Raw genomic sequence first — 55,609 nt, 5'->3', positions numbered from 1 at the left:
TGGTCACTGCATCTGCGGCGCGAGGCTGCGAGCGTGCCGCTGGCCCGCCGGCTTCTGATGGGCACGATGGAGACGGCGGGCGTCGATCCCGACGTGTCGTACGACCTGTCGGTGGCGCTGACCGAGGCCTGTGCGAACGCGGTCGAACACGGCGGCGACGCCGTCGGTGGGACGGGCAGGGCGTACCGCGTGACGGCGTACCTGGACGGCGAGACCTGTCGTATCGAGGTCGCGGACTCCGGCCCGGGCTTCCCGGGCGCTCAGACGGCGCCGACGGCCCCCTCGGACGACGCCGAGCACGGCCGGGGGCTGCGTCTGATCGAAGAGCTCGCCGATCACGTCCAGTTCGGCAACCGCTCGGGCCGGGGCGGCGCGGTGGTCAGCTTCGACAAGATCCTGAAGTGGAAGGACGGCCCGTCCCTGCTGATGGCCTGAGCCTGCTGACGACCTGAGCCTGCTGATGGCCTGAGCCCGAGCGAGGCGTGTACGGATACGGGGAAGGGCCCCCGCCGGTCGGTCGGCGGGGGCCCTTCGTCTCCAACGTACGCGTGATCGCGGAGATCAGCCCTTCAGGCCGGCCATCCACGCCTCGACCTCTTCGGAGCGGCGCGGCAGCGCGTCCGAGAGGTTCACGTGGCCGTCCTCGGTGACGAGGATGTCGTCCTCGATCCGGACGCCGATGCCGCGGTACTCCTCCGGCACGGTCAGGTCGTCGGCCTGGAAGTACAGACCCGGCTCGACGGTCAGGCACATGCCCGGCGCGAGGGTCGTGTCGACGTACGCCTCGGTGCGCGCGGCGGCGCAGTCGTGGACGTCCATGCCGAGCATGTGACCGGTGCCGTGCAGGGTCCAGCGGCGCTGGAGGCCGAGCTCCAGGACGCGCTCGACCGGGCCCTCGACGAGGCCCCACTCGACGAGCTTCTCGGCGAGGACGCGCTGGGCGGCGTCGTGGAAGTCGCGGTAGGCGGCACCGGGCTTCACCGCGGCGATGCCGGCCTCCTGCGCCTCGTACACGGCGTCGTAGATCTTGCGCTGGAGATCGGTGTACCGGCCGTTGATGGGCAGGGTGCGGGTGATGTCCGCGGTGTAGAGCTCGTTGGTCTCCACGCCGGCGTCGAGCAGCAGCAGGTCGCCGGAGCGGACGTCGCCGTCGTTGCGCACCCAGTGGAGGGTGGTGGCGTGCGGGCCGGCGGCGCAGATGGAGCCGTAGCCGATGTCGTTGCCCTCGACGCGGGCGCGCAGGAAGAACGTGCCCTCGATGTAGCGCTCGCTGGTCGCCTCGGCCTTGTCGAGGACCTTGACGACGTCCTCGAAGCCGCGCGCGGTGGCGTCGCAGGCCTTCTTGAGCTCGGCGACCTCGAAGTCGTCCTTGATGAGACGGGCCTCGGAGAGGTAGACGCGCAGCTCCTCGTCGCGCTCGGCGGTGACCTTGTCGGTCAGCGCCGCCTCGATGCCGGCGTCGTGGCCGCGGACGGCGCGGACGGGGCCGGTGGCCTCCTTCAGGTGGGCGGTCAGCTCGCGGACGTCCTTCGCGGGGACGCCGAGGAGCTGCTCTGCCTCGGTGAGGGAGTGGCGGCGGCCGACCCACAGCTCGCCCTGGCCGTCGAGCCAGAACTCGCCGTTCTCGCGGTCGGAGCGGGGCAGCAGGTAGATCGTGGCCTCGTGGCCGCTCTTCGCCGGCTCCAGGACGAGGACGCCGTCCTGCGTCTGGTCGCCGGTGAGGTACGCGTACTCGGTCGAGGCACGGAAGGCGTACTCGGTGTCGTTCGACCGGGTCTTCAGCTGTCCGGCGGGGATCACCAGGCGCTCGCCCGGGAAGCGGGCGGACAGCGCGGCGCGGCGCGCGGCGGTCTTGTCGGCCTGCGCGATGGGCGCGAGATCGCGCAGCTCGGTGTCGGCCCAGCCGGACTTCATGTTCTCGGCGAGCTCGTCGGACACGCCCGGGTACAGGCCGTTCTTCCGCTGCTTGATCGCCTGCTCTTCGGTCGACTCTTCCGGGGTCTCCGGCGTGAGCTCCTCGGCCACGGGTCTGCCTCCTCTTGGTACGACACTGAACCCCCACCATCGTACGGTCGTACGGAAGGGGGCCCAGGGCCGGAAGGCCTATTACCGGAGCGTCACGTTCCGCTCACGCCTCGACGCCTCGGCGCCTCGACGCCTCGGCGCCCGGCGCCCGGACGCCCGGAAGCGCTCACTCGAACCGGGCCGCGAGCAGGACCACGTCCTCCTCCTCGGCACCGGCCGCGGTGAGGCCCTCCGGCAGCAGCGTCCGCAGGACGTGGTCGGCGATCGCGCCCGGGTCGCCCCGGTCCGCCTTCGGCACGCTCGAAGCGGCCGCGTGGAGCCGCGCGAAGGCCCGGTCCATGGCGTCGCCGGTACGGCGGAGCAGCCCGTCCGTGTAGAGAAGCACCGTTTCTCCCGGGGCGGGGGACAGCTCGACGCTCGGCGCCTCCCAGCAGGAGAGCATCCCGAGCGGAGCCGAGAGCGAGGTCTCGACGAACTCGGTGCGGTGGTCGCCGATGATCAGCGGCGGCGCGTGCCCGGCCCCGGCCAGGACGATCCGGCGCTGCGCGGGCTCGGCGTACGCGAAGAGCGCGGTCGCCGAGCGCGCGGGCTCGGTGAGCCGGAGCAGGAGCTCCAGGTCGGAGAGGACGGCGACAGGGTCCTCGCCCTCCATCACCGCGTACGCCCGGAGGGAGGCGCGCAGCCGGCCCATGGCGGCCAGCGCGCTCGGGCCGGTCCCGGAGACGGAGCCGACGGAGAGGCCGAGGGCGCCCTCGGGCAGCGGCAGCGCGTCGTACCAGTCGCCGCCGCCCCGGGGGCCGGTGCGGTGGCGGGCGGCGAGCTGGACGCCGGGGACGCGGGGGAGGCGGCTGGGGAGCAGCTCCTCGGCGACGGTGGCGACCTGGGCGCGGGCCCGCTCGACCTGGAGGAGACGGGCGAGGTGCTCGGTGGCGAAGCGGCCGTAGAGCCCGATGAGGTGGCGCTGGCGTTCGGAGGGCTCGGCGGGCTCGTCGTAGAGCCAGACGGCCGCGCCCAGCCGGCCGGCCTCCTCGGTGGCGAGGGGGAGGGCGTAGCTGGCGGCGTAGCCGAGGCGGGCGGCGACCTCGCGGTGGCGCGGGTCGAGGCCCTCCTCCGTACGGACGTCGGGGATGGCGATCGGATCGGGGACGCGGGCCGGGTCGGCGGGATCGGGGAGGCCGTCGAGGAGGCGGCCGTAGCTGGTCGCGCCGCGCGGGACGGTCTCGATCGTGCCGAGCTCGGCGTGGGCGAGCCCGAGGCCGATGGTGGTGGCGGGGCCGAGGCCGTCGGCGGGTTCGAGGACGGCCATGCCCCGGCGGGCGCCGACGAGGGCCGCCCCGGCGCCGAGCACCTCGGGGAGGGCTTCGTCGAGGGACGAGGTCCTGATGAGGCGCTCGGTGAGTTCGTGGAGGGTGGTGAGGTCGGAGACCCAGCCGGCCAGCCGGTCCTGGATCAGCACGCCGGGCGGGAGAGCCGCGTCGACGGGCGTCGCCGCCGCGGGGACCCCGGAAAGGGGCGCCGTAGTGTGCGGGGGAGAGGGAACCGTGGAATCGATTCCAGCCACATTCGGCATGTGTGGGGCGCTCATGTCAGTCGGCTTTCCGACTGGTGCGTTTGACGCCATAGCATCGCAAACCCCCATGTCATTCTGCGCCGCTCGATGCATCCACATGTACACGCACTGGAGGAGCGATGTCCAGCATTGTCCCCATGGGACTTGTGGTGTCCGTGAGCTTGGACGCAAGGGTTGAAGTACGAGGGAAGTTGGCCGAAAATTGCCCCCGGTGTGCACCTTTTGCGGTCGACTGGCGTCGTTTGAAAGCGCGTCATTCCGAGCGTGCTGGGTACGTACTCGATGACAGGCAGGGGCAGTTGGAGCTGCCCCGGAACGTGCCGTGGAACCCCGGCGTCTTACGTGCCGCAGGCCTCGGCTCGTCCCCCAGTGGCGGGGAACGTGTTCTGACCCGGCTTAGATCTGGCACCGATACGGATCGACCTGGCTCGACCTGGTTCCGACCTGGCTTCACCTGGTTCTGACCTGCTCCACCGGTTCCTCCCCGGCTCGACCTGGCTCCACCGGTTCATACCTGGCCCGTCGGCCCCGCCTCGGCGCGGGGCGGCGCACCACCGACCTTGTACGCGCTGATACGCACGGTGAAGAGATCTGCACATGGTGTGATGTGGATTCGGCGTTCAACGGAAAGGAACGAGCGCTCATGCGCGAGATCCTCGGAATCCTGGGACCCCTTGTGAGACGAGGCAGGCGACGCAGGCTCCGGCTCCGGCGCGAGGTGCTGACCGCCCGGCTCGACGCGGCGGTCACCTTCGCGGAGTGGGACTGGCCCGTCCTGCCGGGCGTGGGCCTGAGGGCGAAGACCCGCACGGCAGCGGGGCCGGCCTGCGCCTGCCCCGACCCCGAGTGCGCGGTGCCCGGCGCGCACCCGTACGACCCCGGGCTCCTCGCGGCCACCACCGACGAGCGGATGATCCGCTGGTGGTGGACCAGGCGACCGGAGGCCCCGGTGGTCCTCGCCACGGGCGGCGGCGCGCCCTGCGCGGTGAGCCTGCCCGCGGTGGCCGGAGCGCGGGCGCTGACCGCGCTCGACGCGATGGGCATGCGACTCGGCCCGGTGGTGGCGACGCCGACGCGCTGGTCGATCCTCGTCGCCCCGTACGGCCTCGAACGGCTGGGCGAGCTGCTGTACGCGAAGGACAGCGTGCCCAGTTCGCTGCGGTTCCACGGCGAGGGCGGCTATCTGCTGCTGCCGCCCTCGGTCGCCGGGAGCGGGCAGGTGCGGTGGGAGCGGGCGCCGCTCGCGGGCTCGGCCAGGCCGTGGCTGCCGGACGTGGAGGCCGTGGTGGACGCCCTGGTCGAGGCGAGCACGAGCACGCCGGGCGGCGGGAGCCGGCTCACGTACTGACGGCCGGCCGCGTACGGGCGCGGGCCCGGCCCGTTCACCCGAACGGGTGTGTCCTGGCCCGACTTGCAGGGGAAACGGGCGCGCGGCCGACCGGCCGCCCGCCGGCCGCCGATATGTTCGCCCCACCCGTCGAAGATCCCGGGCGAAAGGGCAGGTGGGTCGCATGAGTCCGGTGATGAGCCCGGCGAAACTCCGCGTGATCGGACTCGGGGCGGCCGTAGCGGTCGCCGTCCTGCTGCCGATCGTCGCGGTGGCGGGCCCGACGGGGCTGACGGGGCTGAGGGGTGATGCCGTACGGCCCGCCGGCTCCGGCGACGCGAAGCCCGGCGACGGGGGCCTGCTGCCGGACCTGGGGCTGGGCCTCGGATCCCGTACGGCGGAGCCTGCCGAGGCCGGCCCGGATCCGGCTCCCGCCACCCCGGCCGTGCCCTCGGTGACGCCCACGCCTTCCCCTGTTCCGGCGGCTCCCGAGCGGATCACGAAGTGTGGGCCGGAACTCGCCTCTCCCGACGGCATCGAGGCGCAGACCTGCGTCCTGGCCGAGGGTCCCGACACGTGGGCGCGTACGTACTACCGGAACGCGACAGGGCAGGAACTCGACGCGTTTCTGACCCTGATGGCGCCCGGCGGGCGGACCGTGCACGTGCGTTGTCCGGTCGCGGCGCAGGACGAACCGGGAACCTGTGAAACGCCCAGGGAACGCGGTCAGGGCAAGGCCACGGCGTATACGGCGGTCGCGGAATTCGCGGGTACCGGCGAAGGGGGAAGTACCCCGCTGCTGCTCAGGTCGGGGAGCAACACGGCGGACACCGAAGGAAGTTGAGCGCCGACGCCCCGGCGCGGCCTGGGGCGGGCATGGAAACGCCCGGTCGCTGGCGACGGGGGATGCACCAGCGACCGGGCTTCCAGAACGGTAACAAGAGATCTGCTGTTCGCAAATTCGATCTCGGTTATTCGGACAGGGATTTCCCCGCCCGCAGACCGGGTTGTGGTGGAAGTCACCGACTGGTCGGTCTGTCAGTCACCGATACCACCTGGGGTATCAGCTGAGAGTCACCTGACGGTTCGTGAGGCCGCCGCGCGCCCGGCGCTCCTCGGCCGTCAGCGGGGCGTCCGAGGCGAGCGCCCCGGCGAGCCGCTCGGCGAACTCGGCGGCCGGCTTCTCGCACTCCTCGGCGGTCATGGAGGTCGGCAGGTCCCACACCGGCACCATCAGACCGTGGGCGCGGAAGGAGCCGACGAGCCGGGTGTCGGCGCCGAGGGACGTGCCCTCGCCGGCCTGGAGCCGGGCGAGCGCGTCGAGGAGCTTCTCCTCCGGGTGCGGCATGACCCAGCGCAGGTGGTTCTTGTCCGGGGTCTCGCACCAGTACGCGGAGTCGACACCGGTCAGCTTGACCGTCGGGATCGCGGCGGCGTTGGCCCGCTCCAGGGAGGCTGCGACCTCGGGGTCGGCACCGTCCGCGGACGCCGGGATCCAGAACTCGAAGCCCGTGTGGACCTCCGGCGCGAACGGGGCGTCCGCGTCGAGCAGCTCCTGCAGGCGAGGGCCCTCGGCGGGCACGCGGCGCGGGGGAACCGGGGTGCCCGGCTCGGTCTCCAGGGCGCGCTGGAGGGTGTCGGCGAGGTCGCGCGCGAGGTCGCCGGAGGACGAGTCGTTCTGCAGGGCGAGCAGGACGGAGCCGTCGTCGCGGCGCAGCGCCGGCCACGCCATCGGCAGCACGGTCGCGAGCGTCACGGACGGCACGCCCTCGGGCAGCCCGCCCTTCAGGGTGAGCGGCACGGTGGCGGCGGGCACGAGCTCGCGGAGCGCGACCCAGTCGCATTCGCCCGGCAGGCCCTCGAAGGGGCGCTGGACGAGCTCGGTCACGGCGTGCGAGGCGGACCGGCCGTGACAGGCCTTGTAGCGGCGGCCCGAGCCACAGGGGCAGGGCTCGCGCGCGCCGACGACCGGGATCTCCCCGCTCGTGACCTGTGCCTGGCCGGCCTTGCCGGCCTTCGTCTGGGGGCGCTTCTTGGCCATGGTGTGGCTTTCTCCCGATCGCGGCGGTGCTGTGTGCGTGCTGTATCGGGCGCGAGCCTAGCCGCACAGGGCACCGCCGCTCCTCAGGCGGGGCGCGGCCCCGCCCGAGGCGCGCCGGTCCGACGCGCGTCGGTCGGGGGCATCCCGGACCGCAGCCTGGGGCATGCCGGACCGGGGCCCGGGGCATGCCGGATCGCGGCCCGGGTGTCCCGGCGTCAGTCCAGATCGTCGTACGTATCGAGGAAGTCGAAGGCCGAGCCGCCGCCGACTCGCGCCGCGAAGTCCTCGCGGCGGTGCCCCTCGGTGACCACGACCCAGACCGTGACCTCGCCGGTCGCGCTGTCCCGTACGCCCCAGTCCTGGGCCAGCGCGCTGATGATGTTCAGCCCGCGTCCGCCGCGTGCGGTGACCGACGGCGTGGACGGCACGGGTCTCGTGGGACCACCGCCGTCCGTCACCTCGACCCGCAGACCACCCGCCGGGTCGACCCGCCAGGCCGCCAGGACATCGCCCTCGCCCCGCTCCGCCCGTCCCAGCGGCCTGCCGTAACGACAGGCATTGCTGAGCAGCTCCGAAAGGATCAGTACCGCGTCGTCGACGACCGATTCGGACACCCCGCTGCGGTACAACTCGTCCCGCATCTGGTGTCTCGCCTCACCCACGCCCGCAGGGCCATGGGGTACGGCCATGCTCGACGACGTGGGCACCTCTTGTGCCACCACCAACGCCACCCCCGAGACCTCCTTTGCCCCACGCCACCGTGTGGATGCCCCACTGGACTGGACCGGAAACCGGCCAACGCACGTGGCGTGTCGCACTCGTGACGATCGCGTACGCGCTGAACGCGCCGGTGCACTCCCCGTAAGCCCTGGGGAAGGTGTGACGAATGGGGCAGGAGCTCAGTCGCGGCCCAGCTGCGAGAGCACCTGCTTGGGGCGGTTGGTGATGATCGCGTCCACGCCCAGACGTACGCAGAGCTCGACGTCCTCGGGCTCGTCCACCGTCCAGACGTGGACCTGGTGCCCTGCCTTCTGGAGCCGCAGGATCACGGCGGGGTGGTGGCGGACGATCCTGATCGAGGGGCCCGCCACGCGCGCGCCCGCGGGGAGGCGTCCATCGCGCAGCCGCGGGGTGACGAACTGGGTGAGGGAGACGGTCGGCAGGGTCGGCGAGGCGGCGGCGATCCGGTGCAGGGAACGGGCCGAGAAGCTCATGACCCGCACGGGAGAGTCGTCGCGGGACGCCGGGGCGTCGAGTCCGAACCGCTTCAGGAGCTGGAGGAGCCGCTCCTCGACCTGGCCCGCCCAGCGGGTGGGGTGCTTGGTCTCGATGGCCAGCTCGACCCGGCGCCCGGCGTCGGAGACGAGCTCCAGGAGGCGCTCCAGGGTGAGGACGGAGGTGTACTCGGGGTCTCCCCAGTCGGGGCTCTCGGAGGCTTCGCCGCGTTCCTCGCGTTCCTTCCAGACGCCGAAGTCGAGCGCGGCGAGGTCGGCGAGTTCGAGGGCGGAGACGGCGCCGCGACCGTTCGACGTACGGTTGACGCGTCGGTCGTGGACGCAGACGAGGTGGCCGTCGGCGGTGAGCCGGACGTCGCACTCCAGGGCGTCGGCGCCGTCCTCGATGGCCTTCACATAGGCGGCCAGGGTGTGTTCCGGGGCGTCCTCGGAGGCTCCGCGGTGGGCGACGACCTGGACGGGTGCGCTGTTCGGGTGCTGCCGTGCGTGAGTCACGGCGTCATGGTGCCATTGGCGGGGTGGGGCGAGCACACCGGAAGCTGTCCGTTCTGCCCGTATATAAAGGATGGGGCGCGGATGCACAGCTCCGCCTTACGGCGGCCTGACGCCCGGTGGGAAAAGCTGGTCACGACACCCTGCGCCAGGCACGACCACCCACGACCACCCACGACCATTCCGCGCAGTGATCGAGCAGCCAACGAGGAGAGCGAGCTGTGAGCACCGAGAACGAGGGCACGGCGGTTCCGGCGGACCCGACCGCCCCGTCCGCACCTCCGACGCCGCCCGCCCCTCCGACACCTCCCGTACCTCCGGCACCGCCGGCGGCGCCGGCCGAGCCGGTGACGACGGCCGAGCCGGTGCCGACGGAACATGCAGCGGCACCGGCTCCTGCCCAGGCGCCCCCTTCCCAGGCACCGGCAGCGGCCCCCGCACCGGCACCGGCCCCCGAGCCCGCGACCGTCGCGGCTCCCGCGGCGCCCGCCGCCGCGGCGGCAGGCGCGGCCGGTGGCTGGCCCCCGCCTCCGCCGGCCGTACCGGCCTGGGGCGCGCCCGTCCCGCCGGTACCCGTCGCTCCCCAGGCGCCCCGCAAGCGGACCGGCGGCATCGTGGCGGCCGTCCTGGTCGCGGCGCTCGTCGCGGGCGGTGTCGGCGGCGGCATCGGCTACTGGGCGGCCCAGCGCGGCGACGAGGGCACCGGCTCGACGACGGTCTCCTCGGGCGAGGCACCGGCCTCGTTCAAGCGCGACCCGGGGACGGTCGCCGCGGTCGCGGCGAAGGCGCTGCCGAGCGTGGTCACGATCCAGGCGAAGTCCGGCGCGGCGCAGGGCGAGAGCGAGGGCGGCACGGGCACCGGCTTCGTGTACGACCAGGAAGGCCACATCGTCACCAACAACCACGTGGTGGCGTCGGCGGCGGAGGGCGGCACGCTCTCCGTGACCTTCTCCGACGGCAAGACGTACGACGCGGAGGTCGTCGGCCGGGCCCAGGGCTACGACGTGGCCGTCCTGAAGCTCACGAACGCCCCGAAGGGGCTGAAGCCGCTGCCGCTCGGCAACTCCGACCAGGTGGCGGTCGGCGACTCGACGATCGCGATCGGCGCGCCGTTCGGCCTGTCGAACACGGTGACGACGGGCATCATCAGCGCCAAGAACCGCCCGGTCGCCTCGGGTGACGGCTCGGGCGGCGGCAACTCGTACATGAGCGCCCTGCAGACCGACGCCTCGATCAACCCGGGCAACTCCGGCGGCCCGCTGCTCGACGCGAGCGGCGCGGTGATCGGCATCAACTCGGCCATCCAGTCCACCGGAAACGGCTTCGGCCAGTCGCAGGCGGGCTCGATCGGCCTCGGCTTCGCGATCCCGGTCAACCAGGCGAAGAACGTGGCCCAGCAGCTGATTAAGACGGGCAAGCCGGTCTACCCGGTGATCGGCGCGACCGTGAACATGACCGAGCAGGGCGAGGGCGCGACGATCGCGGCCCAGGGCACCGGCGGCACCGCGTCGGTCACCCCGAACGGCCCGGCGGCGAAGGCGGGCCTCAAGGCCGGTGACGTGATCACGGGCTTCGGGGGCCACGCGATCGACAGCGGCCCCGCGCTCATCAGCGAGATCTGGACCCACAAGCCGGGCGACTCGGTCAAGATCACCTACGAGCGCGACGGCAAGACGTCCACGGCCACCGTCACCCTCGGCGAGCGCACGGGCGACAGCTGACGGCACGGAACGGCCGCAGGGAAAGGGGGAGGGGAGCACCGGCAGTCACCAGGTGCACCCCTCCCTCTTCACGCGCGTTGCCGCGCGTCTACGAGCGCCACCCGTGGGAAGAGGCGAGGGTCTCGGTGCTCGCCTCCCGCGCATCCCACGAACCCTCGCTCACGTGTCGATCCGCGAGGCACCGAACTCGCCGAACTCGCCCATCTGACGGCCCTTCCGGTGCGCCGGTCGGCGCGGCTCGTCGTCGCCCATGATCAGCAGCGGGTCGAACATCACGACGGCTGGAAGCCGAGCATGGCGATGAAGTGCATCGTCCAGATGCCGCACCCGATGGAGGCCGCGCCGAGCGCCATGCCGTAGCTGAAGCCGTCGATCGTGCCGTGCACCCTGCAACCCTTCGGGAATCACGCGGCGGACACCGCGAAACTCAGATGTGGTGAACAAGGGACTCTGACCCGGCCCCCTCCCCGGCCGACCCAGCCCCACCCCGCTCCCCGGCCGGGTACGCTGTAGCCCGCTCCACCCCAGGTGGGCCGGGGCGAGGGTGGGTTGCCCGAGCGGCCTAAGGGAACGGTCTTGAAAACCGTCGTGGCAGCGATGTCACCGTGGGTTCAAATCCCACACCCACCGCCAGTGGAACGGCCCCTGACCAGGAACGACAGTCAGGGGCCGTTCTGTCGTCCGGGGCTCCCGGGTCGCCGTTGTTCCTCGTGGGTTCCGGAGAGGGAAGGCTTTCGGCATGGTGCGGATCGTGCTCGTTCAGGGGGACATCACGGCCGAGGCGGCGGACGCGGTGGTCAACGCCGCGAACTCGTCGCTGCTCGGCGGTGGCGGTGTCGACGGGGCCATCCACCGGAAGGGCGGGCCGGAGATCCTCGCCGCCTGCCAGGATCTGCGGCGCTCCCACTACGGCAAGGGGCTGCCGACCGGCCGGGCCGTGGCGACGACCGCGGGGCGGTTGCCGGCCCGGCATGTGATCCACACCGTGGGGCCGGTCTGGTCGCGGGACGAGGACCGGTCGGCGCTGCTGGCCTCCTGCTATCGCGAATCCCTGCGGGTCGCGGACGAGTTGGGGGACCGCACGGTCGCGTTCCCGGCCATCTCCACCGGGATCTACGGCTGGCCGATCGAGGACGGGGCCAGGATCGCGGTGGAGACCGTGCGGGCCGCCCGTACCGAGGTGGAGGAAGTGCGGTTCGTGCTGTTCGACGCGGGGGCGTACGCGGCCTTCGAGGCGGCGGTCGGCAGCCAGGACCTTCCGTAGGGCAATTCGGCAGGGCAGTTCGGCAGGGCAAAGCGTCAGCGTCAGGCAATGCGTCGAACCTTTCTCCGGGCATCGCCGATGTGTTCGCATTCCTTGTGCCCGGGACTCGCCGGGCCGTCTTTCCGAGAGAAGGATTGGCGGAAAATCTGCCGGAACGCTTCCTCCCTTGCCGTGCCCGGATTCTTTCGGCCACGTAGCTCTCGCCGACCGGCTGAGCTGCGCCGTTCTCGCTTCGCCGGGGTTTATCAGCCTGTCCTCACGCTTGCGGGGGAATAAGCCGCTCCGGGGTGGTTCGACGGGGATTCGGTGGGCAACTCTGGATTCGCGACGTCGAGCACAACGACCGAGGCGGTCGGCCAACTGCCTGGGTAATGGCTGTAGTTCAGAGAAGTTCTCGAAGCAGTTCCGTGCAAAGCATCAGTTTCAGTTCCCGGAGGAACACACATGGCAAGCATCCGTACCGCCCGCGTCCTCGCCGCTGCCGCCGCCCTGCCCCTCGCCGCCGCGCTCTTCACCGGGGTGGCCCAGGCCGACAACGGCGGATTCGCGGACGACGGATCGAACACGAGCGTCGCCACGATCATCGGCAGTGGTGTGGGCGGGGACAACAACGGAAACTCGACCACCACGCAGCAGGTGGCGACCGGCTCCGGTGCCTCCAACCAGAACAACACGGCGAGCGTGAACGGCTCCGCGTTCACCCACATCGACCAGTCGAACGCGGTGGTGAACTTCCACCCGTGGTGGTAGTCGGCAGAAGCACGGGAGCCGGCCCGACGGGGGGCGTGACCGCGGTGTGAACAACGGCCTGTGCGCCGGTACTTCGGTACCGGCGTACGGGCCGTCCCGCGTTTCCGCGGTCGCGCGCCCCGGGGCACGAGACCGCCACGCGTACGGTCGCCGACCTTGACAGAGGTCCTGAATCTGACGGACAGTCAGAAACCTCAGTCGTCCCACGGGAGGCCGTCGCCGTGCACCTCGCCCCGACCGAGCGGCAGCTGCGGCTGCGCGCCGAACTCCGCGCGTACTTCCGCGAGGTGATGCCCGAAGGACCGCCTCCCTCCGGCGACGCCGCCGCCCAGCGCCGGCTGCTCCGCCGGATCGGCGCCGACGGGCTGCTCGGCCTCGGCTGGCCCGAGGAGTACGGCGGGCAGGGGCGCGGCCCCGACGAGCAGTTCGTCTTCTTCGACGAGGCCTACCGGGCGGGCGCCCCCGTCTCCATGGTCACCCTCAACACCGTCGGGCCCACCCTCATGAAGTACGGGACCGACGAGCAGAAGGCCTACTTCCTGCCCCGGATCCTGCGCGGCGAGACCGTCTTCGCCATCGGCTACAGCGAGCCCGAGGCCGGTACGGACCTCGCCTCCCTGCGGACCCGGGCGGTACGGGACGGGGAAGGCGACGGCGCGGACTGGCTGATCGACGGGCAGAAGATCTTCACCTCCAACGCCCAGAACGCCGACTGGATCTGGCTCGCCTGCCGCACCGACCCCGACGCGTCGCCGCACCGGGGCATCTCCATCGTCCTCGTCCCCACCGACGAGCCCGGTTTCTCCTGGACCCCGATCGCGACCGTCGGTGGTCTGACGACGACCGCCACCTACTACGACGGGATACGGGTCCCCGCCGGGAACCTCGTCGGGCCGGAGCACGGCGGCTGGGGGCTGATCACCGAGCAGCTCAACCACGAACGGGTCGCGCTCGCCGCGATCGGCATGCAGGCCGAGGACTTCTTCGCGGCGGCGCTGGACCGGGCGCGTACGCCCGATCCGGTGACGGGCAGGCGCCGCATTGACGAGCCGTGGATACGGATTCGGGCCGCCGAAGCGCATGCCCGACTGGCGGCGACGCGCCTGCTCAACTGGCGTTTGGTGGGGGACGTGGGGGCCGGCCGACTGGCCCCGGGGGACGCGAGCGGCGTGAAGTTCGCGGGAACCGAATCGGCGGTCGAGGTGTATCGAATATGTCAGGAGATCGCGGGCGGGGCGGGGACGGTGCGAGCGGGATCGCCGGGGGAGTTCGACGGCGGCGAGCTTGAGCGCATGAACCGGGCCGCGCAGATCAACACCTTCGGGGGAGGGGTGAGCGAGGTGCAGCGCGAGATCGTCGCGAGGATGCGGCTCGGCATGAAGGGGAGGGGGCGGCGATGAGCGGTACGGGGCGGGCGGCAGCGGCGACGAGCGACGGGGAGCGCGCGACGGACGCGCTGTACGAGCGGCTCGCCGCCTACGAGGGGCGGTCCGCCGCCACCGCCGGAGTCGGCAGGGACCCCGTCAACCTGCCCATGATCCGGCACTGGTGCGAGGCCATGGGCGATGCCCACCCGGCGTACGAAGGACCCGGGGCGGTCGCGCCACCGACCATGCTCCAGGCATGGACCATGGGCGGCCTCTCCGGGCACAGCGAGCGCTCCGGGGCGTACGACGAGCTGTCCGCGCTCCTCGACGCCGCCGGCTACACCTCGGTCGTCGCCACCGACTGCGAGCAGGAGTACCTCCGGCCCCTGCGGCCGGGGGACGCGATCACCTTCGACGCCGTCATCGAGTCCGTGTCGCCGCGCAAGACGACCAAGCTCGGGACCGGTCACTTCGTCACGACGCGGATGGACGTCCGGGCGGACGGGGAACTCGCCGGCACCCACCGCTTCCGGATCCTCAAGTACGCGCCCGCCGGGCGCCCCTCGAAGCCCGACCGGAAGACCCCGGAGCCGGCCGCCGCGGCGCCCCGGCGGCCGCGCCCGGTCGTCAACCGGGACAACGCCGGATTCTGGGAGGGCGTGGCCGCGCACCGGCTGCTCATCCAGCGCTGCGGCGACTGCGCGAGCCTCCGTCTCCCCTGGCTGCCGGGGTGCGCCGAGTGCGGCTCGCCGGAGTGGGACACGGTCGAGGCGAGCGGTGCCGGGACCGTCTACTCGTACGTGGTGATGCACCACCCGCCCTTCCCGGCCTTCGACCCTCCTTACGCGGTCGGGCTGATCGAGCTGGCCGAGGGCGTACGGATGATCAGCAACGTGGTGGGCGTGCCGTACGACAAGGTCCGGATCGGGATGCCGGTGCGGCTGGAGTTCCTGCGGGTCGACGACGAGCTGGAGCTCCCCGTCTTCCGCGCGGCAGGGGAGGGCTGACATGGACTTCACCCCCACCGAGGAGCAGGAGGCCGCCCGGGACCTGGCCGCGCGGATCTTCGGCGACCTCGCCACCCACGAGCGGCTCGCGGCCACCGGCACCGGCAGCGACGCCGAGCTGTGGAAGGCCCTCTGCGCGGCCGGCCTTCCCGGCGCCGTCGAGGAGACCGGGCTGCTGGGCCTCGTCCTCCTCCTGGAGGAGCAGGGGCGCAGGACCGCGCAGGTACCGCTCGCCGCGAGCTGTGTGTACGGGATCCTCGCCGTCGCCCGGCACGGCACGGAGGAGCAGCGCGCCCGGCTCCTGCCGGGCCTCCGCGACGGTACGACGGTGGTGACGGGCGCGTTCCCCGCGACCGGCGGGGTCACGGCGACCGGCGGGGTCGCGGCGACCGGCGGGGTCGCGGCGACCGGCGGGGTCGCGGCGCGCGAGGGGCGGCTCAGCGGGGCCGTCGACTGGGTGCCGTGGCTCAGGGACGCGACCCACGTCCTCGTGCCGGACGCGGAGCGCGCCCTGTGGCTCGTCCGCACCGAGGACGCGGCCGGGATCGAGAGTGTCGAGCTCACCGCGCCCTGGTCCGCGGGGCGGCTCGTGCTCGACGGGGCGGCGGGGGAGCGGCTGGGGGCCGGCCCCGGCGCCTGCGCGGACGTGCTGGCCGCCGCCCGGGTCGCTTTCGCCGGGCTCCAGGCGGGGGTGTGCGCGGGGTCTCTCGCCAGGGCCGTGGAGTACACCTCCGTACGTGAGCAGTTCGGCCGCCCGCTCTCCACCCATCAAGCCGTCCAGCTGCGCGCCGCGGACGCCCACATGGACACCGAGGCCATCCGGGTCACGGCCTACGAGGCGGCCTGGCGCCACGACGAGGGCCTGGACGCCACCGAGGCCGCCCTGACCGCCGCCTGGTGGGCGTCCGAGGCGGGCAAACGGGTCGTGCACACCGGGCAGCACCTCCACGGCGGCATGGGCGCCGACCTCGACCACCCCGTCCACCGGCACTTCCTGTGGGGCCGGCAGCTCGACGCCTATCTGGGCTGCGGCACCGAACTCCTCGCCGAACTCGGCGACCTGCTCGCGAAGGGAGACCTGTCATGAAGCCCGGGGACGAGCTGCCACCGCTGTCGATCCCGATCACCCGCACCCTGATCGTCGCCGGGGCCGTGGCCTCCCGCGACTACCAGGACGTCCACCACGACGCCGAACTGGCCCGGGAGAAGGGCTCCCCGGACATCTTCATGAACATCCTCACGACCAACGGACTCGTGGGCCGCTACATCACCGACCACTTCGGCCCCCGAGCCGTCCTCCGCAGGGTCGCCATCCGGCTCGGCGCCCCCAACTACCCCGGGGACACGATGACCCTGACCGGGACGGTCACGGAGGTGGCCGGGGACACGGCCACGGTCCGGGTCGTCGGGGCCAACGACCTGGGACACCATGTCACCGGGACGGTCACCGTCACCGTGGAGGTGGCGCGATGAGCGTCCGTACCAGGGACACCCTCGGCGGCCGGGCGGCCGTCGTCGGCATCGGGGCGACGGAGTTCTCCAAGGACTCGGGCCGCAGCGAACTCTCCCTCGCCGCCGAGGCGGTACGGGCCGCCCTCGACGACGCCGGACTGGCCCCCGGCGATGTCGACGGCCTGGTCACCTTCACCATGGACACCAACCCCGAGATCACCGTCGCCCAGGCCGCCGGCATCGGCGAGCTGTCCTTCTTCTCCCGCGTGCACTACGGCGGCGGGGCCGCCTGCGCCACCGTCCAGCAGGCCGCGCTCGCCGTAGCGAGCGGCGTCGCCGAAGTCGTCGTCTGCTACCGGGCGTTCAACGAACGCTCAGGGCGCCGCTTCGGCTCCGGCGTCCAGCAGCGCGAGCCCTCCGCCGAGGGCGCCGCACTCGGCTGGCAGCTGCCCTTCGGGCTCCTCACCCCGGCCTCCTGGGTCGCGATGGCCGCCCAGCGGTACCTCCACACCTACGGGCTGACCCCGGACGCCTTCGGGCACGTCGCCGTCACGGACCGGCGGCACGCGGCCAGCAACCCCGCCGCGTACTTCCACGGGAAGCCGATCACCCTCGCCGACCACGCCGCCTCGCGCTGGATCGTCGAGCCGCTGCGGCTCCTCGACTGCTGCCAGGAGACGGACGGCGGCCAGGCGATCGTCGTCACCTCCGTCGAGCGCGCCCGCGACCTGCCCAGGCCCCCCGCCGTGATCCTGGCGGCGGCGCAGGGCGCCGGACGGAAGCAGGAGGCCATGACCAGCTTCTACCGGGACGAGTTGACCGGGCTGCCGGAGATGGGGGTGGTCGCCCGGCAGCTCTGGCGGACCGCCGGCCTCACCCCGGACGACATCGACGTGGCCATCCTCTACGACCACTTCACACCGTTCGTGCTGATGCAGTTGGAGGAGTTCGGCTTCTGCGGTCCGGGAGAGGCGGCGGACTTCGTCGCGGCCGACGCCATCCCGCTGAACACCCACGGAGGTCAGCTCGGCGAGGCCTATCTGCACGGCATGAACGGCATCGCGGAGGCGGTGCGGCAACTGCGCGGCACGTCCGTGAACCAGATACCCGGCGCGGCCCGGACTCTGGTCACGGCGGGCACGGGGGTTCCCACGTCCGGGTTGATCCTGGGCGCGGACGGCTGACACGACGGCCGCAGCGGTGGCCGGGCGGGGCGGGCGGCCCTTCACTCGCGGCATGAACACAAACGCACCGCCCCCGTCCGCCGCCCCGCTTCCGGCCCCGGTTCCGGCTTCGCTCCCGCCCGTCCGTCCGCCGCACGCACGATCCGCGCCGCCTCCCGGGGCGCGGGCCGTGGTCACCGCCCTCGTGGTGGCGGCGATGGCCGGCGCCGCACTCGTCACGGGCCCGACCTCGGTCACCGCCCGGGCCTCGGCTCCCGTCTCCGCTACTCCAGTCCCTGCCGCTCCCGCCCCTGCCGCACCCGCCGTCGGGGCGCCCGCCCCTGCCGCGCCCGCCGTCGGGGCCTCCGCGCCCGTCTCCGCGCCGCGGTTCGCGGGCAAGGCCTTCGACACCTGTGAGGCGCCGTCCCTCGCGGTGATGAAGGCCTGGCTGGCGTCCCCGTACCGGGCCGTCGGGGTCTACTTCGGGGGCCGGGGCCGGGGCTGTCCCACCCAGAAGGAGCTGAACCCCGCCTGGGTCGCCTCCGCCCACGCCATGGGCTGGCGGCTGCTGCCGCTCTTCGTCGGCTCCCAGGCGCCGTGCGTCTACGCCGCCGCGAAGCGGCCGTACGCCATCGGCCCAAGCCCCTGGGACCAGGGCGTCCGGGAAGGGGGCGAGGCGGTGCGGGCGGCGCGGGCCCTGGGGATCGACACGAGCAGCCCGCTGTACCTGGACATCGAGTCCTTCCAGGTGGAGGACACGCCCTGTGCGGCCACCACGCTCTCCTTCGTCCGCGCCTGGAACCGGGAGGTGCGGCGCCTCGGCTATGTGCCCGGCTACTACAGCAGCGCCGAGACCGGTATCCGGCACATCGAGGGGGAGCGGAAGGCGGGAACGGAGGACCTGCCGTCCGTGCTGTGGTTCGCGCGCTGGCGGGGCGTGCCCACGCTGTACGCGGAGGCGTCGCTGCACCCGGAGGCCTGGATGCCGCACGCCCGGATCCACCAGTACGCGGGCAACGTCGCCGAGTCGTACGGAGGACGCCGGATGCTGATCGACCGCAACGCGGTGGACGCGCCCGTCGCCCGTGTCACGCCGACCGGCACCTGACCGCCGGTACGGGAGCGCCCCAACCTCCCCGCGACCCTGGTTCGACCCGGTATCGACCCTGACTCCGGTGGAGGGGCGACTCCACCCAGAGGAGGTCCGGGCGTCGCCGTTCCTCCAACCTGAGGCGGACCCCGGTTCGGGACCTGGGGCCGATCCGCCGGGCACGGTCCGCTTCTAGCGTGGAGTCATGACTCCGCCACCCTCTGGCCCCGTCTGCACCGGCGCCTCGAAGGCCGCCCTCGGCCACGTGCCGTACCCGTCGTTCTCCTCGTACGTACGGGCGCGTGGTCCCGTGTTGCTGCGTACGGCGCGCTCCCTGACCGCCAACCCCTGCGACGCGGAGGACCTCCTCCAGACCGCGCTCACCAAGACCTTCGTCGCCTGGGAGCGCATCGAGGACCACCGCGCCCTGGACGGCTACGTCCGCCGCGCGCTGCTGAACACCCGTACGTCGCAGTGGCGCAAGCGCAAGGTCGACGAGTTCGCCTGCGAGGAGCTGCCGGAGCCGACCGGCCTGCCGGAGCCCGACCCGGCCGACCGCCAGGTGCTGCACGACGCGATGTGGCGCGCGGTGATGAAGCTGCCGGAGCGCCAGCGCCAGATGGTGGTCCTGCGGTACTACGAGGACCTCAGCGAGGCCCAGACCGCCGAGGTCCTCGGGGTCTCGGTCGGCACGGTCAAGAGCGCGGTGTCCCGGGCGCTCGGCAAGCTCCGCGAGGACCCGGAGCTGACCCCCGTACGGTAGGAGACAGGGGTGGAAATCAGCAGGAAGAGCAACTTCCGCCAGTGATCACTGGCAATTTACGTACTCCCGGGTAGTGACATACCGCGCGGTACGTGCGCAGAATCTCCACACCCTTTCTGCCACGTAGCGCCCACCGGGAGGACGCCCCGTGTACAGCACCATGCAGGACGTACAGCTGACCGTGAGCCGCATCCTCAAGCACGGGATGACGATTCACGGGAAGTCCACCATCACCACCTGGACGGGCGAGCCCGAGCCGCAGCGCCGCACGTTCGCGGAGGCCGGAGCCCGCGCGCACCAGCTGGCCAACGCCCTGCGCGACGAACTCGGGGTGACCGGCGACCAGCGCGTCGCGACCCTGATGTGGAACAACTCCGAGCATGTCGAGGCGTACTTCGCGATCCCCTCCATGGGCGCGGTCCTCCACACCCTCAACCTCCGCCTTCCCCCCGAGCAGCTGGTGTGGATCGTCAACCACGCCGCCGACCGGGTCGTGCTCGTCAACGGCTCCCTGCTGCCGCTCCTCGTCCCGCTGCTCCCGCACCTTCCGACGGTCGAGCACGTGGTCGTCGCGGGCCCCGGGGACCGCTCCGGCCTCGAAGGCGTCGCGCCGCGCGTGCACGACTACGAGGAGCTGATCGCCGGCCGCCCGACCACGTACGACTGGCCCGAGCTCGACGAGCGCTCCGCCGCCGCGATGTGTTACACCTCCGGCACCACCGGCGACCCCAAGGGCGTCGTCTACTCCCACCGTTCGATCTACCTGCACTCCATGCAGGTGAACATGGCCGAGTCGATGGCCCTGACCGACAAGGACACGACCCTCGTCGTCGTGCCGCAGTTCCACGTCAACGCCTGGGGCCTCCCGCACGCCACCTTCATGACCGGCATCAACATGCTGATGCCGGACCGTTTCCTCCAGCCGGCCCCGCTCGCCGAGATGATCGAGCGCGAGCGGCCGAGCCACGCGGCGGCCGTCCCCACCATCTGGCAGGGCCTGCTCGCCGAGGTCACCGCGAATCCCCGCGACCTCTCCTCGATGTCCCAGGTCACCATCGGCGGCGCGGCCTGCCCGCCGTCCCTCATGGAGGCGTACGACCGGCTCGGCGTCCGTCTCTGCCACGCCTGGGGCATGACCGAGACCTCCCCGCTGGGCACGATGGCGCACCCGCCGGCCGGTCTGAGCGCCGAGGAGGAGTGGCCGTACCGGGTCACGCAGGGACGTTTCCCCGCCGGTGTCGAGGCGCGGCTCGTCGGCCCCGGCGGCGACCACCTGCCCTGGGACGGCGAGTCGGCGGGCGAGCTGGAGGTCCGCGGCACCTGGATCGCGGGCTCGTACTTCGGCGGTGCCGACGGCGAGGAGATCCGCCCGGCCGACAAGTTCAGCGAGGACGGCTGGCTCAAGACGGGCGACGTCGGCGTGATCAGCCCCGACGGCTACCTCACCCTCACCGACCGGGCGAAGGACGTCATCAAGTCCGGCGGCGAGTGGATTTCGAGCGTCGATCTGGAGAACGCCCTCATGGCGCACCCGGAGGTCGCCGAGGCCGCGGTCGTCGCCGTGCCGGACGAGAAGTGGGGCGAGCGGCCGCTCGCGACGGTCGTCCTCAAGGAGGGCGCCACGGCGGACTACGAGACGCTGCGGTCCTTCCTCGCCTCCGAGGGCGGCATCGCCAAGTGGCAGCTGCCGGAGCGCTGGGCGATCGTGCCGACGGTGCCGAAGACGAGCGTCGGCAAGTTCGACAAGAAGGTCATCCGCAAGCAGTACGCGGAGGGCGAGCTGGACGTGACCCAGCTCTAACGACAGCGACAGCGACAGCGACAGCGAAAGGGAAGGGGGCGGGACGGGCTGAAGCCCTTCCCGCCCCCTTCCTCATGCCCTGTCCTCTGCCCTAGTTGGTGCCGATCTTCGCGAGCAGGTCGACGATCCGGGCCTGGACCTCGGTGCTGTTCGACCGCTCGGCGAGGAAGAGGACCGTCTCACCGGAGGACAGCTTCGGCAGCTCCTCCTCGTCGAGGTCGGCCGAGGTATAGACGACGAGCGGCGTGCGGTTCAACTGCCCGTTCGCACGCAGCCAGTCGATGATCCCGGCCCGTCGGCGGCGCACCTGCATCAGGTCCATCACGACGAGGTTCGGCCGGGTCTGGGTGGCCAGCGTGACCGCTTCGGTGTCCGTCGCCGCCCGGGCGACCTGCATCCCGCGCCGCTCCAGGGTGGCGGCGAGCGCCTCCGCGATGTCGTCGTGCTCCTCGATCAGCAGGACCCGGGACGGGTGCTGCTCGCTGTCGCGGGGCGCGAGCGCCTTGAGGAGTACGGCCGGATCGGCGCCGTACGCGGCCTCCCGGGTCGCCTGCCCGAGGCCTGCCGCGAGCAGCACCGGCACCTCGGCGGCGACGGCGGCCTGGCGCAGCGACTGGAGCGCGGTACGGGTGATGGGCCCGGTCAGCGGGTCGACGAAGAGCGCGGCCGGGAAGGCGGCGATCTGGGCGTCGACCTCCTCGCGGGAGTGCACGATCACCGGGCGGTAGCCGCGGTCGCTGAGCGCCTGCTGGGTGGAGACGTCGGGCGCGGGCCAGACGAGCAGCCGGCGCGGGTTGTCGAGCGGCTCGGGGGGCAGCTCGTCGTCGACGGGCCGCGGCGCGGGGCGGTTGGCGACCTCGACCGCGCCACCGGGGCCGTCGAGCGGCTCGGGACCTTCGGCGGAGCCCTCCGCGGGCGCCCCTATGGCGTAGGCGCGCCCCTCGGGAGCGGCCGGGGCGAGCCCGAGCGCGGCCTCGGGGGAGGACTGCGGGTGCGGCTTGGCCGCGTTCTCGGCGGCCGGTACGGGGAGCGCCGCGGGCGCCGGCGGGTCGACCTCCGGCGGGGTGGCGAGCTTGCGCCGCCGCCCGGAGCCGTTGGAGGGGTTGGAGGACGCGGGGGCCGCCGGAGCCACCGGGACAGCAGGGGCCACAGGCGCCACGGGGGCCGAAGGGGCCACTGGGGTCACAGGGGCAGCCGCAGGGGCCGCGACGGCCGGTGTGGCGGGAGCCGCCGGAGTGGCGGGAGCGGCGGGAGCCGCCGGAGTGGCGGAGGCGGCCGCCGGCGGGACGAAGGGAACGCCCTGCCCGAGGGTGCGCACGCTGAACGCGCGCCCCTGGGTCGAGTCCTTCGACACCGTCATCGGCATGGGCAGCTCGGGCGGCAGCGGTACGGAGCCGGTGCCCGTTCCGGAGCCGGTGCCGCTCTGCGGCGCGGGCGGCGGCGGTGCCATGGCCCGGCGGCGACCGCTCGGCTCGGGCAGCGGCTGCGGCTGCTGCGCGAGGTGCGGATGGTGCTGCGGGGGCGTGTGGTCGGACCCCGGGACACCGCGTACGGCCTCGTGCCGCCCCTCGTCGGAGACGGGCAGCGCGGCGGAGCCCGGAACCGGAACCGGCGCGGGAGCGGGTACGGAGGCGGATGTGGTCTCGGGGCGGTCCACGTCGGCCGGCGGGAGCGCGAACGGCGTCCGGGGGCCGGCCTCTGCCGCCGCGGCCCGCTCCTGCGCGGCGGCCAGCGCCCGCCGGCGGCGCCCGCTCGGCTGGGCGGCCGGTACGTCGCCGCCGGAGGCGACGGCGGGCAGGGCCAGGGCAGGACCGTGTGCGGCCGCGACCGCGTGCGCGTTCACGTGCTCGGCGGCGGCGACACCCTGCGGAGGCACGGCGGCGCCCAGCGCGGCACGCCCCTGCGCGCCCTCGGCAGCGGTCACCACGGACCCCTCGGCGGGACGGCCACGGCGGCGCCCGGTGGGCTCGACCGCGGGCCCGGCCGACGGAAGGGAGGCGGGCACGGAAGCCGGGAGCGCGGGCATGGCGGAGCTGTCGGCGGCGGCGTTCTGCTGGGCGGGGATCAGCTCGGCGGGGCCGGCCGACTCTCCCGTACGGGCACGACGGCGACCGCCCGACTCGGCGGCCTCCGGGGCGACCGGGCTCTCCAGGAAGGCGTCCGTGGAGGCGCGCCGGGCCCGGCGCCGTCCGCCGCCGGAGGTCTCGCCCTCGGCGCCCGTGGCCTGCGCGGGAAGGGCCGGGACGTCCCGCGAGGGAGAAGCGGAGACGGAGGGAACAGGACTGGCCGCAGCTGCGGGGACAGTGCCCCGCCCGGTCCCGAGCGGGACCTCGAGGACGTACGCGCCGCCGCTCGTCCCGGGCACCTCGTGGGTCTGCACGACACCGCCGTGCGCCGCCACGATCCCGCGCACGACCGGCCCGTGGACCGGGTCGCCGCCCGCGTACGGGCCGCGGACCTCGATGCGTACGACGTCTCCGCGCTGGGCGGCCGCGACGACGATCGTGGAGTCGACCGGACCGGCGCCCTGCGCGGCAGCCCGGTTCTTGCCGGTCGCGTCGACGCCGGCGACGTCCGCGACGAGGTGCGCGAGCGCGGTCGCGAGCCGGTCCGGGTCCACCTCGGCCTCGATCGGCGGCGCGTGCACGGCGAACTGCGCGCGGCCGGGCCCGATCAGCTCGACGGCCCCGTCGATGCCGGCCGTCACGACCCCGTCGAGGAGCGCGACCCGCCGGTCGAGCTTCTCCGCGCCCGCGTCCAGGCGCTGGTAGCTCAGGACGTTGTCCACGAGCGCGGTCATCCGGGCGTAGCCGGCGGTCAGGTGGTGCAGCACCTGGTTGGCCTCGGGCCACAGCTGCCCGGCGTCGTCGGCGGCGAGCGCGCCCAGCCGGCTGCGCAGCTCCTCCAGGGGACCGCGCAGCGACTCGGCGAGGACGGCGGTCAGCTGCTCGTGCCGGGCGGCCAGCGAGGCGTACCGCTCCTGCTGCGTCTCCCGCTCCACCGCGTGCCGTTCGGCGCGGTCGGCGAGTTCGGCGGTGTGCTGCTCCTCGAGCTGCTCGTACGGCCTGCGGTCGGTGAAGGTCATCACCGCGCCGACGAGCTGGTCCCCGTCCCGTACCGGGGCGGTCGTCAGGTCGACCGGCACCCGGTCGCCCTTCTTCGCCCACAGCACCTGACCGCGCACCCGGTGCTTGCGCCCGGACTTGAGGGTGTCGGCGAGCGGCGACTCCTCGTACGGGAAGGGCTCGCCGTCGGCGCGGGTGGCGAGGATCAGCGGGTGCAGCTCCTGGCCGCCGAGCTCACCGGCGCGGTAGCCGAGGATCTGCGCGGCGGCGGGGTTGACGAGGACGACCCGGCCGTCGGTGTCCGTACCGACGACGCCCTCGGACGCGGCGCGCAGGATCATCTCGGTCTGGCGCTGCGAGCGGGCGAGTTCGGCCTCGGTGTCGAGGGTGCCGGTGAGGTCCCGGACGACGAGCATGAGCAGCTCGTCGCCGGTGTAGCCGCTGTACGAGTCGTAGGCCTCGCGGCCGTCCTCCAGGCTGGCGCTGGTCACCTCGACGGGGAACTCGCCGCCGTCCGTGCGGCGGGCGATCATCCGGGTCGGCTTGGTGCGGCCGCGCTCGTCGGTGCCTTCGGGGCGGCGCATGGAGCCGGGGATGAGGCGCGAGTCGAAGCCGGGCAGCAGATCGAGCAGGCCACGGCCCACGAGCGCGGTGCCGGGCGTCTCGAACATGCCGAGGGCGATCGTGTTGGCGTTGACGACCGTGCCATTGCAGTTGACGAGCACGAGGCCGTCAGGAAGGGCGTCGAGTATGGCTGCGAGGCGAGCAGCGCCTCGGGATGGCCTGCTGCTCACGACGACGGTTCCTCCCTGACCCACTGCACGTGCTTGCCTGTCGGCAGGCGGGCCCCATCTTGCCCCTCGGGCCGCAGCCTGTCACGGAGGGAGTCTAAGGGAGCCGCCGCCCGCCGTTCATTGTCCGAGGGCGGGAAGGACCGGCTGGAGGTCGGTCCAGCGGTCGATCTCGCAGCCGTTGACGCGGGAGAAACGGGCGTCGATCTCGCGGCCCTGCCAGGTGCCGGTGACGTGCGCGACGGCGTCCCCGCCGTGCACCTGGGTGCAGAACGCGTCCTGCGGAACGGCCTTGAACGGGTTCGTGCCCGCCTTCGCGTGCTCCTCCAGTCGCGCGCAGGCGTCCTCGGCGTCCGGGTGCGTCCCGCCGGCCTGGTCGTCGCAGGTCAGCTCGAACGTGCCGTCGGCGCCGTGACGGCCGCTCTCGGCGACCGTCACGGTCAGCGTGTCGGGCGGGGAGAGCAGGGGCAGCGGCGGCAGGGGGCCGAGTCCGGCGGTCCCGGCGGCGGTGGTGGCGAGGGTCGCGAAGAGGAGGCGGCGCAACATACGAATCTCCAGGAGCTGCGGGATACGGCGACGGACGACGGACACGTACAGGGATGCGGGTACGGGGGCGGTCCTCGGCGTCCCGCCCCTTCTCACTAACGCTCCGGGCGTGGGGGCGTTGCGCAAGCGGGGTGCGCCGGGTGGGCGGCACGGGGCGCGGCGGGGCTCGCGGGGCTCGCGGGGCTTTGCCCTGGACCCCGGAGGCCTAGTACGGTGAGAATCGATTGGTGACAGCCGGTTCGCCTGTGTCATCATCTGCACGCACCACTCGCGTATGCGCGAGGTGCATGGAGGCGTCGCCTAGTCCGGTCTATGGCGCCGCACTGCTAATGCGGTTTGGGTCTTAAAGCCCATCGAGGGTTCAAATCCCTCCGCCTCCGCCCCTACCGAAGCCCCGGCCCCACGGCCGGGGCTTCGGCCGTTCCAGGGGCCGACGCTCAGGCCGTTCCCGGGGTCGGGGCCTTGGCCGTTCCCAAGGCATGTGACCCCGGTCTCTTTCGGCGCGTTTCCGCCCCGAGCACCCCCGCCGGCGACCTCTGGCCACCGACTCCCCGAACCTCCCCCGAGCAGCGTTTTCGCAGGTCACAAGGGGTGGAGTGAATGGATTTCACATGACGGCGGCAGTCATGTAATGTTCTTCCTGTCGCCGCGAGCGGGCCGAAAGGCCGGGGAGCGAAGACAGAAAACAAAACAAGCACTCGTAGCTTAACGGATAGAGCATCTGACTACGGATCAGAAGGTTGCAGGTTCGAATCCTGCCGAGTGCACATGAGCGAGAGGCCCCGGACAAGAGTCCGGGGCCTCTTGCGTTGGGGTCGGTCGGGGTCTGATGATCGTTCTTTCTCTTCATCAGTGGGGGTTGGAACATGGCGCTCTTCGGGAACGCGCACGCGATCGATCCGGCGCAGGCGCAGCAGGACTTCGCGCGGCTGCTCGGGCAGGGGGAGCAGGTGCACGCCGCGTACCTGCTGATCCGCGACACGATCTTCTTCACCGACCGGCGCCTGGTGCTCGTCGACAAGCAGGGCATCACCGGCAAGAAGGTCGAGTACCACTCGATCCCGTACCGGAGCATCACGCACTTCGCCGTCGAGACCGCCGGCACCTTCGACCTCGACGCCGAGCTGAAGATCTGGATCTCGGGCAACGCCGTGCCCGTCCAGAAGACCTTCACCAAGGGCGTCGACATCTACGAGGTGCAGGCGATCCTGACGCAGTTCGTCGCGAAGTAGCGGTCAAGCAGGGAGGAAGGCCCCCGGGGATCCCGGGGGTCTTCCCCTTTTGGGTGAACCTGTCTGATTTGCATGTCAGTTGAATATGCCCTCGGCCTAGCTTGCGAGGCGGAGGTGATGATCGATGGATGCGATCGACATCGATGACATGGTGTACGTCGCCACCGGGGCGCGTCTGCGGAGGCTGACCGCGCCGGACGGGACGCACTGGTTCCCGGTCGTGGACGTGGCGAGGCGGCTGGGGTACGCGGGGACGCGGGAGGCGCTGCGGACGGTGGTGCTGCCCGAGAGGTGCCTGGCGGGGGCGGGGGAGCTCGCCGGGAGCGCCGCGATACTCGCCCTCAGCGGCGTCAGGGCCTCGGCGCGGATGGTGAACGTTCCGGGGCTCGTCCAGCTGGTGGGGGCGTGCCGGAGGCCGGAGGCCGGGCCGTTCCGGGCGTGGGTCGCGGAGGTCGTGACGGCGGTCCAGCGGGACGGCGGATACGGGCTCGAACCCTCGCCTGTCCGGTCCGGGTTCCTCCTGCCGCCGGAGCTCGTCGACGCGCTCGTGCGGCTGGAGGGCGAGTTCGACGAGCAGGCCGCCCTGCACGCCGCGTACGAGGAGTACACCGACCGCGCGGAGCTGCTCCGCGAGACACGCGAGAACCTCGCAAGGGTCGCCGACTCCCTTGCGCGTCTCTCCGTGCCCCGGCAGCGCACCGGCGCCGCCGTCGTCGCGCTCACCCCGCACCAGCTCGTCGAGTCCTGGGCCATCACCGGCGACACCCGGACCGTCGCCTGCTGTCTCGCGCCCGGGCTCGTGCGGGGCGGTGTCCGCTACCGGCCCCAGGACGTCACCCTCCGGACCGGTCTGTCCGGCGAGCGCGTCCGCGACTGCGTCCGGATCCTTCTGGAGCGCGGCTGCATGCGTGAGGTGGGTGATCCGGACCCCGACGGTGCCCGGATCTATGTGCTGCCCTGAGCCTGAGCCGGGGCCGGGGCCGGGGCCGGGGCCGGGGCCGGGGCCGGGGCCGGGGCCGGGGACGGGGACGGGGACGGGGACGGGGACGGGGACGGGGACTGGCGTGGCGGAGACTGGACTCCACAGCTGGTAGGGAGGCGTGGGCCGGTGGAGTGGTGGTGTCGGGGGCTCGGGTGGAGTGGTGGGGTGCCCGGGTTGCGGTGGCGGGGTGGGAGGGTCAGCGCCCTCGCGTACGGGCAGGGGCTTGCCTTTCAGGCCGTCGGCGTGCGGCGGTGTCCTGGCGCTCGGGGCAATCCCTGTCCCCTGGAGGCCGTCGTGTCCGGGCGGGCCACCGGTGGCCGGTGCGCCGAGTGTGCACGGCTCGACCGGGCGCACTCGGTCGCGGCGGACACCCTGCTCGACGATCCTCGGCCGTACCGCGTCTATCTCGCCTGGTTCGGGCCCGGCATGACCAAGGTCGGGATCACCGCCGAGGCCCGTGGCGAGGCCCGGCTCCTGGAGCAGGGCGCGGTCGCCTTCAGCTGGCTCGGACGGGGGCCTCTCATGGCCGCGCGCCGGACCGAGGAAGTGCTGCGGCAGGCGCTCGGCGTCCCCGACCGGATCGCGTACGAGCGGAAGCGGGCCGTACGGCACGTCCTGCCGCCCGTCGAGGAACGTGCCCGGGAGGTCCAGGAGCTGCACCGGCGCGCGCGGGAGGTCGGCGGGTGGACGGAGACCCTGGAACCGCTCGACTTCGTTGCTCGCGACCACGCCGAGGCCTTCCATCTGGACGGGCTGCAGCCGCTCGGCGGGACCGTCACCGAGCTCGTCGACGGCGGTGTCGTCACCGGGCGCCTGCTCGCCGCCGCCGGGCCCGATCTGCACCTGCTCGACCCCGGCGGGCGCTGCGTCGTCCTCGACACCCGGCTCATGGGGGGATGGGCCCTCCGGGGGGTCGGGGAGGCGGGTGCCTTCTCGGTGCCGGTGGCCGCTGTGGCCGGTGCGGAGCCCGAGAGTGCCCAGGGCGAACTCTTCTGACGCTTCGTAAAGTCTTGGATCCCTTTGGCCTGCGACCGTGGACATCCCGGCCCGGCCCGGACGAGGGTGATCACATGACCCAGAAGCTGGTGGCGGGCCTGGAACCGCCCTACTACACCGCCCTGTTCACTTCCGTTCGTCCCGACGCGCCCGAGGGCTACGCCGAGACCTCCTCCCGCATGCAGGAGATCGTCAAGGACATCCCCGGGTTCCTCGGCTACGAGTACGCCCGTACCCCCGGCGGCATCGGCATCACCGTCGCCTACTTCCGCGACCTCGAATCCCTCGACGCCTGGCGTCTCGACACCGAGCACCAGGCCGCCAAGACGCACGGCCGGGAGCACTGGTACGAGAGCTACAGCGTCCACATCGGCAAGGTCGAACGGAGCTACAGCTTTGAGCGGGAATAGCCGGAGTAGCGAGAGTGACGACATCCGGGCGCTGGTCGCGCGGCTCGGAATTCCTGGGCTCGTCGATGTGCACACGCACTTCATGCCGCAGAACGTCCTCGACAAGGTCTGGGCCTACTTCGACTCCGCCGGCCCCCTGACGGGCCTGGAATGGCCCATCACCTACCGCGAGGAGGAGGACCGCCGGCTCGCGATCCTGCGCGGTTTCGGGGCCGTCGCCTTCACCGCGATGCTCTACCCGCACAAGCCCGGCATGGCCGCCTGGCTGAACGCCTGGGCCGCCGACTTCGCCGCCCGCACCCCCGACTGTCTGCACACCGCGACCTTCTTTCCCGAGCCGGGCGTCGACACGTATGTCCGTGAGGCGCTCGGCGCCGGCGCCCGCGTCTTCAAGGTGCACCTCCAGGTCGGCGGGTTCGACCCGACGGACCCCCTGCTCGACAGCGCGTGGGGAGCCCTCGCCGACAGCGGTACGCCCGTCGTCGTGCACTGCGGGTCCGGGCCCACCCCGGGCACGTTCACCGGCCCGGAGCCCATGGGGCGGCTCCTCGCCCGCCACCCCCGGCTGCGGGTGATCGTCGCGCACATGGGCATGCCCGAGTACGGCGAGTTCCTGGCCATGGCCGAGAGGTACGAGGGCGTCTGCCTCGACACCACCATGGCCTTCACCGACTTCAGCGAGCGGCTCGCGCCCTTCCCCACGGCGGAGCTCGGGCGGCTCGCCGACCTCGGTGACCGCATCCTCCTCGGCTCCGACTTCCCGAACATCCCCTACCCCTACGTCCACCAGCTCCACGCCCTCGAACGCCTCGGGCTCGGGGACGACTGGATGCGGCGCGTCCTGTACGAGAACGGCGCCGCGTTGTTTCACGTGAAACACCCCTGAGGCCCGCCCGAGGCCTTTCTCAGGGAATTCACAGGAAAGGGCAAGGGGGCTCTCAGCGGCGGTGGAGAGCGTGGGCGCATGACCGTCACCACGCGCCGCCCCGGCACCCGCGCCGACATGCTCCGTGCCGACGGCACCGCCGTCCGCGTCCTCGTCGTCGACGACGAGGCCTCGCTCGCCGAGCTCCTCTCCATGGCCCTCCGCTACGAGGGCTGGCAGGTGCGGAGTGCCGGTGACGGCGCCGCCGCCCTGCGCTCCGTACGCGAGTTCCGGCCCGACGCCGTGATCCTCGACGTGATGCTCCCCGATGCCGACGGGCTCAGCCTGCTGGGCTCGATCCGGCGTGAGCTCCCGGACGTTCCGGTCCTCTTCCTGACGGCGAAGGACGCCGTCGAGGACCGGATCGCCGGGCTCACCGCCGGCGGCGACGACTACGTCACCAAGCCCTTCAGCCTGGAGGAGGTCGTCGCCCGGCTGCGCGGCCTCATCCGCCGGTCCGGCGCCGCGCAGGCGCGCAGCGAATCGCTGCTCGCCGTCGGGGACCTCACCCTCGACGAGGACAGCCACGAGGTCACCCGGGGCGGAGACTCGATCCACCTCACCGCCACCGAGTTCGAGCTGCTGCGCTACCTCATGCGCAATCCGCGCCGGGTGCTCAGCAAGGCGCAGATCCTCGACCGCGTCTGGTCGTACGACTTCGGCGGCCAGGCCAACGTCGTCGAGCTCTACATCTCCTACCTGCGCCGGAAGATCGACGCGGGCCGTGCGCCGATGATCCACACCCGTCGCGGGGCCGGGTACCTCATCAAGCCGGGGGAGTAGCGCCCGTGCCCGTACGACGTCGGCGGCCGTGGTCGCTGCGCACCCGGCTGGTCGTCTCGGCGGTCGCGCTGATCGCGGTCGTCGCGGCCGTGATCGGGACGGTGACGACCATCGCCTTCCGCTCGTACCTGTACGACCAGGCCGACGAGCAGCTGAACAGCGTCTCGATGCGGGCTTCGGGCCCGCCGGTCGCCATGGGTTCCCCTCCCGGCATGCCCGACCCGGGCCGGGTGAAGGACCCACTCGCGTTCGTCCAGTCCGGCGCCCGGATCGGCACCCTCGGCGCCGAACTGGTGGACGGCGAGATGACCACGGCCGGGTACTCGGCGGAGGCCGCGTCCGAGGATGCCGGGGAGTTCGGACGGAACGTCCAGACCACAGCGCTCGACGCGGCCCAGCGGGCCGCGCTCGCCGCCGTCCCCCGCGACAGCGAGCCGCACACCGTCGAACTGCCCGGCGGCCTCGGGTCCTACCGGGTCGAGTACGCCTCCGGGGAACGTGGTTCGTTCCTCACCGGCATTCCGCTCACCGAGGTCGAGGACGCCCTCTCCACCCTCGTCCTCGTCGAGCTGAGCGTCACCGGCGCCGGGCTCGTCGCGGCCTCCATCGCCGGGACCGTGCTGGTCCGGGTGGCGCTGCGCCCGCTGCGGCGGGTCGCCACCACCGCCGGCCAGGTCGCCCAGCTCCCGCTGCACAGCGGCGAGGTGGCGCTCCATCAGCGGGTCCCGGAGACGGAGGCCGATGCGCGGACCGAGGTCGGCCAGGTCGGCGCGGCCATCAACCGGATGCTCGACCACGTCCACTCGGCCCTCGACGCCCGCCAGCAGAGCGAGACCCGCGTCCGGCAGTTCGTCGCGGACGCCAGCCACGAGCTGCGGACCCCGCTCGCCTCGATCCGGGGGTACGCGGAGCTGACCCGGCGCGGCCGGGAGGAGTGCGGGCCCGACACCCGGCACGCGCTGGGCCGGATCGAGTCCGAGGCGACCCGGATGACGGGGCTTGTGGAGGACCTCCTGCTGCTCGCGCGGCTCGACACCGGACGCCCGCTCTCGTACGAGAGCACCGATGTCGTCCCCCTCGTCGTGGACGCCGTGAGCGACGCACGGGCCGCCGGGCCCGAGCACCACTGGCGCCTCGAACTGCCCGCGGACGGCGAGGCCGTGACCGTGCGGACCGACGGCGCCCGCCTCCAGCAGGTGCTCGTCAACCTCCTCGCCAACGCCCGCACCCACACCCCGCCCGGCACGAAGGTCACCGCCCGCGTCCGGTCGGACGGGCCGAGCGCGCTCGTCGACATCGAGGACGACGGACCCGGCATCCCGCCCGGGCTCCTGCCGTCCGTCTTCGAACGGTTCGCGCGCGGCGACGCCTCCCGCTCCCGGCACGCCGGCTCCACCGGCCTCGGCCTGGCCATCGTGCGCGCGGTCGTCCTCGCCCACGGCGGCGACGTGACCGTCGTGAGCACGCCGGGGAGGACCGTGTTCACGGTGCGCCTGCCCGCGGATCAGGACTCACAGCGAGGGCACAGGCTCATCACACAGCCGTGACAGCGGCCCCGGCGAGTGTCGGTGTCATGCGAACCCCAACGATCGCGGGCCCCGCGTCCGGGACTCCCGGCGCCCTTCCCGCCCGGGAGCACCTGCCGGTGAGCGTCGCCGGAAGGCCCGTCCTGGACGTGGTGATCCCCGTCTACAACGAGGAGAAGGACCTGGAGCCGTGCGTCCGCCGGCTCCACGAACACCTCCTCCGGACCTTCCCGTACGGCTTCCGCATCACCGTCGCCGACAACGCCTCCACCGACACGACGCCCGCCGTCGCCGCGGCCCTCGCCGACGAGGTGCCCGAGGTGCGCTCCGTACGGCTTGAGCAGAAGGGGCGCGGCCGGGCGCTGCGGACGGTCTGGTCCGCATCGGACGCCCCCGTCCTCGCCTACATGGACGTCGACCTGTCGACCGACCTGAACGCCTTGCTCCCGCTGGTCGCGCCGCTCATCTCGGGCCACTCGGACCTGGCGATCGGCTCCCGGCTCGCCCGCTCCTCGCGGGTGGTGCGCGGGCCGAAGCGGGAGTTCATCTCGCGGGCCTACAACCTCATCCTGCGCGGCTCGCTCGCCGCCCGCTTCTCCGACGCCCAGTGCGGGTTCAAGGCCATACGGCGGGACGTCGCCGAGCGGCTCCTCCCGATGGTCGAGGACACCGGCTGGTTCTTCGACACCGAGATGCTGGTCCTCGCCGAGCGGGCCGGGCTCCGTATCCACGAGGTGCCGGTCGACTGGGTCGACGACCCCGACTCGACCGTGCACATCATGAAGACGGCCACCGACGACCTCAAGGGCGTGTGGCGGGTCGGGCGGGCCCTGGCGACCGGCTCGCTGCCCCTCGACCGGCTGGCCCGGCCCTTCGGGGACGACCCCCGGGACCGTGACCTCAGCGGAGTGCCGGGCGGTCTCGCGCGCCAGCTCGTCGGCTTCTGCGTGGTCGGCGCGCTGTCCACGCTCTTCTACGTCGCGCTGTACTCGGCCTTCCGCCTCGGCGTCGGCCCACAGCTCGCCAACGCAGCCGCGCTGCTCGTCTCGGCCGTCGCCAACACGGCGGCCAACCGGCGCCTGACCTTCGGGGTACGGGGCCGGGACCGGGCCGTCCGCCACCAGGCGCAGGGGCTCGTGGTCTTCGCCATCGGCCTGGCCCTGACGAGCGGTTCACTCGCCGCTCTGGGCGCGGCGACCGGCGATCCGGCGCACTCCACGGAGCTCGCCGTCCTGATCGTCGCCAATCTCGCCGCGACCGTCCTGCGCTTCCTCCTCTTCCGGCTCTGGGTCTTCCCCGAGCGGTCCACCCCGCAGACCTCCGCAAGGAACGACCGATGACCACGATGTCCACCGCGGCCCACGCCGCGCCGTCCCGCGGCGGCCCTCTCGCCCGGCTCTGGCGCGGGCGCACCGGGGACGCCCCCTGGGTCCGGCCCGCCTTCCTCGGGCTGCTCGCCGTGACCACCGCGCTCTACCTCTGGAACCTGAGCGCCTCCGGCTACGCCAACTCCTTCTACTCGGCGGCCGTCCAGGCGGGCGGCGAGAGCTGGAAGGCCTTCTTCTTCGGCTCCCTCGACGCGGCCAACGCCATCACCGTCGACAAGCCCCCGGCCGCCCTGTGGCCGATGGCGCTCTCCGTCCGCCTCTTCGGGCTCGGCTCCTGGCAGATCCTGGTGCCCGAGGTGCTGATGGGCGTGGCCACGGTCGCCGTGCTGTACGCGGCCGTCCGGCGCCGGTTCGGCGCGGGCGCCGGTCTGATCGCGGGCGCGGTGCTCGCGCTGACGCCCGTCGCCGCGCTGATGTTCCGCTTCAACAACCCGGACGCGCTGCTCGCGCTGCTCATGACGGTCGCGGTCTACTGCGTGCTGCGCGCCCTGGAGCAGGAGAAGGGCGCGGCGAAGTGGCTGGTCTGGGCCGGGGTGGCCTTCGGGTTCGCGTTCCTCGCGAAGACCCTCCAGGCCTTCCTGATCCTGCCGCCGCTCGCGCTCGTCCACGGGGTGTGCGCGCCGGGCGCGATCGGCCGCCGCATCGGCCGGCTCGCCCTCGCCGGGCTCGCGATGATCGTGTCGGCGGGCTGGTGGGTGGCCCTGGTCGAGCTGTGGCCCGCGGCCTCCCGCCCGTACGTCGGAGGCTCGCAGAACAACAGCTTCCTCGAGCTGACCTTCGGCTACAACGGCCTCGGCCGGATCAACGGCAACGAGACCGGCAGCGTCGGCGGCGGTGGCCGCGGCGGCGGCCAGGGTGGTGGCTGGGGCGAGACCGGGATCGGCCGGATGTTCAATGACGCGGTCGGCGGTCAGATCTCCTGGCTGCTCCCGGCGGCGCTGATCCTGCTCATCGCGGGGCTCGTCGTCACCTGGCGGGCGCCCCGGACGGACACGGCGCGTTCGGCGTTCCTGGTGTGGGGCGGCTCGCTGCTGATCACGCTCGCCGTCTTCAGCTTCATGGCCGGCATCTTCCACGAGTACTACACGGTGGCCCTGGCCCCGTACGTCGCGGCGCTCGTCGGCATGGGCGCGGCGGTGCTCTGGGAGGAGCGCACGAGGTGGCTCGCCTCGGCGGCCCTCGCGGTGACGGTCGCGGCGACGGCGGTGTGGGCCTGGACGCTCCTCGGCCGTACGCCGGACTGGCTGCCGTGGCTGCGCTGGGCGGTCCTGGTGGCGGGTGCGGTGGCCGCGGTGGCGCTGCTGTTCGCGGGCCGGATCGACCGGCGGCTCGGGCTCGCGGTGGCCGGCCTCGGGCTTGCGGCGGGGCTCGCGGGCCCGTTCGCGTACACCCTGGAGACGCTGGGCTCCGGGCACCAGGGCTCGATCGTCACGGCGGGCCCGTCGGGCGGCGCGATGGGCGGCCGTGGCGGCCCGGGCGGCGGCGGTATGCGGTCGTTCGAGAGGGGGGCGATGCCTCCGGGCGGCCAGGGCCAGGCAAGCCAAGGCGGCCAGGGAGGCCAAGGCCAGGGCGGCCAAGGCGGTCAGGGGCAAGGTCAGATGCCCGGCGGTCAGGGCGGTCAGGGACAGATGCCGGGTGGCCAGGGTGGCCAGATGCCCGGCGGCGGCACCCCGCCCCAGGGCATGACCCGTGGTGAAGGCGGCCCCGGTGGCATGGGCGGTGGCGGCGGCATGGGCGGTCTCCTCAACGGCGCCAGCGTCGGTACGGAGGCGAAGACCGCGCTCCTCGCGGACGCCGACGCCTACACCTGGGTCGCGGCCACGGTCGGCGCCCAGAACGCGGCCAGCTACCAGCTCGCCACCGAGAAGCCCGTGATGGCGATCGGCGGCTTCAACGGCAGCGACCCGTCCCCGACGCTCGCCCAGTTCAAGCAGTACGTCGCCGAGGGGAAGATCCACTACTTCATCGGCGGCAGCGAAGGCGGCACCGGCGAAGGCGCCACCGGTGAAGGCGCCACAGGCGGCGGCCGCATGGGCGGCGGCGGTCCCGGCGGCAACTCGGAGATCTCCACCTGGGTCTCGGAGACCTTCGAGAAGGTCACGATCGGCGGCGTCACCTTCTACGACCTGACCACGTCAAAGGCCACGACGAAGGCCACGACGAACTAATCGCTATACAGCGTACGAGAGTCCTTGTACGGTGTACGAGACCCAGTCCCGTACACCGTACAAGGAGTCCTGCCATGACGGCGCCGACCGCCGCGACCGAGCAGATAGCCACCGGTGGCCACCCGCAGCGCTGGCTGATCCTCGGCGTCATCTGCCTCGCCCAGCTCACCGTGCTGCTCGACAACACCGTGCTCAGCGTCGCCATCCCCTCGCTGACCTCCGAACTCGACGCGACCACCACCGACATCCAGTGGATGATCAACGCGTACTCGCTCGTCCAGTCCGGCCTCCTGCTGAGCGCGGGCAACGCCGCCGACCGCTACGGCCGCAAGAAGCTCCTCGCCGCCGGCCTCGCGCTCTTCGGCCTCGGCTCGCTCGCCGCCGGACTCGCCGACTCCACCACGCAGCTCATCGCCGCCCGTGCGGGCATGGGCGTCGGCGGCGCGCTCCTCATGACCACCACCCTCGCCGTCGTCATGCAGATCTTCGACGACTCCGAGCGGGTCAAGGCCATCGCGCTCTGGTCCACGGTCGCCTCGCTCGGCTTCGCCGGCGGGCCGCTGATCGGCGGCGTGATCCTCAACCACTTTTGGTGGGGAATGATCTTCCTCATCAATATCCCGGTCGCGGTCCTCGCGCTCGTCGCCGTCCTCAAGCTGGTCCCCGAGTCCAAGAACCCGCAGGGCGACCGCCCCGACCTGCTCGGCGCGCTGCTCTCCACGATCGGCATGACGGCCGTCGTGTACGCGATCATCACCGGCCCCGAGCACGGCTGGCTCTCCGCCGAGGTCCTCGTCCCGGCCGTCATCGGCCTCCTCGGGCTCGGCGCCTTCGCGCTGTGGGAGCTCCACACCCCGTACCCGATGCTCGACATGCACTTCTTCCGCAACCAGAAGTTCGTCGGCGCCATCGGCGGCTCGATCCTGGTCGTGTTCGGCATGGGCGGCTCGCTCTTCCTGCTCACCCAGCACCTGCAGTTCGTGCTCGGGTACGAGCCCCTCGAGGCGGGTCTGCGGATGGCGCCGCTCGCGCTGACGATCGTCGCCCTCAACCTGACGGGCATCGGCCCGCGGATCGTCATGAAGCTCGGCACCCCGCCCACCGTCGTCCTCGGCATGACCCTGGTCGCCGGCGGCCTCACGTCGATCTCGCTGCTCGGTGGCGGTACGGACGGCAGCTACTGGGGCATGCTGCTCGGCCTGGTCCTGATGGGCGGCGGCATCGCCGTCTCGTCCCCGGCCATGGCCAACGCGATCATGAGCTCGATCCCGCCGGAGAAGGCGGGCGTGGGCGCCGGTATCAACGGCACCCTCGCCGAGTTCGGCAACGGCCTCGGCGTCGCCGTCCTCGGCGCCGTGCTCAACGCCCGCTTCGCCGCCCTGGTCGCCGTCACCGCGACCTCGCTCCCGGCCGCGCTCGCCGCCGCGGGCAGCGAGGCCGAGCGCCAGGAGATCTCCGACGCCTTCGCCTCAGGCCTCCAGACCAGCCAGCTGGTCGGCGCGATCGCCGTCTTCGCCGGCGGTCTGGTCGCCGCGGCCCTCCTCAGGCGGGCCGAGCGGACGGAGGCCGAGGCCGCGGGGGCGGCCGAAGCGGCGGAACGGATCGAGACGGCTGCTTAGCATGGTGACGGACCGCTGACAGACGGAGGAACGCGATGGTCAAGGCAGCAGACAGGGCCAGGAACCCGGCGCGTTCCAGCGTCTGGCTGGAGGCGAAGGCCCCCCGCAGCGGCGGCGGTCCGGCCGGACTCGACCGGGACCGGATCGTCGCCGCGGCGATCCGGATGCTCGACGAGGAGGGCTTGGCCGGGCTGTCGATGCGCAAGCTCGCGACCGAGCTGAAGGTCACCGCGATGTCCCTCTACTGGTACGTGGACACCAAGGACGACATCATCGAGTTCGCCATGGACAGCGCCTACGGCGAGTTCGACCTCGCGGCGATCGACGCCGCCGACGGCTGGCGGGACATGATCCGGGTGCTCGCCCTGGGATACCGCCGGATGCTGGTCCGCCACCCGTGGATGTCGCCGAGCGCCGGGCGGTACCTGAACATCGGCCCGCACGCGATCGCGGTCGGCGCCAAGATCCAGGAGGCGATCGGGCGCACCGGCCTGCCGGTCGACCGTCAGCCCAGCGCGACGTCGGCGGTCTTCCAGTTCGTGTACGGCTACGGGACGATCGAGTCCCAGTTCGGGCGGCGTGCGGCGGAGGCCGGGATGTCGCAGGACGACTTCTACGTGGAGTCCGTCAAGGCCTTCCGCGACAATCCGGGCTTCGTGGACGCCATCGAGCCCATGGCGGAGATCCTCGACGCGCGGGCCGCGCACGGCAGCGTCACCGAGATGTGGGACCGGGACTTCGCCTACGCCCTGGACGTCCTGGTCGCCGGCATCGAGACCATGGTTTCCCGTGAAACCAAGAAATGACGGAGCGGCGGGCCGTCCCCTGCCCGCCGCTCCGTTCCCGACCCGGCCGCGCCTCCGCTCGAAGCGCGGCCGGGAGCTTCTCTAGCCCTCCTCGGAGGCCGTCACCGTGCTGCTCTTCAGGGCGACTTCCTTGATGAACAGGGTCACCACGAAGGCCAGCAGCGCGAACGGCGCCGAGTAGAGGAAGACGTCGCCGACGCCGTGTCCGTACGCGCTCTCCATGACCGTACGGATCGGGCCCGGCAGCTTGTCCATGTCCGGGATCCCGCCGCCCGAGCCGGCCTGGCCCATGGCGCCCGCGGCCTTCGGGCCGAGCTCGGCCAGGCCCTCCTTGACGTAGTCCGTGACCCGGTGGGCCATGACCGCGCCCAGCGCCGAGACGCCGATCGCACCGCCGAGGGAGCGGAAGAAGGTGACGACGGAGGAGGCGGCGCCGAGGTCGGCGGGGTCCACCTGGTTCTGGGTGCAGAGCACGAGGTTCTGCATCATCATGCCGAGGCCGAGGCCGAGGACCGCCATGAAGATCGCGATGTGCCAGTACGTCGTGTCGTAGCGGATCGTGCCGAGCATCCCGAGCCCGCCGGCGGCCAGGGCGCCGCCGCTGACCAGCCACGCCTTCCACTTGCCGGTCTTCGTGATGATCATGCCGGAGGCGGTCGACGAGACGAACAGGCCCGCGATCATCGGGATGGTGAGGACGCCGGACATCGTCGGCGACTCGTTCCGCGCCAGCTGGAAGTACTGGCTGAAGAAGACCGTGCCGGCGAACATCGCGACACCGACGAAGAGCGAGGCGAGCGACGCCAGGGTGATCGTGCGGTTGCGGAAGAGGCGGAGCGGGATGATCGGCTCGCTCGCCTTCGACTCGACGAGCAGGAAGATCCCGCCGAGCGCGATCGAACCGAGCACCATGGCGGCGGTCTGCCAGGACATCCAGTCGTACTTGTCGCCCGCGAAGGTCACCCAGATGAGGAGCAGGGAGACGGCGGCGCTGATGAAGAAGGCGCCGGCCCAGTCGACCTTGACCTTGCGCTTCACGACGGGGAGCTTGAGGGTCTTCTGCAGGACGACCAGCGCGATGAACGCGAAGGGCACGCCGACGTAGAAGCACCAGCGCCAGCCGAGCCAGTCGGTGTCGGTGATGACGCCGCCCAGCAGCGGGCCGCCGACGGTGGCGACGGCGAAGGTCGCGCCGAGGTAGCCGCTGTACCGGCCGCGCTCACGCGGGGCGATCATCGCGGCCAGGATGATCTGGGAGAGCGCGGTCAGACCGCCGACGCCGATGCCCTGGACGACACGGCAGGCGATGAGCATGCCGGTGCTCTGCGAGAGACCGGCGACGACCGAGCCCGCCACGTAGATGATCAGGGCTATCTGGACGAGCAGCTTCTTCGAGAAGAGGTCCGCGAGCTTGCCCCAGAGCGGGGTGGTCGCGGTCATCGAGAGGAGCGCGGCGGTGACCACCCAGGTGTAGGCGGACTGGCCGCCGCCCAGGTCGGTGATGATCTGGGGGAGGGCGTTGGAGACGATCGTCGAGGACAGGATGGCGACGAACATGCCGAGCAGCAGGCCGGACAGCGCCTCCATGATCTGCCGGTGCGTCATCGGGGCGCCGCCGCCGGCGGTGTCCCCTTGCTGGGCGCTCCCGCCGCGCACACCGGTGGCAGGTGTGGTGGTAGCCATCAAGTTCCTTCGTTCTCAAGCGTGGTGGGCCCGGCAGTCCCCGAAGGAGTCGCGGAGGCGGGCAAGCAGGTCGGTGAGCAGTTCGACGTCGTCGTCGGACCACTCGGCGAGGGTGCGGGCGAGCATGTCCGTCAGCCGTCGGTCGAGGACGGCGAGCATGGACTCGCCCGCGGAGGTCAGGTGCAGGATGCGGGAGCGCTTGTCGGCGGGGTCGGGCAGTCGCTCGACCCAGCCGCGGTCCACGGTGTGGGCCACGTGACGGCTGCTGACCGACATGTCGACGGCCATCAGTTCGGACACGCGGCCGATCCGCATGTCGCCGTGGTGGTGGAGCAGGGCGAGGACGATGGCGGACCCGCCGGGGCACTCGGCAGGCAGGGTCCGCGCGAGTCCGCGCTTCACCGCTCCGATCGCGCTCACCTGGCGGGCGAGGTTCTCGTAGCGCTTGCCTCTGTCCATCGGATCCTTCGGGTCCTTCCGGTCCATCGGGTCCATCGGGTCCTTCGGGCACTCCACTGATGTTGTTGCTTAGGGCAACGATAGAGATGGATGGTTGCTTCAGGCAAACTAAATCGGTCAAACAGCGCTAAAGAATCGGCAAAGGGCTGTGGGGAGTGACGGGGCTTGGGCCCCCCACCCGCACTTCGCTAGGGTCCTGGCTCATGGCACACAACCCCCAAGCACCGTACGGCCAGGGCCAGGCACCCCAGGGGCAGGGCCCCGAGGGCTACGACCCCGCCGGCAGCACGCAGATGTTCCGCGCCTTCGTCGACGAGGGTGCTCCGCAGCGGCAGCAGCCGCAGGCGGCGGCCCCGGCCTCGGCCCCCGCCGGGCCGCGCGTCGGCCTGATCGTCGGCGTCGTCGCGGTGATCGCCGTCCTGGCGGCCGTCGCCTGGCTGGCCCTGGGCTGACCGCTCGTCCCTACACCACACCCCGGACGGGCCGGGTCCGCATCACGCGGACCCGGCCCGTCTCGGCTTTCACGGCGTCTCTCGGTCCAGGGCGGGGGCGAGCAGCGTGAAGGCCCGGCCGATGAGCGCCGTCGGGTCCTCGGTGTCCCCGTCGCCGCTCCAGTGGTGCAGCACCGTGTCGAACGCGGCGATGGCCATGCCCGCGGCCAGCCGCGGATAGAGCTCCACCTCGGGGTCGAGCCCCAGGCGCCCCGCGAGCTCCTCCGTCAGCTCCTCCCGCCACCGCGCCTCGTGCTCCAGGAAACGGGCGAGCAGCGCGGGCGTCCGCAGGATCAGCCTGACCACCGGCAGCGCGCGCTCGGCGTGGTCGCCGCAGACGGACAGGGGTACGGAGACGGCGTGCAGCAGCGCCTCGGAGGGGCGCTCCCCGGCGGGCCGGGCGGCGAGCCCCGCGCGCATGTCGGCGCCCATGTCGGCCAGGAACTGGACGACCACGTCCTCCTTCGACGCGAAGTACCGGAAGAACGTGCGCTTGGAGACGCCCGCGGTGGTCGCGATCTCGTCGACCGTGACCGCGTCGAAGCCCCGGAGGGCGAGCAGCTGGAGCGCCGCCTCGGTCAGCTCGGTCGCGACGAGCTGTCGTTTGCGCTGGGCCAGGGTGACTTCGGGGCGGGTGCTCACAGGGCTCACGGGGAGATGGTAACGCGGTGCCCTCGATGACACCAGGGCGCGCGCTTGACACTCGGTGACACTAACGGCAGCGTGTGTCGCATGACCAAGAAGCAGAGCTGGACCGCCGACCGGATCCCGGACCAGACCGGACGGGTCTTCGTCGTCACCGGAGCCACCAGTGGCCTCGGCCTCGCGACGACCCGAGCGCTGGCCCGCCGGGGCGGACGCGTGATCCTCGCCGTACGGGACGAGGAGAAGGGCCGCGAGGTCGTGGACGGCCTGATGGCGGCGGGGTCAGGACCCCTGCTCGACGTACGGCGGCTCGACCTCGCCGACCTCGACTCGGTACGCGCCTTCGCCGCCCGCCTGCGCGAGGAGCACCGCCACCTCGACGTGCTCGTCAACAACGCGGGCGTGATGGCACCGCCCCGCACCCTCAGCGCCCAGGGGCACGAGCTCCAGTTCGCCACCAACCACCTCGGCCACTTCGCGCTCACCGGGCTGCTCCTCGACCTGCTCGCCGCCGGCCGGGACCCCCGGGTGGTCACCGTCAGCTCGATCAACCACCGGCAGGGCAGCCTCCGTTTCGACGACCTCGGCGGCGAGCGCGGCTACGCGCCCATGGCCTTCTACAACCAGTCGAAGTTCGCCAACGCCGTCTTCGGCCGCGAGCTCCACCGCCGCCTGGCCGAGGCCGGAAGCCCGGTCCGCAGCGTGCTCGCCCACCCCGGCTACACCGCGACGAGCCTCCAGACCCGGGACACGCGCGGTCTGACGCGGCTGGTCTTCGGGCGCATCGGCAATCCGCTGCTCGCCCAGGCCCCGGAGCGGGGCGCGCTGCCCCAGCTGTACGCGGCGACCGCCCTGGACGTGGCGGGCGGCGAGTTCATCGGCCCGGACGGTCCGGCCGAGCTGCGGGGCGCGCCGACCCGCGTGCGGCTCTCGGACGCGGCGGCCGACGCCGGCACGGGGCGCCGGCTGTGGGAGGTGTCGGAGGGCCTGACCGGGGTGCGCTTCCCGGTCACTGCCAGCTGACGGTGACCTGCCGGGTGTCGATCCGCATGCCCAGCGGCACCCGCCAGGAGTCCACGCACACGCGGTACGTCTGCGTCCGCGCCGTCCCGGCGGCGATCGGCGCGGGCAGGGCCTGGCTGGAGGCGACCGTCGCCCAGTCGACGCCGAGGGCCCCGATGACGTGCGTGGCGAAGGTGACCGTGCCCGAACGGGCCGCCGTGCCACCGGTGTTCCGGAAGGTGACGGTCACCTGCTCGCACCAGCGCCGGTCGGCGTCCGCGAGAGTGGGCGCGGAGACGGTGAGCAGGGCGGGCGCGGGCGGGGCCGTGGGCGACGGCGAAGGGCGGCCCGGTGTCGTGGGCGGGGCCGTGGAGGGGCCGGTGCCGGGTGCGCTGGAAGGGGTACGGGGCGGGGTGCCGCCCCCGGTACCAGGAGCCGCACTGGAGCTGCCGGAGGTGGCGGGCGCGGAGGTCACCGGAGCCGTACCCGACTCCGTACCGGAAGAACCCGAGCCGCCGGAGGTCCCGGACGTACCGGAGGTCCCGGGACCGGCGGAGGGCGCCGTGTTCCCGCCCGCCGCATCCGACGACGACGGCGGCGACGACGGCGACAGCGCCAGGGGTGGCGGCGACGGGGATGACGGCGACGACGGGGCAGGCGCCGGGGACGACGTACTGGACGTCGTCCCGCTCGCCGTGGGGCTGTCCAGGGGGACCAGCGTGACCGCGCCCGAGGGGGCGACCGCGCCCCTCGGGGAGGGGCCGGCGCCGACCGCCGCGTACCCCTCGTCGTCTCCTCCGCCACAGGCGGTCAGCGCCCCGCCGAGGCAGAGCGCCACCGCCACGAGTCCCGGCTTCCTTCGCCTCATGGGCCACAGTCTGACTGACGGACCGTCAGTAAGGCGTGGTTTTCGGGAAGTCCGCCGACGGGATCAGTCGGAGATGAGGCCCTCGCGCAGCTGGGAGAGGGTGCGGGTGAGCAGCCGCGAGACGTGCATCTGGGAGATGCCGACCTCCTCGCCGATCTGCGACTGGGTCATGTTGGCGAAGAAGCGCAGCATGATGATCTGCCGCTCCCTGGGCGGCAGTTTGGCGAGCAGGGGCTTGAGCGACTCCCGGTACTCGACGCCTTCGAGCGCGGTGTCCTCGTAGCCGAGGCGGTCGGCGAGGGAGCCCTCGCCGCCGTCGTCCTCGGGCGAGGGGGAGTCGAGCGAGGAGGCGGTGTACGCGTTGCCCACGGCGAGGCCGTCGACGACGTCCTCCTCCGACACCCCGAGGACGGCGGCGAGTTCGGGGACGGTGGGGGAGCGGTCGAGCTTCTGCGCGAGCTCGTCGCTGGCCTTGGTGAGGGCGAGCCGCAGCTCCTGGAGCCGGCGCGGCACCCGCACCGACCAGGACGTGTCGCGGAAGAACCGCTTGATCTCGCCGACGACCGTCGGCATGGCGAACGTCGGGAACTCCACGCCCCGTTCGCAGTCGAAGCGGTCGATCGCCTTGATCAGGCCGATGGTGCCGACCTGGACGATGTCCTCCATCGGCTCGTTGCGGGAGCGGAAGCGGGCCGCCGCGTACCGCACGAGGGGGAGGTTGAGCTCGATGAGGGTGTCGCGGACGTAGGTCCGCTCCGGGCTGTCGGGGGCGGCACCTTCGTCGGTGAGGGCGCGGAGCCGCAGGAACAGGGAGCGCGAGAGGGTGCGGGTGTCGAGGGCGCCGGACGTGGCGGGCAGCGGCGGAGCCGTGCTCTCCACGGTGTCGACGACGCTCACGACGGCGGTTTCCGCGGAGCTCCCTGCGGAGCTTTCGGCCGCGGTCGGAGCCGTCGTCTGCGTGGGCACGGGAACGGGCGTGAGCGTGAGCACCTTCGAGCTGCCCAGTTCTGTGGACATGCCACCCCCTTGAGGTCGCGGACGGTCGCGGTGGCCGCGACCATCTGAGGAACGCAGCCTCCACCTGAATACCGGCGGCGGGGCTGCGGCAAACTCGGTTCCAGCAGAATGTCACATGTCGGCAACACGCTGTAGTGACTTGTCGACAAGCAGACGGTGCATTTCCGCAGGAAACAAGGGGTGTACGGCATTTGGGGTGCCGCAGAACTGCTCCGAACCGGTCTACCCGTTTCGGTTACGCCTCGATTCTGTTTGCGGATCTCAAACGCGCGAAGCTACGGGCGAGGAGCCTTGACACGTGCATCTGTGAGACGCCGAGTTCCTGACTGATCTGAGACTGGGTCAAATTGCTGTAGTAGCGCAGCATCAGGATCCGCTGCTCGCGCTCGGGCAGCTGGACGAGCAGGTGCCGGACGAGGTCGCGGTGCTCGACGCCGGCGAGCGCGGGGTCCTCGTAGCCGAGCCGGTCGAGCAGTCCGGGCAGCCCGTCGCCCTCCTGCGCCGCCTCCAGGGAGGTCGCGTGGTACGAGCGCCCGGCCTCGATGCAGGCGAGCACCTCGTCCTCGCCGATCCGCAGCCGCTCGGCGATCTCCGCGGTCGTGGGGGAGCGGCCGTGGGCGGTCGTCAGATCCTCCGTGGCGCCGTTCACCTGGACCCACAGCTCGTGGAGCCTGCGCGGCACGTGCACGGTCCGGACGTTGTCGCGGAAGTACCGCTTGATCTCGCCGACGACCGTGGGCATGGCGAAGGTCGGGAACTGCACGCCCCGGTCGGGGTCGAAGCGGTCGATGGCGTTGATCAGGCCGATGGTGCCGACCTGGACGACGTCCTCCATCGGCTCGTTGCGGGAGCGGAAGCGGGCCGCCGCGTACCGCACGAGCGGCAGGTTGGCCTCGATGAGGGCTCCGCGCACCCTGTGGTGCTCCGGAGTGCCCGGTTCCAGGTGTTTGAGCTGCCCGAAGAGCACCTGCGTGAGGGCGCGGGTGTCGGCGCCGCGGGTGCTCTGGGGGCGGGGGCGCGGGGTCTCCGCCCCACCTGCCTCGGGCTGGGGCGGGACTTGAGGCGCTGTACTGGCCGGCACGTTCACGCCACCCCTTTGGCTGGTCTTGCTGGTCGACTGGGTCAACTACGGTCAACTCATCCGTCAAAAGCGGTCATAGCATCACAAGACATGTCCACTGTGTGCAAGCACCGTATAGCCACGTGTTGAGGGCATGTGGGAGCAAAAGGGGAGGCCAGAACTCCGCGAGGCCCCCCACCATGACGGCGGGGGGCCTCGAAGGCGCGATCGCTCCGGGTGTGGCCGGAGCGCGTGGCTAGAACGCGTAGTCGGCGATCACCCAGGTGGCGAACTCGCGCCACTGGGCGACACCCGCCTGGTGCGCGGGGTGCTCCAGATAGCGCTGGAGGGCGTCCGTGTCCTCGACGGCCGAATTGATGGCGAAGTCGTACGCGATCGGCCGGTCGGTGATGTTCCAGTCGCACTCCCAGAACCTCAGCTCGGGGATCTGCTCGCCGAGCGCGCGGAACGCCTCGACACCGGCGACGACGCGGGGCTCGTCGCGCTTGACGCCCTCGTTGAGCTTGAAGAGGACCAGATGGCGGATCACGAAGGGCTCCTAGTTGATGAGTTCGGTCATGAACTCGCCGACGCCCTGGGCAGCGCTGGCAATGCCTTCGAACCCTACTCCCACGAGATCGGCCGCCCGCTCGGGGGAGTTGATGATCGTGTACAGCACAAAGACCGCGACCGCGTACAGCGCGACCTTCCTCGCTTGTCCCATTGCTCAGCCCTCCCCTGTCCCCGCCGTGCGATCGCGCCACTCTAACCGAGCCTTTATGGACCAAGGGCCCGGAGATCGAGGCCTTTCGCCGCCCCCCGGAAGAGTGACGGGCGAGCAGTATGGATGTCGAGCCCGGAGGATCTGGCAGGAATCCGAAGGGCTTCCGGAACCGGCCCGCACTGCGGGGTCCGCGCCGCCGGCTTCCCCCCTGACTGCGGCGCAGGACTTGTTGGGTCCGGTTCTCATCGGGGGGAACGGCTTGTCCCCCCGATGCCGTTCCCCCCGTCCTACGGAGAAGGCCCCGGCCGCGCCCCGAGCGCGGACCGGGGCCTTCTCCGTATGGCTCGCACCCTAGGTCGCGGCCCCTCATTCATTCCTTCCTTCAACTGGCGCAAGTGTGTAGGTGCTTCTCCATGGATGGAGAAGCATTCCCAAACGGTCTGCTGCGCGTTTCCCGAAACGTCTGCTGCATCTGCTAGGGTTCGAGGCGTACCCAGGAGAAGGTCTGTAGGGGGTGGGTCAAGGGTGGTTCGGTCGTGGCCGTGGTGGCTCGCGGCGTCGCTGACGATGAACGTCGCGATCGTGGCGGGCATCATCGAGTACGCGCGGTACAAGGACGTGCTCGGTGCCGTGCAGCATGGGGGCAGCGCGTTCGCGGTGGTCGCCGCGATCGCTGTCGTGATCGTCGTCGCCTTTCGGCGCTGACTCCGCAAGGTGGGTGTGATGCAGGAGACCAGGTCCCAGCTGGACTGGTTGTGGCGGGCTGTCGATGTGCTGCGTGGCGGCATGACCGGCGACGCGATGCAACAGCTCGTCCTGTCCGCGGTCTTCCTGCGCCATGTCTCGGATGTCCCCGAGGCCGCGGCCCAGGGGCGCCCGACCTGGCGGGACGTGATCGGCCAGGTGGGCGGGAGCGGCCACCCCGAGTGGGTCGTCCAGCAGGCGCTTCGCGCGTGGAGCGGTGACTACGGGCGGCTTCGGGTGGACCTGGACGACGATCAGGTCCTCGGGCAGCTGAACACCGGGGCCCCGAGGATGGATCAGGCGCTGCGGGACCTGTTCGCCGTCCTGGACGAGGCAGGTCGGGCGCTGACCATGGCGGAGCTGTACGAGCAGTTCCTCGCGCGGTTCTCGGAGGATCGGGCGGGCGGTGAGTACTACACGCCTCGAGGAGTCGTACGGACGTTGGTGGGGCTCACGGCGCCGGCACCCGGCGACGACGTCTACGACCCGGCGTGCGGCTCGGCCGGATTCCTGGCCGAGGCGGCGCGATACGTGGAAACGCGCCACGGGCAGCTCGCGGATCACATCGGGCCCGCGCTTCAGCTGTTCGGTCAGGACGTCAACGCAGGTGCCCGTCGGGTCGCGGCGATGAACTTGATCCTCAACGGCCTGGGCGACGACATGGGCCGGGACCTCGGCCGGAGCGACAGCCTGCTGTACGGCTCGGAGGCACGCGAGACGTACGACATCGTCCTCGCGAACCCTCCGTTCAGTATGAAGTGGCAGGACGACAGGTACGACCGGTACGTGCCCTGGCGCTACGGTCAGCCGCCCAGGAGCAAGGCCGACTTCGCCTGGGTCCAGCATGTGCTGGGCTCGCTCAAGCCCCGCGGCCGCGCGGCGGTGCTGCTTGCGAACGGTGCGGCCTTCCGCGGCGGAGCCGAACAACGTATCCGTGCCGGTCTGGTGCACGACGACGTCCTCGCCGCCGTCGTCCAGCTGCCGGCGGGACTCTTCCCGCACACGCGCATTCCCGCCTGTGTGTGGGTCTTCGACACGTGCAAGCAAGCGCACGCCAAGGGCCGCGTCCTGTTCGTCGACGCACAGGACGCGGGTACCCAGGTGAGCCGCGGCAGGCGCATCCTCGCCGAGGAGGACGTCGCTCGGATCGTCGGTACGTTCAGGGGCTGGTCGGAGCGCGGAGAAGCCGACGAGCAGGGGTGGTGCCGGACCGTCACCCTGGCCGAGATCGAGGCCACTGACTTCGACCTCCAGCCGGCACGTCACGTCATGCCGGTCACCGTGGACGCAGCACCCGGCGAGGACGAGCGCCGCGTGCGGGAGCTGACCGAAGAGCTCTACGGACACTTCGCGGAAGCCGCGCGCCTGGAACGTGAACTCCGTGACGTCCTGGAGGCGCTGTGAGCGAGCGGACGCGGTGGGCGGCGCTCGCCGACCTGCCCGGTGTGGAGGTGGTGGGGTACGGCATCAACCGCCCGGGTCGTCCTGACCCGAAGGGCGTTCCCATGCTCCGGGCCGGTGACATCGCCGACGGCCGCGTTCGCGTCACAGAACCGGTGTGCGTGAGCCCGGAAGTGGCGAAGGCTCATCCGAAGACGCGGCTGCGCCCGGGCGATCTGCTCATCGTGCTCGTCGGACGGATCGGTGAAGCCGCCGTGACCGGACCGGAGCACGAGGGGTGGAACGCGGCGCGCTCCGTGGCCTTGGTCCGCTGTCACGATCCTGGTCTCGCCCAGTGGCTCCGGGTCTGGCTCGCCATGCCCGCCGCCCGCGCATGGTGCGAGGCGCAGGCCGTGGGCACTGTTCAACTCACCCTCGGCCTGCGGGCGCTGCGTCAGCTGCCCGTCGCACTGCCCCCTCTGGCGGATCGCGAACGGGCCCTGCGCGTGGTCCGCGCTGTCGAGAGCAGAGTCGAGGCCAACGACCGGATCGCTCGCACGGCTGTCGCGCTCGGGGACGCGCATTTCCGTGTGCTCGCGGCGGACCGGAACAGCTGGCCCACGAAGACCTTCAAAGACGTCGTCCGCGATGCCCGGACCGGGACGGCCTCACGGCCGTCCGCAGATCCGGAGGGGCATGCGTGGGTGGCACCCACTGACGTACTGCACAGTCCGCTTCCCTACATCGGCACCGCGTCCGCAGTGGACTGGGCGGGTGCGGTCGGCTCACTGCTCGTGGTTCCCAAGGGGAGGCAGGTTCATGGTGCTGTCACCCCCATGCCCGTGATCACGAGCCGTGGTGTCCTTGTGCTGGAGCCGAAGGCGAAGGACGACATCTGGTGGCTGCTCCATGAAATCCGTTCCAGAAGTGGCGAGCTGTCGCAGCTCGCGCAGGGCACGGCCGGCCGCGAGCTGAGTGCGCGGGCTTTCGGCCAGGCCGAGGTGGCCTGGCCACCAGAAGAGGTGCTGGCGCGCTTCGCACGCCTCGCCGGCACATTGCACATGCGCGCGCTCACAGCCCAGTGCGAGAACCGCACCCTGCGAACCCTCCTGGCCGATCTGCTGCGTGTCCTGGAGCCGGGAGAAGCGCCGTCGGATGTGGCCGGATCCGCGTGACCGGGGGTCAGGTCCGTAGGCACACATGAAAGAACACCCCTCCGATCGCATTCCTGCAGATCGGAGGGGTGTTGCTGGCGGTAGCGGAGGGATTTGAACCCTCGGTGACTTGCGCCACACTCGCTTTCGAGGCGAGCTCCTTCGGCCGCTCGGACACGCTACCGAGAGAGAGCTTAGCCGAAACTGGCGCTGCGATGAAATCCGTATCCCCGGCGAGGTCAGGAGGGGTGTCAGCGCGTGCGGAAGAAGGCCGTCAGCTGCTCCGCGCACTCCTCGCCGAGCACGCCGTGGATCACCTCGGGGCGATGGTTGAGCCGCCGGTCCCGTACGAGGTCCCAGAGCGAGCCCGCCGCGCCCGCCTTCTCGTCGAGCGCGCCGAACACCACCCGCTCGACCCGCGACTGGACGAGGGCGCCCGCGCACATCACGCACGGCTCCAGGGTGACGACGAGCGTGCACCCCGTCAGGCGCCACTCCCCGGTCGCCGCGGCCGCCCGCCGCAGGGCGAGGACCTCGGCGTGGGCGGTCGGGTCGCCGGCCGCCTCCCGCTCGTTGTGCGCGCGGGCGAGGACCGTGCCGTCCGGGCCGAGCACGACCGCGCCGACCGGTACGTCACCGGCGGGCGCGGCCGCGTCGGCCTCGGCGAGAGCGAGTCGCATGGCGTCCCGCCAGGGGTCCCTTACGGGGTCCCTGGCGGAGTCTCTTACGGAGTCCCTGGCGGGGTCCGCGCCGGGCGTCGGTACGGGACCGGCACCCGGCGTCGGTACGGCGCCGGGTGCGGGGTCGGGTGCTGGGTCGGGTGCCGGGTCGGGGACAGGTACCGCGTGGGTCACTAGCGGACGGCCTCCAGGACCTCCGCGGCGCCCAGCGCGTCCGCGATCACCGCGAGCGCGTCGCTGTCGAGCCCCCGGAGCTCCCGCTCCGAGAGGCCGAGGTCCGCGAGGACCAGCGCGTCGCCCACGGGAGCGGACGGCACGGCCTCCGCGGCCGCGCCGGCCCGCTCGTCGTCATCGTCGGCATCGTCGACGAGGGGTTCCCCGTCCTCCGTGCCGTCCAGGTCCAGCGACTCCAGCTCGTCGAGCTCGGCGTCGAGGTCGTCGCCGAGGATCTCCCGGGTGAGGATCTCCCCGTACGAGGAACGGGCGGCGGCCGCGCCGTCCGAGACGTAGATCCGAGGGTCTTCCTCACCCTCGATCCGGACGATCCCGAACCACGCGTCCTCCTGCTCGATGTAGACGATCACCGTGTCGTCGTCCGAGGCCTCACGGGCCAGCTCGGCCAGATCCGACAGGGTCTCCACGTCGTCGAGCTCCGTGTCGCTCGCTTCCCACCCGTCTTCGGTGCGCGCGAGCAGTGCGGCGATGTACACCTGACTCTCTCCCACTGATCAGAGGTGTGACGTTCCGGCGGCGCGCTTCCGATGCCCCGCCCAATCGGCATCGTGACAGAAACAGGGCGCTCAGGAGAGGTCTTCGGCTCTTGCGTCGTGCATCAGTCTGAAGGGCACCGCCATCGGGCGGGCGTGCGACCCCGGCGCACACAGGGGGCGCACGGCGGGCCGCGCCGGGCGTTCTCACCAGCGGAAGGTCCGCATGCGCATGGCCTGGCGCATCCGTGCGGCCCGGGCGCGCCGCGGCTGCACGCGCTCGCGCAGCGCCTTCGCCTCGTTCAGCTCGCGGAGGAACTGGGCGCGGCGCCTGCGGCGCTGCGCGTCGGTCTCCGGTGCCGGCTGATCGGCCGCCCCCTCGGCGGCTTCCTCGGCCGGTTCTTCCAGGTCGGGCATCTGCCACACCACCCCATCGCTGGGTCCCTGTGCCCCCACCTTCCCCCAGCGGCGTGGGTCGACGCCAGTGCGCGGCGGGCTACTGTTGAGCCATGCGTCTCCACGTCGTCGACCACCCTCTGGTCGCCCACAAGCTCACCACCCTGCGCGACAAGCGCACGGACTCCGCGACCTTCCGTCGTCTCTCCGACGAGCTGGTCACCCTGCTCGCCTACGAGGCCACCAGGGACGTGCGGACCGAGCAGGTCGACATCGAGACCCCCGTCACTCCCACGACCGGTGTGAAGCTCTCGTACCCGCGTCCGCTGGTGGTCCCGATCCTGCGTGCCGGGCTCGGCATGCTCGACGGCATGGTCCGGCTGCTCCCGACGGCCGAGGTCGGCTTCCTGGGCATGATCCGCAACGAGGAGACGCTGGAGGCGTCGACCTACGCCACGCGGATGCCTGAGGACCTCTCGGGCCGCCAGGTGTACGTCCTGGACCCGATGCTGGCGACCGGCGGCACGCTGGTCGCGGCGATCCGTGAGCTGATCAAGCGCGGCGCCGACGACGTGACCGCGGTCGTGCTCCTCGCCGCCCCGGAGGGCGTCGAGATCATGGAGCGCGAGCTCGCGGGCACGCCGGTGACCGTCGTGACGGCCTCGGTCGACGAGCGGCTCAACGAGAACGGCTACATCGTCCCGGGCCTGGGCGACGCGGGCGACCGCATGTACGGCTCTGCCGAGTAATCACGCAGCCGGCTCCGCCGAGTAGCTCCTCGGGAGTACGTCAGCACTTTCCGGTCGGTACGGGCGCGGGCTTGGTCAGGGCGACCAGGGCCGCGTCCGCCGTCGCCTTCGGGGACAGCGTCTTGAACGCGGTCCCGATGATCAGGTCCACGTCCGCCGTGCCCCGGGTGTCCGTCTTGGTCGTGGCGCCCTTGAGCTGGGTGCCGAGGACCGGGAAGGCGCCCTTGGGGGCCGTGGTCGCGCCGAGCAGCAGCCCCGCGCCGGGGACCTTCTTGTCGAAGGCGGCGGGTGCGTTCCCCACCTTGCCGATCTTGAAGCCGCGCTTCTTGAGCTCGTCCGCGGTCGTCTTGGCGAGCCCGCTGCGCGGGGTCGCGTTGTAGACGTTCACCGTGATCTGGCCGGGCTTCGGGAGGGCGGCCACGGGCGGGGTCGTCGCCTTGGCCACGGGTTTGCAGTCGGTCTGCTTCCCGGCGGTCGTCTTCGTGCCCTCGTCGCCGGAGAAGACGTCGACGAGCTGGAGCGTGCCCCAGCCGGCCGCGCCGAGCACGACCACGGAGGCCGCGGCCGCGAGGATGATCCGGCGCCGGCGGTGGGGGCGGCGCATGCGCGGGTAGACATCCCCCGTGATGCGGTACTTTCCGCCCATTCCGGGGGGTGTGAGCATGCTCATGAACGCAGCGTAATACCGCCCGTCGGCGATGCCTACTTGATGATCATGTGATCGCGTCCGGATGGGGGCGAACTGACCCCGAAAGGGTCAGCGGCGGTGGAACGTCAGTCGAGTTCCAGGACGCGGGCGTGCAGCACCTGGCGCTGCTGCAGTGCCGCGCGGACGGCGCGGTGCAGTCCGTCCTCGAGGTAGAGGTCGCCGCGCCACTTCACGACGTGCGCGAAGAGGTCGCCGTAGAAGGTGGAGTCCTCGGCGAGCAGCGTCTCCAGGTCCAGCTGGCCCTTGGTGGTGACCAGCTGGTCGAGGCGGACCGGGCGCGGCGCGACGTCCGCCCACTGCCGGGTGCTTTCCCGGCCGTGGTCGGGATACGGCTTTCCGTTTCCGATGCGCTTGAAGATCACACGGAAAGCCTACCGGGCAAGCGGCTCCCGGCGCAGCCACGCGAGGGCGATGCGATGCTGGTGCGAATTGTGACAAAAGCGAAATCAAGGTGTCGTCATGAGCGTCAGTGAGCAGAGCGCACAGCCGCCCGCCCCCCTTGCGGGGCCCGCCGCCGAGATCGCCGCCGGGTACGGCTTCGACGGAGCCGCACTCGATCTGGGGGCGCTCCTCTGGGACGGCGCCTGTCACCCGGACGCGCCGGTCCGCATCCCGCTGCCGATGCTCAACCGCCACGGTCTGGTCGCCGGCGCCACCGGCACCGGCAAGACGAAGACGCTCCAGCTGATCGCGGAGCAGCTCTCGGCCCACGGCGTGCCGGTCTTCCTCGCCGACATCAAGGGGGACGTCTCCGGGATCTCGGCGCCCGGGGAGGACGGCGAGAAGGTGCGGGAGCGGGCCGCCCAGGTCGGCCAGGAGTGGCGGGGGACGGGCTTCCCCTGCGAGTTCTACGGGCTCGGGGGCATCGGCCCCGGCATCCCGGTGCGCGCCACGGTGACCAGCTTCGGCCCCGTACTCCTCTCGAAGGTGCTCCAGCTCAACCAGACGCAGGAGCAGTCGCTCGGCCTGATCTTCCATTACGCCGACTCCAAGGGCCTGGAGCTGGTGGACCTCAAGGACCTGCGGGCCGTGGTGGCGTTCCTCGTCTCGGACACCGGGAAGGCCGAGCTCAAGGGGATCGGCGGTCTGTCGACGGTGACGGCCGGGGTGATCCTGCGGTCGATCACGGCCTTCGAGCAGCAGGGCGCGGGCGGTTTCTTCGGAGAGCCGGAGTTCGACACGAGCGAGTTCCTGCGGACGGCGGCCGACGGGCGCGGGACCGTGTCCGTCCTGGAGCTGCCGGCCGTGCAGGACAAGCCGCAGCTCTTCTCGACCTTCCTCATGTGGATGCTCGCGGACCTCTTCAACGACCTGCCGGAGGTCGGCGACCTGGAGAAGCCGAAGCTGGTCTTCTTCTTCGACGAGGCGCACCTGCTGTTCAAGGGGGCGTCGAAGGCGTTCCTGGAGTCGATCACGCAGACGGTCCGGCTGATCCGCTCGAAGGGCGTCGGGATCTTCCTCGTGACGCAGACGCCGAAGGACGTCCCCTCGGACGTGCTCGCCCAGTTGGGCAACCGGGTGCAGCACGCGCTGCGCGCCTTCACCCCGGACGACGCGAAGGCCCTCAAGGCGACCGTGCGGACGTTCCCCAACTCCGCGTACGACCTGGAGGAGGTGCTCACGGGGCTCGGCACGGGCGAGGCGGTGGTCACCGTACTGAGCGAGAAGGGCGCCCCGACCCCGGTGGCGGCGACCCGGCTGCGGGCCCCCGAGTCGCTGATGGGCCCGATCGACGCGGCCGCCCTGGACGCCGCCGTGAAGGGGTCGCCGCTGTACGGGCGGTACGCGGAGGCGGTGGACCGGGAGTCGGCGTACGAGCGGCTGACGGCCGAGCAGCGGGCGGCGGAGGCGGCGGCCCTGGAGGCCGCGGCGGCGAAGGAGGCCGAGAAGGAGGCCGCGAAGGCCTCCGGACAGCGGGGAGCGAGGGCTCCGAAGCCGGAGCCCTCGCTCGCCGAACAGGTGGTGGGCAGTGGGATCTTCAAGTCCCTCACCCGGTCGATCGGTACGCAGCTGGGCCGGGAGATCAGCCGCTCGATCTTCGGGACGGCCCGCCGCCGGAAGTGACTACCGGCTTACTCCGTGACCTCGTGGTGGTCGTCGTGCAGGCCGCCGCCGCTGCCCGTGCCGCCGGTGGTCGGGACGGAGACGACCGGCTTGCGCAGGGAGGAGATGTCGTGGGCGTACGTGCCCACGGCGTTGGCGATGACGTCGATGTTCACGTCGAAGGCCTTCATGTTGACGTTCTTCAGGTCGTCGCCCTTGGCGTGGTAGTTCACGTCGTACGCGACACCCGCCGTGCCGCCGAACTTGGCGGCCTGGGCGGCGGTCTTGATGCCCTCGGCGCCGGTGAAGGTGCCGCCGGAGGGGATGCCGACCTTGATGAACGGGCCGTAGTCCGAGCGGCCGGAGAAGTCGGTGCCCTCGTTCGGGACCCCGCGCGCGTCCATGAAGTCGGTGATGTCGCGCTCCAGCTGGGCGGAGCCCGCCGGGCCCGCGCCCTCGCCGACGTTGTCCGAGTTGTCGCCGTCGTAGACGAACAGGCCGTAGTTCGGCGAGGCGATCATGTCGAAGTTGAGGTAGAGCTTGATCTCGCTCTTGTCGAGCGCGGTGAGGTTCTTGACGTAGTGGTCGGAGCCGAGGAGGCCGTTCTCCTCCGCGGACCACCAGGCGAAGCGGACCTTGTTGCGGACCTTGTCCTTCGACTGGGCGAGCTCCAGGGCGGTCTGGAGGAGACCGGCGGAGCCGGAGCCGTTGTCGTTGATGCCGGGGCCGGCGGTGACGGAGTCGAGGTGCGAGCCGAGCATCACGGTGTTGGCGGCGTTGCCGCCCTTGGTCT

General features: G+C 72.0%; 54 protein-coding genes and 4 tRNA genes (2 of these 58 cut by a window edge). 35 read left to right on the top strand and 23 right to left on the bottom strand.

The annotated features are described in order from the left end of the window. Positions 1-435 carry the 3' portion of an ATP-binding protein gene (locus ACIBG6_RS17730; protein WP_399223513.1) on the top strand. 12 nt of this gene lie to the left of the window's left edge, so 435 of the gene's 447 nt are visible here — the last part of the coding sequence; its start codon lies beyond the left edge, outside the window; it ends in the stop codon at positions 433-435. Between the two features lie 126 nt (positions 436-561). Here ACIBG6_RS17730 and ACIBG6_RS17725 read toward each other — a convergent pair whose 3' ends face one another. Next, positions 562-2,025, bottom strand: a complete 1,464-nt coding sequence (locus ACIBG6_RS17725) for an aminopeptidase P family protein (RefSeq protein WP_399223512.1) — start codon at positions 2,023-2,025, stop codon at positions 562-564. Between the two features lie 166 nt (positions 2,026-2,191). After that, positions 2,192-3,646 (bottom strand): PP2C family protein-serine/threonine phosphatase, encoded by a 1,455-nt coding sequence (locus tag ACIBG6_RS17720; protein ID WP_399223511.1) that lies wholly within the window; start codon positions 3,644-3,646, stop codon positions 2,192-2,194. 592 nt (positions 3,647-4,238) lie between these two features. Between ACIBG6_RS17720 and ACIBG6_RS17715 the strand changes: the two genes are divergently transcribed. After that, the gene (locus ACIBG6_RS17715) at positions 4,239-4,943 is read left to right on the top strand and encodes a bifunctional DNA primase/polymerase (protein ID WP_399223510.1); all 705 of its coding nucleotides are present in this window, start codon (positions 4,239-4,241) and stop codon (positions 4,941-4,943) included. Positions 4,944-5,106: 163 nt separating this feature from the next. After that, entirely contained in the window at positions 5,107-5,766 is a 660-nt protein-coding gene (locus ACIBG6_RS17710) for a hypothetical protein (RefSeq protein ID WP_399223509.1), read from the top strand. A 219-nt stretch (positions 5,767-5,985) separates the two neighbouring features. Here the strand turns inward: ACIBG6_RS17710 and ACIBG6_RS17705 are convergent, their stop codons facing one another. From ACIBG6_RS17705 to ACIBG6_RS17695, 3 genes are all read right to left on the bottom strand, one after another. Continuing rightward, positions 5,986-6,963, bottom strand: coding sequence for a DUF5926 family protein (locus ACIBG6_RS17705; protein WP_317597325.1), 978 nt, complete (start codon positions 6,961-6,963; stop codon positions 5,986-5,988). Between the two features lie 215 nt (positions 6,964-7,178). Then, positions 7,179-7,781: an ATP-binding protein gene (locus ACIBG6_RS17700; RefSeq protein ID WP_399223508.1), complete on the bottom strand. Its 603-nt coding sequence runs from the start codon at positions 7,779-7,781 to the stop codon at positions 7,179-7,181. Positions 7,782-7,862: 81 nt separating this feature from the next. Further along, positions 7,863-8,693 (bottom strand): glycerophosphodiester phosphodiesterase, encoded by an 831-nt coding sequence (locus ACIBG6_RS17695; RefSeq protein ID WP_399223507.1) that lies wholly within the window; start codon positions 8,691-8,693, stop codon positions 7,863-7,865. A gap of 218 nt (positions 8,694-8,911) precedes the next feature. Between ACIBG6_RS17695 and ACIBG6_RS17690 the strand changes: the two genes are divergently transcribed. Beyond that, entirely contained in the window at positions 8,912-10,411 is a 1,500-nt protein-coding gene (locus ACIBG6_RS17690; protein WP_399223506.1) for a S1C family serine protease, read from the top strand. A 272-nt stretch (positions 10,412-10,683) separates the two neighbouring features. On the opposite strand, the gene ACIBG6_RS17685 is transcribed toward ACIBG6_RS17690, so the two are convergent. After that, a complete protein-coding gene (locus ACIBG6_RS17685) occupies positions 10,684-10,797 on the bottom strand; it encodes an MHYT domain-containing protein (RefSeq protein ID WP_399223505.1) in 114 nt (37 codons plus the stop codon). Positions 10,798-10,954: 157 nt separating this feature from the next. On the opposite strand from ACIBG6_RS17685, the gene ACIBG6_RS17680 reads away from it, so the two are divergent. The 11 genes from ACIBG6_RS17680 to ACIBG6_RS17630 all read left to right on the top strand — a co-directional run bounded on the left by ACIBG6_RS17680 (position 10,955) and on the right by ACIBG6_RS17630 (position 21,068). After that, positions 10,955-11,044 (top strand) — tRNA-Ser (locus ACIBG6_RS17680). Between the two features lie 106 nt (positions 11,045-11,150). Continuing rightward, on the top strand, positions 11,151-11,675 hold the full coding sequence (locus ACIBG6_RS17675; RefSeq protein ID WP_399223504.1) for an O-acetyl-ADP-ribose deacetylase: 525 nt from the start codon (positions 11,151-11,153) through the stop codon (positions 11,673-11,675). 444 nt (positions 11,676-12,119) lie between these two features. Then, positions 12,120-12,425: a hypothetical protein gene (locus tag ACIBG6_RS17670; RefSeq protein ID WP_399223503.1), complete on the top strand. Its 306-nt coding sequence runs from the start codon at positions 12,120-12,122 to the stop codon at positions 12,423-12,425. A 221-nt stretch (positions 12,426-12,646) separates the two neighbouring features. Then, positions 12,647-13,825, top strand: a complete 1,179-nt coding sequence (locus ACIBG6_RS17665) for an acyl-CoA dehydrogenase family protein (RefSeq protein WP_399223502.1) — start codon at positions 12,647-12,649, stop codon at positions 13,823-13,825. Next, the gene (locus ACIBG6_RS17660; protein ID WP_399223501.1) at positions 13,822-14,799 is read left to right on the top strand and encodes a bifunctional MaoC family dehydratase N-terminal/OB-fold nucleic acid binding domain-containing protein; all 978 of its coding nucleotides are present in this window, start codon (positions 13,822-13,824) and stop codon (positions 14,797-14,799) included. The genes ACIBG6_RS17665 and ACIBG6_RS17660 overlap by 4 nt, the downstream gene beginning before the upstream one ends. A 1-nt stretch (position 14,800) precedes the next feature. Beyond that, on the top strand, positions 14,801-15,886 hold the full coding sequence (locus ACIBG6_RS17655; RefSeq protein ID WP_399223500.1) for an acyl-CoA dehydrogenase family protein: 1,086 nt from the start codon (positions 14,801-14,803) through the stop codon (positions 15,884-15,886). Then, positions 15,883-16,272, top strand: a complete 390-nt coding sequence (locus ACIBG6_RS17650; protein WP_317597337.1) for a MaoC family dehydratase — start codon at positions 15,883-15,885, stop codon at positions 16,270-16,272. Before ACIBG6_RS17655 ends, ACIBG6_RS17650 begins: the two co-directional genes overlap by 4 nt. Beyond that, positions 16,269-17,435: a lipid-transfer protein gene (locus ACIBG6_RS17645; protein WP_399223499.1), complete on the top strand. Its 1,167-nt coding sequence runs from the start codon at positions 16,269-16,271 to the stop codon at positions 17,433-17,435. The genes ACIBG6_RS17650 and ACIBG6_RS17645 overlap by 4 nt, the downstream gene beginning before the upstream one ends. A 52-nt stretch (positions 17,436-17,487) precedes the next feature. Further along, the gene (locus ACIBG6_RS17640) at positions 17,488-18,522 is read left to right on the top strand and encodes a DUF1906 domain-containing protein (protein WP_399223498.1); all 1,035 of its coding nucleotides are present in this window, start codon (positions 17,488-17,490) and stop codon (positions 18,520-18,522) included. A 187-nt stretch (positions 18,523-18,709) separates the two neighbouring features. Beyond that, positions 18,710-19,267, top strand: a complete 558-nt coding sequence (locus ACIBG6_RS17635) for a SigE family RNA polymerase sigma factor (protein WP_317597343.1) — start codon at positions 18,710-18,712, stop codon at positions 19,265-19,267. 148 nt (positions 19,268-19,415) lie between these two features. Beyond that, a complete protein-coding gene (locus ACIBG6_RS17630; RefSeq protein ID WP_399223497.1) occupies positions 19,416-21,068 on the top strand; it encodes a long-chain fatty acid--CoA ligase in 1,653 nt (550 codons plus the stop codon). 91 nt (positions 21,069-21,159) lie between these two features. Here ACIBG6_RS17630 and ACIBG6_RS17625 read toward each other — a convergent pair whose 3' ends face one another. Together ACIBG6_RS17625 and ACIBG6_RS17620 are read right to left on the bottom strand one after the other, a co-directional pair. Then, positions 21,160-24,927, bottom strand: a complete 3,768-nt coding sequence (locus tag ACIBG6_RS17625; protein ID WP_399223495.1) for a PAS domain-containing protein — start codon at positions 24,925-24,927, stop codon at positions 21,160-21,162. Positions 24,928-25,044: 117 nt separating this feature from the next. Next, positions 25,045-25,470, bottom strand: coding sequence for an SSI family serine proteinase inhibitor (locus ACIBG6_RS17620; protein WP_399223494.1), 426 nt, complete (start codon positions 25,468-25,470; stop codon positions 25,045-25,047). A gap of 289 nt (positions 25,471-25,759) precedes the next feature. Here ACIBG6_RS17620 and ACIBG6_RS17615 point away from each other — a divergent pair. The 13 genes from ACIBG6_RS17615 to ACIBG6_RS17555 all read left to right on the top strand — a co-directional run bounded on the left by ACIBG6_RS17615 (position 25,760) and on the right by ACIBG6_RS17555 (position 38,305). Beyond that, positions 25,760-25,850, top strand: a tRNA-Ser gene (locus ACIBG6_RS17615). A 314-nt stretch (positions 25,851-26,164) separates the two neighbouring features. Continuing rightward, positions 26,165-26,237, top strand: a tRNA-Arg gene (locus ACIBG6_RS17610). 99 nt (positions 26,238-26,336) lie between these two features. Next, positions 26,337-26,702: a PH domain-containing protein gene (locus ACIBG6_RS17605; RefSeq protein ID WP_024756150.1), complete on the top strand. Its 366-nt coding sequence runs from the start codon at positions 26,337-26,339 to the stop codon at positions 26,700-26,702. A 124-nt stretch (positions 26,703-26,826) separates the two neighbouring features. Next, on the top strand, positions 26,827-27,663 hold the full coding sequence (locus ACIBG6_RS17600) for a Bro-N domain-containing protein (RefSeq protein ID WP_399223493.1): 837 nt from the start codon (positions 26,827-26,829) through the stop codon (positions 27,661-27,663). Between the two features lie 147 nt (positions 27,664-27,810). After that, positions 27,811-28,680: a DUF2797 domain-containing protein gene (locus ACIBG6_RS17595; protein ID WP_399223492.1), complete on the top strand. Its 870-nt coding sequence runs from the start codon at positions 27,811-27,813 to the stop codon at positions 28,678-28,680. 74 nt (positions 28,681-28,754) lie between these two features. Next, positions 28,755-29,090, top strand: a complete 336-nt coding sequence (locus tag ACIBG6_RS17590; protein ID WP_399223491.1) for an antibiotic biosynthesis monooxygenase family protein — start codon at positions 28,755-28,757, stop codon at positions 29,088-29,090. Continuing rightward, positions 29,077-29,976 (top strand): amidohydrolase family protein, encoded by a 900-nt coding sequence (locus ACIBG6_RS17585; protein WP_399223490.1) that lies wholly within the window; start codon positions 29,077-29,079, stop codon positions 29,974-29,976. Before ACIBG6_RS17590 ends, ACIBG6_RS17585 begins: the two co-directional genes overlap by 14 nt. Positions 29,977-30,054: 78 nt before the next feature. After that, entirely contained in the window at positions 30,055-30,798 is a 744-nt protein-coding gene (locus ACIBG6_RS17580; RefSeq protein ID WP_384138139.1) for a response regulator transcription factor, read from the top strand. A 5-nt stretch (positions 30,799-30,803) separates the two neighbouring features. Continuing rightward, positions 30,804-32,345: an ATP-binding protein gene (locus tag ACIBG6_RS17575; RefSeq protein WP_399223489.1), complete on the top strand. Its 1,542-nt coding sequence runs from the start codon at positions 30,804-30,806 to the stop codon at positions 32,343-32,345. A 26-nt stretch (positions 32,346-32,371) separates the two neighbouring features. Continuing rightward, positions 32,372-33,664, top strand: a complete 1,293-nt coding sequence (locus ACIBG6_RS17570; protein WP_399223488.1) for a glycosyltransferase — start codon at positions 32,372-32,374, stop codon at positions 33,662-33,664. Next, positions 33,661-35,880, top strand: coding sequence for an ArnT family glycosyltransferase (locus tag ACIBG6_RS17565; RefSeq protein ID WP_399223487.1), 2,220 nt, complete (start codon positions 33,661-33,663; stop codon positions 35,878-35,880). The genes ACIBG6_RS17570 and ACIBG6_RS17565 overlap by 4 nt, the downstream gene beginning before the upstream one ends. 74 nt (positions 35,881-35,954) lie before the next feature. Next, positions 35,955-37,499, top strand: a complete 1,545-nt coding sequence (locus tag ACIBG6_RS17560) for an MFS transporter (protein ID WP_399223486.1) — start codon at positions 35,955-35,957, stop codon at positions 37,497-37,499. 35 nt (positions 37,500-37,534) lie between these two features. Continuing rightward, positions 37,535-38,305: a TetR/AcrR family transcriptional regulator gene (locus ACIBG6_RS17555; protein WP_399223485.1), complete on the top strand. Its 771-nt coding sequence runs from the start codon at positions 37,535-37,537 to the stop codon at positions 38,303-38,305. A gap of 81 nt (positions 38,306-38,386) precedes the next feature. Here ACIBG6_RS17555 and ACIBG6_RS17550 read toward each other — a convergent pair whose 3' ends face one another. Further along, the gene (locus ACIBG6_RS17550) at positions 38,387-39,988 is read right to left on the bottom strand and encodes an MDR family MFS transporter (protein WP_399223484.1); all 1,602 of its coding nucleotides are present in this window, start codon (positions 39,986-39,988) and stop codon (positions 38,387-38,389) included. Positions 39,989-40,003: 15 nt separating this feature from the next. Next, the gene (locus ACIBG6_RS17545; RefSeq protein ID WP_399223483.1) at positions 40,004-40,447 is read right to left on the bottom strand and encodes a MarR family winged helix-turn-helix transcriptional regulator; all 444 of its coding nucleotides are present in this window, start codon (positions 40,445-40,447) and stop codon (positions 40,004-40,006) included. A gap of 203 nt (positions 40,448-40,650) precedes the next feature. On the opposite strand from ACIBG6_RS17545, the gene ACIBG6_RS17540 reads away from it, so the two are divergent. After that, complete coding sequence (locus ACIBG6_RS17540; protein WP_399223482.1) at positions 40,651-40,899, top strand: hypothetical protein; 249 nt, start codon at positions 40,651-40,653, stop codon at positions 40,897-40,899. A 69-nt stretch (positions 40,900-40,968) separates the two neighbouring features. Here the strand turns inward: ACIBG6_RS17540 and ACIBG6_RS17535 are convergent, their stop codons facing one another. Then, complete coding sequence (locus ACIBG6_RS17535) at positions 40,969-41,580, bottom strand: TetR family transcriptional regulator (RefSeq protein ID WP_399224001.1); 612 nt, start codon at positions 41,578-41,580, stop codon at positions 40,969-40,971. 90 nt (positions 41,581-41,670) lie between these two features. Between ACIBG6_RS17535 and ACIBG6_RS17530 the strand changes: the two genes are divergently transcribed. Then, positions 41,671-42,606, top strand: a complete 936-nt coding sequence (locus ACIBG6_RS17530) for an oxidoreductase (RefSeq protein ID WP_399223481.1) — start codon at positions 41,671-41,673, stop codon at positions 42,604-42,606. Here the strand turns inward: ACIBG6_RS17530 and ACIBG6_RS17525 are convergent. From ACIBG6_RS17525 to ACIBG6_RS17505, 5 genes are all read right to left on the bottom strand, one after another. Then, entirely contained in the window at positions 42,593-43,453 is an 861-nt protein-coding gene (locus tag ACIBG6_RS17525; RefSeq protein ID WP_399223480.1) for a hypothetical protein, read from the bottom strand. The genes ACIBG6_RS17530 and ACIBG6_RS17525 overlap by 14 nt on opposite strands. 63 nt (positions 43,454-43,516) lie before the next feature. Further along, a complete protein-coding gene (locus ACIBG6_RS17520; protein WP_399223479.1) occupies positions 43,517-44,470 on the bottom strand; it encodes an RNA polymerase sigma factor SigF in 954 nt (317 codons plus the stop codon). A 235-nt stretch (positions 44,471-44,705) separates the two neighbouring features. Further along, complete coding sequence (locus ACIBG6_RS17515; protein ID WP_399223478.1) at positions 44,706-45,551, bottom strand: RNA polymerase sigma factor SigF; 846 nt, start codon at positions 45,549-45,551, stop codon at positions 44,706-44,708. A 235-nt stretch (positions 45,552-45,786) separates the two neighbouring features. Next, positions 45,787-46,080 (bottom strand): Dabb family protein, encoded by a 294-nt coding sequence (locus ACIBG6_RS17510; protein ID WP_329622238.1) that lies wholly within the window; start codon positions 46,078-46,080, stop codon positions 45,787-45,789. A 9-nt stretch (positions 46,081-46,089) separates the two neighbouring features. Then, the gene (locus ACIBG6_RS17505; RefSeq protein ID WP_399223477.1) at positions 46,090-46,254 is read right to left on the bottom strand and encodes a hypothetical protein; all 165 of its coding nucleotides are present in this window, start codon (positions 46,252-46,254) and stop codon (positions 46,090-46,092) included. Between the two features lie 567 nt (positions 46,255-46,821). Between ACIBG6_RS17505 and ACIBG6_RS17500 the strand changes: the two genes are divergently transcribed. The 3 genes from ACIBG6_RS17500 to ACIBG6_RS17490 are packed head-to-tail and all read left to right on the top strand — an operon-like array spanning position 46,822 to position 49,553. Then, positions 46,822-46,959 (top strand): hypothetical protein, encoded by a 138-nt coding sequence (locus tag ACIBG6_RS17500; protein ID WP_399223476.1) that lies wholly within the window; start codon positions 46,822-46,824, stop codon positions 46,957-46,959. A gap of 18 nt (positions 46,960-46,977) precedes the next feature. Then, the gene (locus ACIBG6_RS17495; protein ID WP_399223475.1) at positions 46,978-48,402 is read left to right on the top strand and encodes an N-6 DNA methylase; all 1,425 of its coding nucleotides are present in this window, start codon (positions 46,978-46,980) and stop codon (positions 48,400-48,402) included. After that, positions 48,399-49,553: a hypothetical protein gene (locus ACIBG6_RS17490; RefSeq protein ID WP_399223474.1), complete on the top strand. Its 1,155-nt coding sequence runs from the start codon at positions 48,399-48,401 to the stop codon at positions 49,551-49,553. The genes ACIBG6_RS17495 and ACIBG6_RS17490 overlap by 4 nt, the downstream gene beginning before the upstream one ends. Before the next feature lie 75 nt (positions 49,554-49,628). Here the strand turns inward: ACIBG6_RS17490 and ACIBG6_RS17485 are convergent. The 4 genes from ACIBG6_RS17485 to ACIBG6_RS17470 all read right to left on the bottom strand — a co-directional run bounded on the left by ACIBG6_RS17485 (position 49,629) and on the right by ACIBG6_RS17470 (position 51,336). Continuing rightward, a tRNA-Ser gene (locus tag ACIBG6_RS17485) sits at positions 49,629-49,716 on the bottom strand. A gap of 67 nt (positions 49,717-49,783) precedes the next feature. Beyond that, positions 49,784-50,212: a tRNA adenosine(34) deaminase TadA gene (gene tadA, locus ACIBG6_RS17480; RefSeq protein WP_317597384.1), complete on the bottom strand. Its 429-nt coding sequence runs from the start codon at positions 50,210-50,212 to the stop codon at positions 49,784-49,786. A gap of 173 nt (positions 50,213-50,385) precedes the next feature. Further along, positions 50,386-50,922, bottom strand: a complete 537-nt coding sequence (locus ACIBG6_RS17475) for a hypothetical protein (protein WP_399223473.1) — start codon at positions 50,920-50,922, stop codon at positions 50,386-50,388. 204 nt (positions 50,923-51,126) lie between these two features. Next, the gene (locus tag ACIBG6_RS17470; protein ID WP_317597386.1) at positions 51,127-51,336 is read right to left on the bottom strand and encodes a hypothetical protein; all 210 of its coding nucleotides are present in this window, start codon (positions 51,334-51,336) and stop codon (positions 51,127-51,129) included. A gap of 92 nt (positions 51,337-51,428) precedes the next feature. Between ACIBG6_RS17470 and upp the strand changes: the two genes are divergently transcribed. After that, complete coding sequence (gene upp, locus ACIBG6_RS17465) at positions 51,429-52,064, top strand: uracil phosphoribosyltransferase (protein WP_317597387.1); 636 nt, start codon at positions 51,429-51,431, stop codon at positions 52,062-52,064. Between the two features lie 40 nt (positions 52,065-52,104). Here upp and ACIBG6_RS17460 read toward each other — a convergent pair whose 3' ends face one another. Together ACIBG6_RS17460 and ACIBG6_RS17455 are read right to left on the bottom strand one after the other, a co-directional pair. Then, positions 52,105-52,734, bottom strand: coding sequence for a LytR C-terminal domain-containing protein (locus ACIBG6_RS17460; protein WP_399223472.1), 630 nt, complete (start codon positions 52,732-52,734; stop codon positions 52,105-52,107). Between the two features lie 104 nt (positions 52,735-52,838). Next, positions 52,839-53,135 (bottom strand): type II toxin-antitoxin system VapB family antitoxin, encoded by a 297-nt coding sequence (locus tag ACIBG6_RS17455; protein WP_055642348.1) that lies wholly within the window; start codon positions 53,133-53,135, stop codon positions 52,839-52,841. Between the two features lie 97 nt (positions 53,136-53,232). Here ACIBG6_RS17455 and ACIBG6_RS17450 point away from each other — a divergent pair, with 97 nt between their 5' ends. Further along, positions 53,233-54,837 (top strand): helicase HerA-like domain-containing protein, encoded by a 1,605-nt coding sequence (locus ACIBG6_RS17450; RefSeq protein WP_399223471.1) that lies wholly within the window; start codon positions 53,233-53,235, stop codon positions 54,835-54,837. Between the two features lie 8 nt (positions 54,838-54,845). On the opposite strand, the gene ACIBG6_RS17445 is transcribed toward ACIBG6_RS17450, so the two are convergent. Then, positions 54,846-55,609, bottom strand: the 3' portion of a protein-coding gene (locus ACIBG6_RS17445; RefSeq protein WP_399223470.1) for a M28 family metallopeptidase. 790 nt of this gene lie beyond the right edge of the window; the window shows 764 of its 1,554 coding nt (coding positions 791-1,554); its start codon lies off the right edge, out of view; the stop codon is at positions 54,846-54,848.

It is taken from the genome of Streptomyces sp. NPDC050842, assembly GCF_044456565.1.
Taxonomy (GTDB): domain Bacteria; phylum Actinomycetota; class Actinomycetes; order Streptomycetales; family Streptomycetaceae; genus Streptomyces.
The sequence above is the reverse complement of the archived record's forward strand: the minus strand, read 5'-3'. Positions and strand labels throughout refer to the sequence as shown.

Bases quoted from the DNA above. Each gene is read 5' to 3' on its own strand.
- ACIBG6_RS17720 (WP_399223511.1), bottom strand. From the start codon at position 3,646: ATGGCGTCAAACGCACCAGTCGGAAAGCCGACTGACATGAGCGCCCCA.
- ACIBG6_RS17715 (WP_399223510.1), top strand. From the start codon at position 4,239: ATGCGCGAGATCCTCGGAATCCTGGGACCCCTTGTGAGACGAGGCAGG.
- ACIBG6_RS17710 (WP_399223509.1), top strand. From the start codon at position 5,107: ATGAGTCCGGTGATGAGCCCGGCGAAACTCCGCGTGATCGGACTCGGG.
- ACIBG6_RS17705 (WP_317597325.1), bottom strand. From the start codon at position 6,963: ATGGCCAAGAAGCGCCCCCAGACGAAGGCCGGCAAGGCCGGCCAGGCA.
- ACIBG6_RS17675 (WP_399223504.1), top strand. From the start codon at position 11,151: ATGGTGCGGATCGTGCTCGTTCAGGGGGACATCACGGCCGAGGCGGCG.
- ACIBG6_RS17670 (WP_399223503.1), top strand. From the start codon at position 12,120: ATGGCAAGCATCCGTACCGCCCGCGTCCTCGCCGCTGCCGCCGCCCTG.
- ACIBG6_RS17660 (WP_399223501.1), top strand. From the start codon at position 13,822: ATGAGCGGTACGGGGCGGGCGGCAGCGGCGACGAGCGACGGGGAGCGC.
- ACIBG6_RS17655 (WP_399223500.1), top strand. From the start codon at position 14,801: ATGGACTTCACCCCCACCGAGGAGCAGGAGGCCGCCCGGGACCTGGCC.
- ACIBG6_RS17650 (WP_317597337.1), top strand. From the start codon at position 15,883: ATGAAGCCCGGGGACGAGCTGCCACCGCTGTCGATCCCGATCACCCGC.
- ACIBG6_RS17645 (WP_399223499.1), top strand. From the start codon at position 16,269: ATGAGCGTCCGTACCAGGGACACCCTCGGCGGCCGGGCGGCCGTCGTC.
- ACIBG6_RS17640 (WP_399223498.1), top strand. From the start codon at position 17,488: ATGAACACAAACGCACCGCCCCCGTCCGCCGCCCCGCTTCCGGCCCCG.
- ACIBG6_RS17635 (WP_317597343.1), top strand. From the start codon at position 18,710: ATGACTCCGCCACCCTCTGGCCCCGTCTGCACCGGCGCCTCGAAGGCC.
- ACIBG6_RS17620 (WP_399223494.1), bottom strand. From the start codon at position 25,470: ATGTTGCGCCGCCTCCTCTTCGCGACCCTCGCCACCACCGCCGCCGGG.
- ACIBG6_RS17605 (WP_024756150.1), top strand. From the start codon at position 26,337: ATGGCGCTCTTCGGGAACGCGCACGCGATCGATCCGGCGCAGGCGCAG.
- ACIBG6_RS17600 (WP_399223493.1), top strand. From the start codon at position 26,827: ATGGATGCGATCGACATCGATGACATGGTGTACGTCGCCACCGGGGCG.
- ACIBG6_RS17590 (WP_399223491.1), top strand. From the start codon at position 28,755: ATGACCCAGAAGCTGGTGGCGGGCCTGGAACCGCCCTACTACACCGCC.
- ACIBG6_RS17580 (WP_384138139.1), top strand. From the start codon at position 30,055: ATGACCGTCACCACGCGCCGCCCCGGCACCCGCGCCGACATGCTCCGT.
- ACIBG6_RS17570 (WP_399223488.1), top strand. From the start codon at position 32,372: ATGCGAACCCCAACGATCGCGGGCCCCGCGTCCGGGACTCCCGGCGCC.
- ACIBG6_RS17565 (WP_399223487.1), top strand. From the start codon at position 33,661: ATGACCACGATGTCCACCGCGGCCCACGCCGCGCCGTCCCGCGGCGGC.
- ACIBG6_RS17560 (WP_399223486.1), top strand. From the start codon at position 35,955: ATGACGGCGCCGACCGCCGCGACCGAGCAGATAGCCACCGGTGGCCAC.
- ACIBG6_RS17555 (WP_399223485.1), top strand. From the start codon at position 37,535: ATGGTCAAGGCAGCAGACAGGGCCAGGAACCCGGCGCGTTCCAGCGTC.
- ACIBG6_RS17550 (WP_399223484.1), bottom strand. From the start codon at position 39,988: ATGGCTACCACCACACCTGCCACCGGTGTGCGCGGCGGGAGCGCCCAG.
- ACIBG6_RS17545 (WP_399223483.1), bottom strand. From the start codon at position 40,447: ATGGACAGAGGCAAGCGCTACGAGAACCTCGCCCGCCAGGTGAGCGCG.
- ACIBG6_RS17540 (WP_399223482.1), top strand. From the start codon at position 40,651: ATGGCACACAACCCCCAAGCACCGTACGGCCAGGGCCAGGCACCCCAG.
- ACIBG6_RS17530 (WP_399223481.1), top strand. From the start codon at position 41,671: ATGACCAAGAAGCAGAGCTGGACCGCCGACCGGATCCCGGACCAGACC.
- ACIBG6_RS17525 (WP_399223480.1), bottom strand. From the start codon at position 43,453: ATGAGGCGAAGGAAGCCGGGACTCGTGGCGGTGGCGCTCTGCCTCGGC.
- ACIBG6_RS17520 (WP_399223479.1), bottom strand. From the start codon at position 44,470: ATGTCCACAGAACTGGGCAGCTCGAAGGTGCTCACGCTCACGCCCGTT.
- ACIBG6_RS17505 (WP_399223477.1), bottom strand. From the start codon at position 46,254: ATGGGACAAGCGAGGAAGGTCGCGCTGTACGCGGTCGCGGTCTTTGTG.
- ACIBG6_RS17500 (WP_399223476.1), top strand. From the start codon at position 46,822: ATGAACGTCGCGATCGTGGCGGGCATCATCGAGTACGCGCGGTACAAG.
- ACIBG6_RS17495 (WP_399223475.1), top strand. From the start codon at position 46,978: ATGCAGGAGACCAGGTCCCAGCTGGACTGGTTGTGGCGGGCTGTCGAT.
- tadA (WP_317597384.1), bottom strand. From the start codon at position 50,212: ATGCGACTCGCTCTCGCCGAGGCCGACGCGGCCGCGCCCGCCGGTGAC.
- ACIBG6_RS17470 (WP_317597386.1), bottom strand. From the start codon at position 51,336: ATGCCCGACCTGGAAGAACCGGCCGAGGAAGCCGCCGAGGGGGCGGCC.
- upp (WP_317597387.1), top strand. From the start codon at position 51,429: ATGCGTCTCCACGTCGTCGACCACCCTCTGGTCGCCCACAAGCTCACC.
- ACIBG6_RS17460 (WP_399223472.1), bottom strand. From the start codon at position 52,734: ATGAGCATGCTCACACCCCCCGGAATGGGCGGAAAGTACCGCATCACG.
- ACIBG6_RS17450 (WP_399223471.1), top strand. From the start codon at position 53,233: ATGAGCGTCAGTGAGCAGAGCGCACAGCCGCCCGCCCCCCTTGCGGGG.